Raw genomic sequence first — 55,213 nt, 5'->3', positions numbered from 1 at the left:
GGCTTTTTCAGACCGGCCAGAACCTGAGCATTGGCTTCCGGCACCACCTGCGGCGCCTGATCGGCGGGCAAAGCGCCGGACAGATCGATCAGCGAGCAACCGGCCGCCGTGGCCCGCGAGGCGAAACTCAAGGTCACCGCCGGACCTGCGGCGAAGAACACCAGCTGTACTTTGCTGAAGTCGAACTCATCGACCTCCCGCACCCGCACGTTCTTGCCGCGAAACGGCACCGAATGACCGGCGGACTCGCTGCTGGCCAGCAGGTGCAGGTTACCGACTGGAAAGTCGCGTTCTTCGAGAATCTGCACGAGCGTTTCGCCGACAGTACCGGTGGCGCCGATCACGGCAATATCAAAGGACTGGCTCATGGTTGTACCTCTGGCGAAACGGGGGGAGCGGCACTTTACCGGGTGGAGGGTGTGCAGGCAATTTCTGCCGGGGATTTGCGGCGCCGGTACCGGCTCCTTCGCGGGCAAGCCTCGCTCCTACATGGGATCGCGCCGCACCTGTAGGAGCGAGGCTTGCCCGCGAAGAGGCCCTTTCTGGCGACACAACTTCCATAAAAAAACCCGCGCCCCTTTCAAGGCACGGGTTCTTTCATTGCTTCAATCGATCAACGCTCAAGCAGAATCCGCAGCATGCGACGCAGCGGCTCGGCCGCGCCCCACAGCAGCTGGTCGCCGACGGTGAACGCGCCGACGAACTGCGAACCCATGTTCAGCTTGCGCAGACGGCCAACCGGCACATTCAGGGTGCCGGTGACCTTGGTCGGGCTCAGCTCCTGCATGCTGATGTCGCGGTTGTTCGGCACCAGTTTGACCCAAGGGTTGTGCTGGCTGATCAGCCCTTCGATGTCGGCGATCGGCACGTCTTTGTTCAGCTTGATGGTCAGTGCCTGGCTGTGGCAGCGCATGGCGCCGACACGCACGCAGATGCCATCGACCGGGATCGGGCTCTTGAAGCGACCGAGAATCTTGTTGGTCTCGGCCTGGGCCTTCCACTCTTCGCGGCTCTGACCGTTCGGCAGTTCCTTGTCGATCCACGGGATCAGGCTGCCGGCCAGCGGTACGCCGAAGTTTTCGGTCGGGTACGCGTCGCTGCGCATGGCTTCGGCCACACGACGGTCGATGTCGAGGATGGCGCTGGCCGGGTCGGCCAGTTGATCGGCGACAGCGCCGTGGGTCACGCCCATTTGCTTGATCAGTTCACGCATATGCTGCGCGCCGCCACCGGAGGCTGCCTGATAAGTCATGGCGCTCATCCACTCGACCAGACCGGCTTCGAACAGACCGCCCAGACCCATCAGCATCAGGCTGACGGTGCAGTTGCCGCCGATGTAGTTCTTGGTGCCCGCGTCGAGCTGCTGGTCGATGACCTTGCGGTTGACCGGGTCCAGCACGATGACCGCGTCATCCTGCATGCGCAGGCTGGAAGCGGCGTCGATCCAGTAACCCTGCCAGCCGGCTTCGCGCAGCTTCGGGAAGACTTCGCTGGTGTAGTCGCCACCCTGGCAGGTCAGAATCACGTCGAGGGTTTTCAGCTCTTCAATGCTGTAAGCGTCCTTGAGCGGAGCAATGTCCTTACCCACGGACGGGCCTTGGCCACCGACATTGGAAGTGGTGAAAAACACCGGCTCGATAAGATCGAAATCCTGCTCTTCCAGCATCCGCTGCATGAGCACGGAACCGACCATACCGCGCCAACCGATCAGACCTACACGTTTCATCGCAACTACACCTTCTTGAAAAGTGGGCCGCTGCTTTCGAAGTGGAAAGTGGCAGCGGGCCCGAGAGATTACAGATTCCGCAGCGCGGCGACTACTGCGTCACCCATTTCCTGCGTACCGACTTTAGTGCAACCGGTCGACCAGATGTCGCCCGTCCGCAGGCCCTGATCCAGCACCAGGCTCACGGCTTTCTCGATGGCATCCGCTGCACCCGACTGGTTGAAGCTGTAACGCAACATCATCGACACCGACAAAATGGTCGCCAGCGGGTTGGCGATGCCCTTGCCCGCGATGTCCGGCGCCGAACCGTGGCAAGGCTCGTACATGCCCTTGTTGTGGGTATCCAGCGATGCCGACGGCAGCATGCCGATGGAACCGGTGAGCATCGACGCCTGGTCAGACAGGATATCGCCGAACATGTTGTCGGTGACGATCACGTCGAACTGCTTCGGTGCGCGCACCAGTTGCATGGCGGCGTTGTCGACGTACATGTGGCTCAGTTCGACTTCCGGGTAATCCTTGGCCACTTCTTCGACGATTTCACGCCACAGTTGGCTGGAAGCCAACACGTTGGCCTTGTCCACCGAGCACAGCTTCTTGCCGCGCACCATGGCCATGTCGAAACCGACACGGGCGATGCGGCGGATTTCGCTTTCGCTGTACGGCAGCGTGTCATAGGACTGACGCTCGCCATTTTCCAGGGTGCGGGTGCCACGCGGCGCGCCGAAGTAGATGCCGCCGGTCAGCTCGCGAACGATCAGGATGTCCAGGCCGGAAACGATTTCGGCTTTCAGGCTGGAAGCTTCGGCCAGTTGCGGGTACAGGATCGCCGGACGCAGGTTGCCGAACAGGCCCAGTTGCGCACGAATCTTCAGCAGACCACGCTCAGGACGGATGTCACGCTCGATGGTGTCCCATTTCGGGCCGCCCACGGCGCCCAGCAAAACAGCATCAGCGGCGCGAGCACGCTCCAGGGTTTCGTCGGCCAGTGGCACGCCGTGCTTGTCGATGGCGGCGCCACCGATCACGTCGTGGCTCAGTTCGAAGCCCAGGCTGTACTTGTCGTTGGCCAGTTCCAGCACCTTGACCGCTTCGGCCATGATTTCCGGGCCAATACCGTCACCTGGGAGAATCAGAATCTGCTTGCTCATGCTTTCCTCATGTCATCAGTCGGTGTGCCCTTGGGCACGCCCGGAAAAACTCTATCGCTCGGGGCTTATGTTTCCGAGCTTATCGTTCTGCCATCAGTACCAGTACATCGGTACTGAACGAACCATCGGCCTCAATCTCAAAATATTCGCGTACTTCGTTGCCCATCGACTGCTGCAATTCGAGGATCGCAGCGCGCATCACTTGTGGTGTGCGCATGCGCTCGACCCAGCTGGTGTACTCCAGACGCAGGCGCTGACGCGTGGTGCTGCGAGTGTGCAACCCCGCCTCGCTGACCTGACGCAGCCACTCGCCGGCGGAATAATCGCGCACATGGCTGGTGTCGCGCAGCACTTCGACACTTTGCAGGTAAGTGTCGAACAACGGGCTACCCGGTGACAACACGTCGATGAACGCCGCCACGCCGCCCGGCTTCAACACGCGCCGGACTTCACGCAGGGCCAGGCCGAGATCGCTCCAATGGTGCGCCGAATAACGGCTGAAGACGAAGTCGAATTCGCCATCGGCGAATGGCAACCGCTCAGCGGCACCCAGGACCGTGGACACGTTGCCCAACCCACGATCAACGGCAGCACCGGCGACCACGTCGAGCATTTGCTGCGACAAATCGTAAGCCACCACTTCCTTGACCAACGACGCCACGTGAAAACTCACATGACCGGCGCCGCAACCGAGGTCCAGCACGCGGGCATCGCCCTGCCCGGCCAGCTCAGCCTGTAGCAGCGCAAACTCAGTGCCTTGAGCGTGGACGGCGCTGCTCAGGTAGGCCGAGGCCTGTTCGCCGAATTGCTTTTGGACTACCTGGCTGTGCTGGGCGGTGCTGGTCATGTGGACTTCCTTTTTCGGGTGAGTCTTGGAGTGTTTTTTCGGGCCTCTTCGCGGGCAAGCCTCGCTCCTACAAGGACAGCGCAATACCTGTAGGAGCGAGGCTTGCCCGCGAAGGCGTCATCACGCCTTACGCAAAATCAAGCGTCGCGAAACAACCAAGGCTGGCTCGCACGATGCTTGGCTTCAAACGATGCAATTGCCTCGTGATCCTGCAAAGTCAGGCCGATGTCATCGAGGCCGTTGACCAGGCAATGCTTGCGGAACTCGTCGAGCTCGAAGCTGTAGACCTTGCCGTCAGGCCGGGTCACGGTCTGGGCTTGCAGGTCGATCTTCAACTCGTAGCCAGGATTCGCCTCGACTTGCTGGAACAGTTCATCCACTTCAGCGTCGCTCAAGATGATCGGCAGCAAGCCGTTCTTGAAGCTGTTGTTGTAGAAGATGTCGGCATAGCTCGGCGCAATGATGCTGCGGAAACCGTACTCTTCCAGCGCCCACGGCGCGTGCTCGCGGCTGGAGCCGCAACCGAAGTTTTCGCGGGCCAACAATACGCTGGCGCCCTGGTAACGCTCGGCGTTGAGGACGAAATCCTTGTTCAGCGGACGCTTGGAGTTGTCCTGGTAGGCATAACCCACGTCCAGGTAGCGCCATTCGTCAAACAGGTTCGGGCCAAAACCGGTGCGCTTGATCGACTTCAAGAACTGCTTCGGAATGATCTGGTCGGTGTCGACGTTGGCACGATCCAATGGCGCAACCAAACCGGTGTGTTGGGTAAAAGCTCTCATGTGCGGTTCCTCAGATCAGTTCGCGAACGTCGATGAAACGACCGTTGACGGCAGCCGCCGCGGCCATGGCCGGGCTGACCAGGTGCGTACGGCCACCGGCGCCCTGACGCCCTTCGAAGTTGCGGTTGGAGGTCGATGCGCAATGCTCGCCCGACTCCAAACGGTCCGGGTTCATCGCCAGGCACATCGAGCAACCTGGTTCACGCCACTCGAAACCGGCTTCGAGGAAAATCTTGTCCAGGCCTTCGGCCTCGGCTTGCGCCTTCACCAGGCCCGAGCCCGGCACCACGATGGCTTGCTTGATGGTCGAAGCCACTTTGCGGCCCTTGGCGATCACCGCCGCAGCGCGCAGGTCTTCGATCCGCGAGTTGGTGCAGGAGCCAATGAACACGCGGTCCAGCTGAATGTCGGTGATCGCCTGATTGGCGGTCAAACCCATGTACTTCAGGGCGCGCTCGATGGAACCGCGTTTGACCAGGTCCATTTCCTTCGCCGGGTCCGGCACGTTCTGATCGACCGCCAACACCATCTCGGGCGAAGTGCCCCAGCTGACTTGAGGCTTGATCTGAGTGGCGTCGAGCTCGACGACGGTGTCGAACACCGCATCAGCGTCGGAAACCAGGTCTTTCCAGGCTTCGACAGCGAGGTCCCATTCCGCGCCTTTCGGGGCAAACGGACGGCCTTTCACATACGCCACGGTTTTTTCATCCGCCGCCACCAGACCTACGCGAGCGCCAGCCTCGATGGACATGTTGCAGATGGTCATGCGGCCTTCGATAGACAAGTCGCGAATGGCGCTGCCGGCAAACTCGATGGCATGGCCATTACCGCCGGCGGTGCCGATCTTGCCGATGACCGCGAGCACGATGTCCTTGGCGGTCACGCCGAACGGCAGTTTGCCTTCGACCGACACCAGCATATTCTTCATTTTCTTGGCGACCAGGCACTGCGTGGCGAACACGTGCTCGACCTCGGAAGTGCCGATGCCATGGGCCAGGGCGCCAAATGCACCGTGGGTCGAGGTGTGCGAGTCGCCGCAGACCACGGTCATGCCCGGCAAGGTTGCGCCCTGCTCCGGACCGATCACGTGAACGATGCCCTGGCGCACGTCATTCATTTTGAATTCGGTGATGCCATATTCATCGCAGTAGTCATCGAGGGTCTGAACCTGCAAACGCGAGACCTGGTCGGTAATCGCTTCGATGCCGCCCTTGCGATCCGGAGTGGTCGGTACGTTGTGATCCGGCGTGGCGATGATCGAGTCGACGCGCCAAGGCTTGCGCCCGGCCAGGCGCAGGCCTTCGAAAGCTTGGGGCGAAGTCACTTCATGGATGATGTGGCGGTCGATATAGATCAGCGACGACCCATCGTCGCGCCGTTTCACTTCATGGGAATCCCAAAGCTTGTCGTAAAGCGTTTTGCCGGCCATCAGACGGTCCTCATCAGCGTGTTTCTATGCCCTGGGTCTTGAGAATTTCAATAACCCTTTGGCTTGTGAGGTCGATCCTAGGGGGTTACATTAAATAACTCAAATTCATATTTTTTATGCTTTGGATAACCAACTGGAATACGACGATGGATCTGGCCAACCTTAATGCCTTTATTGCCATTGCCGAGACAGGAAGCTTCTCCGGTGCCGGCGAACGGCTGCACCTGACGCAACCGGCGATCAGCAAACGGATCGCAGGGCTGGAGCAGCAATTAAAGGTGCGACTGTTTGATCGGCTGGGTCGCGAAGTCGGCCTGACCGAAGCCGGACGCGCCCTGCTGCCACGGGCTTATCAGATTCTGAACGTGCTGGACGACACCCGCCGCGCCCTGACTAACCTGACTGGCGAAGTGACCGGCCGCCTGACGCTGGCCACCAGTCACCACATCGGCCTGCACCGTTTACCGCCCTTGTTAAGGGAATTCACCCGACGCTACCCACAAGTGGCGCTGGATATTCAGTTCCTCGATTCGGAAGTGGCCTACGAAGAAATCCTCCACGGTCGCGCCGAGCTGGCCGTCATCACCCTCGCGCCCGAGCCTCATGCCCTGGTCAAGGCCACGCCGGTGTGGGACGACCCGCTGGATTTCGTGGCCGCGCCGGAGCATTCACTGATCAGCAATGGCGCGGTCAGCCTGGCGGACATCGCCCTGCATCCGGCGGTATTTCCCGGCGGCAACACCTTTACTCACCATATCGTCCGGCGCCTGTTCGAAGCCCAAGGCTTGACGCCGAACATCGCCATGAGCACGAATTATCTGGAAACCATCAAGATGATGGTGTCGATCGGCCTGGCCTGGAGCGTGTTGCCGCGCACAATGCTTGACGATCAGGTTGCGCGAATACCTTTGCCCGGCATACAACTGACTCGCCAGCTAGGCTATATCTTGCACACCGAACGGACGCTGTCGAACGCAGCACGGGCTTTTATGGCCTTGCTGGATGCACAACTCGATCTGCCAGGGACTCAAGGCTAATTTGTGCTACTCCTATAGAGCCTCAAATACCTGCGCCTAACGCCCCATTCAGCCCAAGGCCTGCCAATGCCGAAATCTGTTGACCGTATTCCGCCGATGCCACGTATTCAGGCGCTTGACCCGAAACGATCCGAGCAGAGCTGGGAGAGTGCGCCGCAGCTGCTGGCCGCCCTCAACGGCGCACGTTTGGGCGCCTGGTATTGGGACATCGAACGCGGGCAGATCAGTTGGTCGCGGGGTACGCAGGCGCTGTTCGGTTTCGACCCCCGGCAACCGTTGCCGGCGGATCTGGAATACCTCGACCTGTTGCCCCCGGAGGATCGAGCGAAAACCCTCCGTGCCTTCCACGCGGTAATCGCCGGCGCGCCACTGGAACAGGCGATGCATCACCGCATTCGCTGGCCCGACGGCAGCCTGCACTGGCTGGAGATCAACGGCAGCCTGCTGCCGGACAAACACGGGCGACCACGCATGATCGGGGTAATCCGCGAGATCACCCACCAGCGTCAGCGTGAACAGGCGCTGAGCAGCTCGGAAAAACGCTTCGCGACGCTGTTTCACCTGTGCCCGAACATGGTGCTGCTGACTCGCCAGGAAGACGGCCTGATCACCGAAGCCAACCAGTATTTCGAAAGCCTGTTCGGCTGGCCGGTGCAAAACGCGATTGGCCGCACCACGCTGGAACTGGGCCTGTGGGTACACCCGGAGCAACGGGAGAAACTGGTCAAGGCGACCAAGGCCAAAGGTGAGCTGGTCAGCATGGAGGTGCAGTTCCGCGCCAGTAATGGACAGGTCCACGATGGCATTCTCAGCGCGCAAAAGGTCGAACTCGAAGGCCAGCCCTACCTGCTCAGCACCTTTCTCGACACCACCGAACGCAAGGCTGCCGAACTTGCCCTTAAGGACAGCCAGGAGCGTCTTGACCTGGCGCTGGACTCGGCGCAGCTCGGCACCTGGGACTGGCACATTCCCAGCGGCATGTTGTATGGCTCGGCCCGCGCCGCGCAGTTGCACGGACTGGACCCCATACCGTTCCATGAATCCTTCGACGAGTTTTTCGAAGGCGTGCCCGGCGAGGAGCGCGACAGCATGCGCGATGCCTATCGCAGCCTGCGCGAAGGCCCGGCCGGCAACTATCAGTTGACCTACCGCGTGCAGCTGGAGGACGGCACTTCGCGTTACCTGGAAAGCCGCGCCCGCCTCTACCGCGATGAAAACGGCGCACCGCTACGCATGGCGGGGACCTTGCTGGACATTACCGATCAGGTCGAACGCGAACAGAAGCTGGTCGCCTCCGAAGAGAAATTTGCCACCCTGTTCCAGGTCAGCCCGGACCCGATCTGCGTTACCCGCCAGGACACCGGCCAGTTCATCGAGATCAACTCCAGTTTCACCCAGACCTTCGGCTGGAGTACCGCCGAGGTGATTGGTCGCAGCGCCGACGAAATCGGCCTGTGGGACGCCTCGGCGAAAAGCCTGCGCCGGATCGAACAAGTCATCCGCGAACAAGGCCTGAACAACGTCGCCATCATCGTCCAGCACAAGGACGGCCAGTCGCTGACCTGCGTGATTTCCAGCCGCCAGATCAGTGTCGGCGACCAGCCGTGCATCGTTACCACTCTGCGTGATATCACCCAGCAACAACGCTCGGAAGCGGCGCTCAAGGCCAGCGAGGAGAAGTTCGCCAAGGCCTTCCACTCCAGCCCCGACGCCATCACCATCACCGAACGCGACACCGGGCGCTATCTGGAGGTCAACGACGGTTTCTGCCGCCTGACCGGCTACCGCGCCGATGAAGTCGTCGGCCGCACGGTGTACCAGGTCGGCATCTGGGCCGAAGAAAAACAACGCTCGGCGCTGCTGGCCGAGCTGCAGATCAAGGGCCGCGTGCATCACCAGGAAATGCTTGGGCGCAACAAGCATGGCGACTTGCTGACCGTCGAAGTCTCGGTAGAACCGATCACCCTCAATGAAACCGCGTGCCTGCTGCTGACCGCGCGGGACGTCAGCCTGTTGAAAAACGCCGAAGCACAGATCCGCCACCTGGCCTACCACGACCCGCTGACCAACCTGCCCAACCGCGCGCTGTTGATGGATCGCCTGAGCCAGCAGATCGCCCTGCTCAAACGCCACAACCTGCGCGGCGCCCTGATGTTTCTGGACCTCGACCACTTCAAGCACATCAACGATTCGCTCGGCCACCCGGTGGGCGACACGGTGCTGAAGATCATCACTGCGCGCCTCGAAGCCAGCGTGCGCATGGAAGACACCGTGGCACGGTTGGGCGGTGACGAATTCGTGGTGCTGCTCAGCGGCCTGGAAGGTTCGCGCAATGAAGTCAGCGAGCAGGTCCGCGAACTGGCGGACACCTTGCGCGAACTGCTGTCGGAACCGATGTTCCTCGACGGCCAGCGCCTGCAAGTGACACCGAGTATCGGTATCGCGCTGATTCCCGATCATGGCTCGACCCCGACCGACCTGCTCAAACGCGCCGACATCGCGCTGTATCGGGCCAAGGATTCGGGGCGCAACACCACCCAGATGTATCACAACACCATGCAGAAGGCCGCCAGTGAGCGCCTGCGCATGGAGACCGACCTGCGCCTGGCCCTTTCCCGGGGCGAATTCGACGTGCATTACCAGCCGCAGGTGGACGCCCGCGACAATCGCATCGTCGGCGCCGAAGCGCTGGTGCGCTGGAACCATCCGGAATTGGGCGCGCAATCGCCGACTGAATTCATCAAGGTCCTGGAAGACAGCGGACTGATTCTGGAAGTCGGCACCTGGATCGTCGACGAAGCCTGCGACGCCTTTAAACAGCTGATCGCCAAGGGCCTGATCGACCCGCTCGACTTCAGCCTGTGCGTGAACATCAGCCCACGACAATTCCGCCAGAACGACTTCGTCGAGCGCATCGAGCTCAGCCTCGCCACCCACGGCCTGCCCTGCTCGCTGCTGAAACTGGAGATCACCGAAGGCATCGTCATCCAGAATCTGGAAGACACCATCAGCAAAATGCGCCGCCTGAAAAAACTCGGCATCAGCTTCGCCATGGACGACTTCGGCACCGGTTATTCCTCGCTGACTTACCTCAAGCGATTGCCGGTCGACACCCTGAAAATCGACCAGTCGTTCATTCGCGATGCGACTACCGACCCGAACGACGCCGAGATCATCCGCGCCATCGTCGCCATGGCCCGCAGCCTGGAGTTGAAAGTGATTGCCGAAGGGGTGGAGACGCCGGAACAGTTAGAGTTTTTGCAGGGGCTGGGCTGCCATTTTTATCAGGGCTATCTGCACAGCCAGCCGTTGCCGGTGGAGGCATTCCAGAAACTCCTGAAATAACCCGCACCCTGTAGGAGCGAGCCTGCTCGCGATGGACGTCAACGATGACGCGGGAATCCTGAAACCCCGCAGCGCTCTCAGGTCCATCGTCGGAACGCCGCCCGGAGCCGGCTCGCTCCTACAGGAAGTGCGGGCACAAAAAAGGGCGCCATTGGCGCCCTTTTTCATTGCCCCGCCTTAGTGCTGCAGAGCGGGTTTTTGCGTCCCGTTGATTGGGATGCGTTTGGCTTTCGCCTCTTCCGGAATGACACGCAGCAGGTCGATGCTCAACAGACCGTTGCTCAGGTCGGCGGCCTTGATCTCGATGTGATCGGCCAGGCGGAACGACAGTTTGAACGCGCGCTGGGCGATGCCTTGGTGCAGGAAGGTCACGCCTTCAGTTGCGTCGCGTTTGCCGCCACTGATGGTCAGCACACCTTTCTCGACTTGCAGGTCCAGGTCTTCTTCCTGGAAACCGGCGGCCGCTACAACGATGCGGTATTGATCGTCACCGTGTTTTTCCACGTTGTAAGGTGGATAGGTGCTGCCTGGCTCGTTGCGCAGGGCGGTTTCGAACAGGTCGTTGAAACGGTCGAAGCCTACCGAGGAACGGAACAGTGGGGCCAGGGAAAATGCAGTAGTCATGGTTCAAATCTCCTGAAAACAATCAGCAAGTTTTTTGTCTCCGCGACCCGAATTCGGCATCGCGTAATCCTTAGATAGGGACCGCTGATTGCTTTTCAAGAGATTATTTCGAGATTTTTTTCAGGCCGCTTCGGCTACCTGCAACCCCAGCAAACGCGAAACCTGATCCAGTTCGGTTTCACGGCGAAGCAGGGTGAACAGCTCAACCGCCTCGGGATAATTGCGCGTAAGCATCGCCAGCCACTGCTTCAGGCGACCGGGCGATTGGCGTGGCGTCATCTGGGCTTTGGCTTGCAGCCAGAAGTCCTGAATCAGCGGCAGCAGCTCGGCCCAGGTCATCTCGACCACCTCTTCACCGGCACGGGCGGCGGCGATCTGCCGGGCCAGGTCCGGACGCGACACCAGCCCGCGACCGAGCATGATGTCTTCCACGCCGCTGATTTCGCGGCAGCGGCGCCAGTCTTCGACGCTCCAGATATCACCGTTGGCGAATACCGGCACCTTGACCACTTCCTGCACGCGAGGGATCCACTCCCAATGCGCCGGCGGCTTGTAGCCGTCCATCTTGGTCCGCGCATGCACCACGATGTGCTCCGCGCCGCCTTCGGCCAGGGCCGTGGCGCAGACCAGCGAACCGTCAGGGCTGTCGAAGCCGAGACGCATTTTCGCGGTGACCGGAATGTGCGCCGGGACGGCGCGACGGACATGCTCGACGATCTGGTTCAACAGCTCGGGCTCTTTGAGCAGTACCGCGCCGCCACGGGATTTATTGACGGTCTTGGCCGGGCAGCCGAAGTTCAGGTCGATGACTTCGGAACCCAGCTCGCAGGCCAGCGCGGCGTTTTCCGCCAGGCACACCGGGTCGGAACCCAACAGCTGCACGCGCAATGGCACGCCGGAAGCGGTGCGCGCATCCGTCAGCAGTTCAGGACCGAACTTGTGGAAATAGGCAGGGGTGAGCAGTTGGTCGTTGATCCGGATGAACTCGGTCACGCACCAATCGATACCGCCCACACGGGTCAGCACGTCCCGCAGGATGTTGTCGACCAACCCCTCCATGGGCGCCAAAGCAATTTGCATGAAAAACACACTCGACGAAAAACGTGCGGCAGTTTACTGGTTTCGGCGGTTAGAAGGTATTTCGTCAGACCGGGCGGTGTTGATTGTGCGGACGCCTTCGCGGGCAAGCCACGCTCCTACAGGTTTTGTGTCGCTCCGCCATTATGCGAACGACACAAAACCTGTAGGAGCGTGCGGTGCGGCGATCCGACTTGCCCGCGAAGGGTTCAATTAAATCGCGACTTGCAACGCCGGGCCGTAACCTTCGATGAACTCCGCCGGCATGCGCTTGGGTTTGCCCGTGGACAGCTCAATGCAGACAAACGTGGTTTGCGCGCGCAGTAACGTGGTGTTGTCGCTCGGGCGCTTGAGCTGGAAGTGCCGAGTCATTTTCAGGCGCTGGTCCCAATCGACGATCCAGGTCGCCAATTGCAACTCATCGCCTTCATAGGCCGCCGCCAGGTAATCGATCTCGTGCCGCACCACCGCCATCGCCCGATCCAGCCGCCGGTACTCGACCAGATCGAGGCCGAGCCGCTGCGAGTGGCGCCAGGCGCAGCGTTCGAGCCAGGTCACGTACACCGCGTTATTCGCGTGACCCAACCCATCGATGTCCTCGGCGTCCACCGCAAGATCAATGATAAATGGCGTTGCCCGATCCCAGCCCATGCCCCACTCCCGGTCAAATGATGTCGACCGGGGCAGTGTAACGGATGCTCAGGCCGATTGGCGCGATTGCAGGCTGCGACCGGCCAGCAGTGATAACACGCCATCAATCACCCGCGGGTCGGCAAGCACCCGTTGATGACCGCCCTCCTCCAGCCGCAGTAAGCGACTGTCGAACCAGGCCTCGTGGATCAGTTGGGATTCCTTGACCGGGACGAAGTTGTCGTCTTCGGCATGAACGATCAGGCCAGGCATGTCGAGCTGATAACGCGAGACATCCAATGCAGCCGCGCGCATGCCGACATCTTTTTCGACTTGGCGAATGAACGCCGAACGGGCTTTTGGCGGTAGCCGCACGTAGCGGGCGAAACCGCGCAGAACCCCGAGAATCCGCGCCGGAGCGCCAATGGTCACCAGGGTTTCGGTGCGCAGGCCCAACTGAACGGCGAGCATGGCGCTGGCACCGCCCATCGAGTGACCGATGACCGCTTGCAGCGGCGGCAACTCGGCAGCGGCCTCAAGCATGGCCCGGGCGAACAGCACGACGTTGGCTTCGTTGCCCGGCGAGCGACCGTGAGCCGGACCGTCCAGGGCGACTACGGTATAGCCGGCGTCAACCAGCGCGGTGATCAGGCTGGCAAACTGCGTTGGCCGACCTTCCCAACCGTGCATCAGCAAGACCGCCGGGCCTTGCCCCCAGCGCAACGCCGAGAGGCCGAAACGGAGTGTGATGCGCTCGGATTTCGCCAGTAACGGCAATTCCCAATCACGCGGCGGCAGATCCCGCGGCGTCATGAACGCCAGTCGCATTTTGCTCGCGACCAGTTTCGGTGCAAACCAGCCCAAGGTGCCATTAACGCCACGAACCCACTTTAACGTGCTCATCGCTCTCACTCCTCAGGCCATTGCCTTCAGGTCATAGCACCGCCGACTTGGCGGCACGCAGCAATCGATCAGACAACTCTCCCGGCCCCAGCGCCCGTGCCAGAGCCAATCCACCGACCATCAAGGCCATGTCGGCCAAGGCTTTGTCGGCGTCTTCCGGGCTGGCCGCCAACTGCGCGACCATCATTTCCACGTGTTCATTCAGCGCCACCCGAAATGCGTCCGGCAGGCGTCCCAGCTCGCCGACGGAGGCCGGGATCGGGCACGCGGATTCAGAGGAATCCCGGTGTTTGCGTGACAGGTAAAACGCCGCCACCAACGCGCGACGCTCTTCGCCGGTCAACTCGGCGTCCATGTCGGCGATCAAGCTACGGCGGTGACCGAGCAGTTGCTTGAACGCTTCCAGCATCATCGCGTCCTTGCTTTCGAAGTGCGCATAGAAGCCGCCAACCGTCAGGCCGGCTGCGCCCATTACTTCGCCCACGCTCGGTTCGGCCGGGCCACGCTGAATCAGTGCTGCGCTGGCGGCCTTGAGAATGCGTTCGCGGGTTTGAGCTTTTTTATCGTTCATCGTTGCCTCCGAATATTACGACTAGAATATTATTCTCATAATAATTTTCCGCAAGTCGTAGATGTGACCGCTGGTCTGAAGAACAGTTTGAGAGAAATGGGGGATTTGGCCAAACGCCAGACAAACAAAAGGGCCATTCAATAATTGAATGACCCTTATAAAATCCCGCAGAGCGGGTAATCGTGGCGTCCCCTAGGGGACTCGAACCCCTGTTACCGCCGTGAAAGGGCGGTGTCCTAGGCCACTAGACGAAGGGGACGCAAAACCTTCTATACAACTGATCAGTGCTGAGAGCTGATCGATTCAAGGCCGGTGTGGCCAGACCTTGAACTGTAAAATTGGTGGAGCTAGACGGGATCGAACCGTCGACCTCTTGCATGCCATGCAAGCGCTCTCCCAGCTGAGCTATAGCCCCGGATTTTTCGCCTCGCGGCGGAGCGGCATCTTGCGACATCGCTTCTGTAAAACTGGCGTCCCCTAGGGGACTCGAACCCCTGTTACCGCCGTGAAAGGGCGGTGTCCTAGGCCACTAGACGAAGGGGACGCAAACCCTTCTATACAACAGATCAACGCTGAGTGTTGATCGCTTCAAGGCCGGTGTGGCCAGACCTTGAAGTGTAAATTGGTGGAGCTAGACGGGATCGAACCGTCGACCTCTTGCATGCCATGCAAGCGCTCTCCCAGCTGAGCTATAGCCCCTCATCGCTGAGGACGGGGCGAATCTTAATGGCGCTTCGGAAACGTGTCAAATTTATTTTTAACAATTTCCAAAGTTTTTTGCCGACATAACAATCACTTACCGCCCTCCCCCCGTAAATCCGGGGTATACATCGATCTGTAGGAGCCAGGCTTGCCGGCGAACGGGACGCCTCGGTGTGTCTGGCACACCGCGTCATCGTTCTTCGCGAGCAAGCAACGCTCCTACAGGACGGTGTTCATCAGGCGATGTTGCCCAGGAGTTTTTCCCACTCCTTGTTTTCCTTCTTCGACACGCCACCGAGCAGGTCGATGGCCTGGCGCAGACGGAAACGCGTCAGGTCCGGGCCGAGGATTTCCATCGCATCCAGCACCGACACCGAACTCGCCTGACCAGTGATCGCTGCGAACATCAGCGGCATGGCGTCACGCAGCTTCAATTCCAGGGACTCGACCACCGCTTGAATGGTCGCGGTGATGCTGTCCTTCTCCCACTGACGCAGGCTTTCCAGCTTCCACAGAATCAACTGCATCAACTGACGAACCTGATCACCCGACAATTTCTTCGATTCAAACAGCTTGGCATCCGGGTTCACGCCACCGGCGAAGAAGAACCCGGCCAGCGGTGCGACCTGGCTGAAGGTTTCAACGCGGCCCTGCACGTGCGGCGCGATCTTCATCATGTACTCGGGGTTCAGCGCCCAGGTCTGCAAGCGGCTGGCGAACTCTTCCACCGGCAGGTCACGCAGCCACTGGCCGTTGAGCCACGACAGTTTCTCGATGTCGAAAATCGGCCCACCGAGGGAGACGCGGCTCAGGTCGAAGTTGTCGACCATTTCCTGCAGCGAGAACTTCTCGCGCTCGTCCGGCATCGACCAGCCCATGCGCCCCAGGTAGTTGAGCATCGCTTCCGGCATGAAGCCCATGCGCTCGTAGAACGTCACCGAGGTCGGGTTCTTGCGCTTGGACAGCTTGCTCTTGTCCGGGTTACGCAGCAGCGGCATGTAGCACAGCTCCGGTTGTTCCCAGCCGAAGTATTCGTACAGAAGAATCAGTTTTGGCGCCGAAGGCAGCCATTCTTCGCCACGCAGCACGTGGGTGATGCCCATCAGGTGGTCATCGACCACGTTGGCCAGGAAGTACGTCGGCAGGCCGTCGGTCTTCATCAGGACTTGCATGTCCATGCGATCCCACGGGATCTCGACGTCGCCACGCAGCATGTCCGGCACCACGCACACGCCTTCGCTCGGCACTTTCATGCGGATCACGTGCGGTTCGCCAGCGGCCAGGCGACGTGCAACTTCTTCCTTGGACAGCAGCAGCGCACGACCGTCGTACCGCGGGGTTTCGCCGCGAGCCATTTGCTCGGCGCGCATCTGGTCCAGCTCTTCAGCGGTGCAGAAGCACGGGAAGGCATGGCCCATCTCGACCAATTGCTGGCAATACTTCTGATAGATATCGCCGCGCTCGCTTTGACGGTAAGGACCGTGTGGGCCGCCGACGTCCGGGCCTTCGCTCCAGTCGATGCCCAACCAGCGCAGGGCGTCGAAAATCTGCTGTTCGGACTCGCGGGTCGAACGCAACTGATCGGTGTCTTCGATCCGCAGGATGAACTCACCGCCGTGCTGCTTGGCAAAGCAGTAGTTGAACAAAGCGATGTAAGCGGTACCTACGTGGGGGTCCCCGGTAGGCGATGGCGCGATGCGCGTGCGGACGGTGGTCATGGCAAGTCTCGAAATGAAGATAAAACAAAGGGCGAATGGTAACAGGCGTTGCCCGCCCGGCTCCAGTGAGCAGGGCATTTAAGCCAAGTTTGCGTCTACAACGGGCCTGGGCCGGGATGAATGGTGGATTATCAGCCGATGGCATTTACCCACTATCGACTGTATGCCAAATTCGCCTGCTGATAACTTTCCTTACAATTTCTCGACTACAGTTTGCCCCATGCCTGCCCAACTCAAGCGTCGCCTGTCTATTTTCCTGCTGATCGTCCTGTTGATTGCCGGGGCCTTGTTTGCCCAGTGGTTCTTCAAGGGACGGTTTTATGAAAGCACCGATAACGCCTATGTCCAGGGCGAGATCACCCGTGTGTCGAGCCAGTTGGGCGCTCGCATCGATCAGGTGCTGGTACAGGACAACCAGCACGTCGAAAAGGGCCAGTTGCTGATCAAGCTCGAAGGCGATGATTTCCACCTCGCTGTCGACCGCGCCAACGCCGCCCTCGCCACCCGCCAGGCCGAACGCCTGCAAGCCCAGAGCAAACTGACGCAGCAAGCCAGCCTGATCGCCTCCAGCGAAGCGCAAGTCGCATCCAGCCAGGCCAGCCTCGGTCGCTCGCAGATTGACCTGTCCCGCGCGCAAACCCTGCGCAAACCCGGCTACGTGTCGGAAGAGCGCGTGACCACCCTTTCCGCCGATACCCACATCGCCCGCTCGCAGGTGACCAAGGCCCAGGCAGACGCACAAAGTCAGCGCCAGCAAGTCAACTCCCTCAGCGCCGAGATCAAGCGCCTCGACGCGATGATCGCCAACGCCAAGACCGATCTGGCCCAGGCGGAATTGAACCTGACCCGCAGCGAAATCCACGCGCCCATCAGCGGCATGATCGGCCAGCGCGCCGCCCGCGAAGGCCAATATGTGCAGGCCGGCGCTTATTTGCTGTCGATCGTCCCGGATCAGGACATCTGGATTCAGGCCAACTTCAAGGAAACCCAAATCGGTCACATGCAGCCCGGCCAGAAAGCCGAACTGACCTTCGACGCCTACGGCGACACGCCAATCGAAGCGCGGGTCGACAGCCTGTTCGCCGCCTCGGGCGCACAGTTCAGCCTGCTGCCGCCGGACAATGCCACGGGCAACTTCACCAAAGTCGTACAACGGATTCCGGTAAAACTGACCTTCGCCGCGGACAACCCGCTGCACGGCAAGATTCGTCCGGGCATGTCGGTCACCGCCAAAGTGAACATCAAAGACACCCCTGACGATGGCCGGTGATCAACTGATCCGCCCGGCCGGCGAACCGACCCGGCGGGACTGGATCGCCGTGATGAGCGTGATGCTCGGCGCCTTCATGGCGGTGCTCGATATCCAGATCACCAACTCGTCGCTCAAGGACATTCAAGGCGCGCTGTCGGCGACGCTGGAAGAAGGCTCATGGATTTCCACGTCGTACCTGGTCGCGGAAATCATAATGATTCCGCTGACGGCGTGGCTGGTGCAGCTGCTGTCCGCACGCCGTCTGGCGGTGTGGGTTTCGCTTGGATTTCTTGCCTCGTCCCTGCTCTGCTCGATGGCGTGGAGCCTGGAAAGCATGATCATTTTCCGCGCGCTGCAAGGCTTCACCGGCGGCGCGCTGATCCCGCTGGCGTTCACCCTGACGCTGATCAAGCTTCCCGAACACCATCGCGCCAAAGGCATGGCCATGTTCGCCATGACCGCAACCTTCGCGCCCTCCATCGGCCCGACACTTGGCGGCTGGCTGACGGAAAACTGGGGCTGGGAATACATCTTCTACATCAACATCCCGCCGGGCCTGATCATGATCGCCGGCCTGATGTATGGCCTGGAGAAAAAAGAAGCGCACTGGGAACTGCTGAAAAGCACCGACTACATGGGGATTCTTACGCTCGGTATCGGCCTCGGTTGTTTGCAGGTTTTTCTGGAGGAAGGCCATCGCAAAGACTGGCTGGAATCAAACCTGATCGTGACCCTGGGCAGCATCGCGCTGATCAGCCTGATCACCTTTGTGATCGTGCAGTTTTCCAAACCCAATCCGCTGATCAACCTTGGGATCCTGGGCAATCGCAATTTCGGCTTGTCGAGTATTTCCAGCCTGGGAATGGGGGTCGGGTTGTACGGTTCGATCTTTCTGTTGCCGCTGTACCTGGCGCAGATCCAGAACTACAACGCCCTGCAGATCGGCGAAGTGATCATGTGGATGGGCGTGCCGCAGCTGTTCCTGATTCCGCTGGTGCCGAAGCTGATGAAGGTCATCTCGCCGAAATGGCTGTGCACCTTGGGCTTCGGCTTGTTCGGCCTGGCGAGTTTTTCCTCGGGGGTGCTGAACCCGGATTTCGCCGGACCGCAGTTCAACCAGATCCAGATCATCCGCGCACTCGGCCAGCCCCTGATCATGGTGACCATCTCGCTGATCGCCACCGCGTATATCCTGCCGCAGGACGCTGGCTCGGCATCGAGCCTGTTCAACATCCTGCGCAACCTCGGCGGCGCCATTGGCATCGCCCTCCTCGCCACGTTGCTGGATGCGCGAACCAAGACCTACTTTGATTATTTGCGTGAATCGATTGTGCCGAGCAACCCGCAGGTCGCCGAGCGCATGGCGTCGCTGACGGACCGGTTAGGCAGTGAAGCGGCGGCGCTGGGCAAGCTCAGTGAAATTGCCCATCAACAGGCGTCGATCATGGCTTACAACGATGCGTTTCACTTTGTCGGGATTGCGCTGGGGATCAGCATGATTGCGGTGTTGTTGACCAAGCAGTTGCCGGCGGGGATCAAGGCCAGTGAGGCCCATTAGATCGGTGGTGCGGCCTTCGCGGGCAAGCCTCGCTCCTACAGGTTTTGTGTCGTTCGCATAATTGAAAAACGACACAAGACCTGTAGGAGCGAGGCTTGCCCGCGAAGAGGCCCGCATACTCGCCACAAATCTCAAACCGCGATCAACCGCTCCCGCAGCTTGGCAATCTCGTCGCGCATCTGCGCCGCCGCTTCGAATTCCAGGTCGCGAGCCAGCTGGTACATCTTCTCCTCCAGCGCCTTGATCCGCTTGGCGACTTCCCCCGGCGAACGCAATTCCGCTTCGTACCTGGCGTTTTCCTCGGCAGCCTTGGCCATGCCTTTGCGCTTCTTGCTGCGCGAACCCGGCACGGTGGCGCCTTCCATGATGTCGGCGACGTCCTTGAACACACCCTTCGGCGTAATGCCGTTGGCCAGGTTGAAGGCGATCTGCTTGTCGCGACGACGCTCGGTTTCACCGATCGCCCGCTCCATGGAACCGGTGATGCGATCCGCATACAGAATCGCCCGACCGTTGAGGTTACGCGCCGCACGACCGATGGTCTGGATCAGCGAGCGCTCGGAACGCAGGAAGCCTTCCTTGTCCGCATCGAGAATCGCCACCAAGGACACTTCCGGCATGTCCAGGCCTTCACGCAACAGGTTGATCCCCACCAGCACATCAAACGTGCCGAGGCGCAAATCGCGGATGATTTCCACGCGCTCCACGGTGTCGATGTCCGAGTGCAGATAACGTACGCGCACGCCATGGTCGGCCAGGTAATCGGTCAAGTCTTCGGCCATGCGCTTGGTCAGCGTCGTGACCAATACCCGCTCATCCACTGCAGCGCGCTTGGTGATTTCCGAAAGCAGATCGTCGACCTGGGTCAACGCCGGGCGGATTTCAATTTGCGGGTCCACCAGGCCGGTCGGACGCACCACCATATCAATGACACGCCCGGCGTGTTCCGCCTCGTAGTTGCCCGGCGTGGCCGAGACAAAAATCGTTTGCGGGCTGATGCCTTCGAACTCGTCGAAGCGCATTGGCCGGTTGTCCAGCGCTGACGGCAGGCGGAAACCGTATTCCACCAGCGTTTCCTTGCGTGAGCGGTCGCCCTTATACATGGCGCCGACTTGCGGCACGCTGACGTGGGATTCGTCGATCACCAGCAAGGCGTCGGCCGGCAGGTAATCGAACAAGGTCGGCGGCGCTTGACCTGGATCGCGACCCGACAGGTAGCGGGAATAGTTTTCGATGCCGTTGCAGTAGCCCAGTTCGAGAATCATCTCCAGGTCGAAACGGGTACGTTGTTCGAGGCGCTGCGCCTCCACCAGTTTGTTGTTGGAACGCAGGTATTCCAGGCGCTCCTGCAATTCGACCTTGATCCCCTCGATGGCGTCGAGCAGGGTTTCTCGCGGCGTCACGTAGTGGCTTTTCGGGTAGAAGGTGAAACGCGGCAGCTTGCGAATCACCTCGCCCGTCAGCGGATCGAAGGCCGACAGGCTCTCGACCTCGTCGTCGAACAGCTCGATTCGGATCGCTTCGAAATCGGATTCTGCCGGGTGGATATCGATCACATCACCGCGCACGCGGAAGGTCGCACGGGCGAAATCCATGTCGTTGCGGGTGTACTGCAGATCGGCGAGACGGCGCAGCAAGGCGCGCTGATCGAGTTTGTCGCCACGATCCACGTGCAACACCATTTTCAAATAGGTTTCCGGACTGCCCAGACCGTAGATGCACGACACCGTGGTGACGATGATCGCGTCCTTGCGCTCCAGCAGCGCTTTGGTCGCCGAGAGTCGCATCTGCTCGATGTGATCGTTGATCGAGGCGTCTTTCTCGATGAAGGTGTCCGAGGACGGCACATACGCTTCAGGCTGGTAGTAGTCGTAGTAGGAAACGAAATACTCGACAGCGTTGTTCGGGAAAAACGCCTTGAATTCGCCGTACAACTGCGCGGCCAGGGTCTTGTTCGGCGCCAGCACCAGCGTCGGGCGCTGAACCTGGGCGATAACGTTGGCGATGCTGAACGTCTTGCCCGAACCGGTCACACCGAGCAACGTCTGGTGCGCCAGCCCGGCCTCGATGCCCTCGACCATCAGGCGGATAGCTTCCGGCTGGTCGCCGGCGGGCTCGAAGCGGGTGACTAGCTGGAATTCAGACATGAAATACCTCTGGGTTCACCCGTACGCGGTCAAACCGGACAGGAACGAGAAAGACCGCAAACGACCGACGTCGCCCGAGGAAAAAACTGGATTGTGCTCAATGTGGAGTCGATTGCCCTCGCTTTCAAGGCAAACGTCCTACATCCCTTGAAGCCTCTGACGCGATCAATCGACTAACGGTCGAAAAATAATCGGAAAAACTTACGGTAAAAGCCGAATCGACTGTCGCCATCAATCGCGGATGACCTCTATACTAGCTCCCCGTTTGTGCACCGCTCTAGTGCATTCGGCTGGAGCGCGACACGTCCCTCCACACTCCATTCAGAGCCGCCGCAAAAATGAGCCTGTTCTCCGCTGTCGAAATGGCACCACGCGATCCAATCCTGGGCCTCAACGAAGCATTCAACGCCGATACCCGTACCAACAAGGTCAACCTGGGGGTCGGTGTTTACTGCAACGAGGAGGGGCGAATTCCACTCCTGCGCGCCGTTGTCGAAGCCGAGACGATTCGCGTCGCTCAACACGCTTCCCGTGGCTACTTGCCGATCGACGGCATCGCTGCCTACGACCAGGCCGTGCAAAAACTGCTGTTTGGCAATGACTCGCCGCTGATCGCTGCTGGCCGCGTCATCACCACTCAGGCCGTTGGCGGTACTGGCGCGCTGAAAATCGGTGCCGACTTCCTCAAGCAACTGCTGCCGAACGCCGTCGTGGCGATCAGCGACCCGAGCTGGGAAAACCACCGCGCGCTGTTCGAAACCGCTGGTTTCCCGGTGCAGAACTATCGTTACTACGACGCCGCGACCCACGACGTTAACCGTACCGGCCTGCTGGAAGACCTGAACGCCCTGCCGTCCGGCTCGATCGTTGTGCTGCACGCCTGCTGCCACAACCCGACCGGTGTTGACCTGAGCCCGGCGGACTGGAAAAACGTTCTGGAGGTGGTGAAAGCCAAAGGTCACGTGCCGTTCCTCGACATGGCCTACCAGGGCTTTGGCGATGGCATCGACGAAGACGCCGCAGCCGTGCGTCTGTTCGCTGAGTCGGGCCTGACCTTCTTCGTTTCCAGCTCGTTCTCCAAATCGTTCTCGCTGTACGGCGAGCGCGTTGGTGCCCTGTCGATCGTCAGCGAATCGAAAGAAGAAAGCGCGCGCGTGCTGTCGCAGGTCAAGCGCGTGATCCGCACCAACTACTCCAACCCGCCGACCCACGGTGCAAGCATCGTTGCCGCTGTATTGAACAGCCCGGAACTGCGCGCCCAGTGGGAAGAAGAACTGGCCGAAATGCGCCTGCGGATTCGCGGCATGCGCACCCAGATGGTTGACCTGCTGGCGAAACAGGCTCCTCAGCGCGATTTCAGCTTTGTCGGTCGTCAGCGCGGCATGTTCTCCTACTCCGGCCTGACGGTTGAGCAAGTGACCCGTCTGCGCAGTGAGTTCGGCATCTACGCCCTGGACACCGGCCGCATCTGCGTGGCGGCGTTGAACCAGAGCAACATCGACGTGGTGACCAAGGCCATCGTTGCGGTGATCTGAGTCCTCAAGCGCTAAACAAAACGGGAAGCCCTTGGGCTTCCCGTTTTTTATTGGCCGCAGATAATTCTCAACCCGCCAACCAAGCCCTCTAGACTGCACACATCTACCCTGTAGGAGCCGGCTTGCTGGCGATAGCGGTGGGTCAGTCAACTTATTTATTGGCTGGACGGACGCAATCGCCAGCAAGCCGGCTCCTACAAGGTTTGTGTACACCACTGAATTCGATGTGAGCCGATATGAAAAACGATGACCTGCGCGCTGAGCGCGATGACCTGGATGAGCTGAATGACTTCATCCCCCGCACCCCGGCCAAACGCGGCAACAACCTGGTGCTGCAAGTGGCTGCGGGGGTCTTTCTTGGCGGCCTGGCGCTGTGGCTGGTTCAACTGGGCGCGACACTGCTGTACGCCAAACTGATGCTCGCCACCATTACGTTCGGCGGTTAAGCCAGTTCGGTCGCGCGTTGGCTGGCTGCATCGTCATAAGCGACGTACAGCGACTCGGCGACCTGGCTTTTGATGGCCTTGGTGCTTTCCAGGCCCAGGACAAAACCTTCGGCCTTGCCGCCAGCGCGATTCAATTCGTCAGCGGTGCTGGCCTGAGTGATTGCGTCGAACAGTTTTTCGGCGTGCGGACCGACGCCTTTGGGCAGGCTGATCTGAGCGATGCTCATGCGAACACCTCGTTGTGGCGAAGTGTGAGGGTTGGGTGATTCATGGCGCGTACCTTTTCGGCGAATGGCCGGCAGCGCGTGTCACCACTTCCGGGCGGCCATGGTAGACCTCTGGTGCGATTCTGGTAACCGCCAATCACCGATAAACCGCCGTCCGTCCCGACGAATCGCTCAAATTGCCAACAGGTGCTTGACTTCTCTTTTTGAATCAGTAACATACACGCCATTCCGCGATAGCTCAGTTGGTAGAGCAAGTGACTGTTAATCACTGGGTCCCTGGTTCGAGTCCAGGTCGTGGAGCCATACAAGGTTCCAGAGAAAGCTTCCAAGGTCTCTGAAACACCCGAAAAAACCCGCCTTTTGGCGGGTTTTTTCGTTTTGGCATTCCGTCGGATTCCGGTGGGTACCAACCGTTTTCGCCCTTCAAGTCCGCCCCGCCCGACACCTCCTCCATCAGCACCACCTCAAAGGCTTCCACGAATTGCGGGCGGCCTATACGTGCGAACACTACGAGCAAATCACCCATCATCTCGCGCCCACCCATCTAGAGAGCGGAACCGTCGCCGCTTGTCATTGACCCGTACATTTATCATTACCAGGCAATCGAACATCGCTCGGAACTACATGCCGTTATATTGATATCTCACCTTGAGGAAAACGGAAGCAGTGCTAGCCTACTGACAGCACACGCCAGCAGTAAACGGCATTTACGCTATAGCCAGTGGGAGGTTCTATGCTCGCCAGGTTTTGCTGCGGGGTTGTATTGCTAGCCACCATACTTCCATCCACTGTCACTCAAGCTCAAATCACCGGTCCGCTTGACTTGCCAATAGGCAATGACGTCGGCCAGGTCGGTGTTGAGCGCATTCCCAACGAAGAATGCAGGGGGCCGGCCACCATCGCCCCTGGCCCCGATGGCCAGTTGGCCATTCTGGACAGCGTCAACCAGAAGATCCTGATCGTCGGTACAAAGGCAGCCACGGAAATCAAGCTGCCCTCCGACTTGCTCGACCCTGTCGATTTGATCGCGACGACGTCCGGCTATGTGGTGGCCGGCGCGCTGGGCGACGTGGCCCTGGTTTCAGCGCCGGCCAAGGTCAGCTCGCGCACGTCCACCGGCTACGACCCCGAGTCGGGCGCCCCCCGCTTCGTGGTGCTGTCAGACAGCCAGCTCACGCTCGAGAACCTCGCCGGCAAACAGGTGCCCATCAATATCGACAGCAAGCTGTTGGGCGCGCTCACCGACCCAGGCCAGGTGGCCGCAGCGTCCTTTGATTTCAAACTGGAAAAGCCCACGCTTGCAGTGGGCAGCAACGCACTGTCCACCACAGGGTTCAAGCAGACGAGCGTTTCCTCTCAGCGACGCCTGGTCGATGTGCGCATGCTCTGGGCTAGCGCCAATGACGGCGCGCTGATTGCGACGCAGGAAACCGTGAAAGCGCCCGAAGAACTGAGCTTCGTGCGCCTGATCACAACCGATGCGCAAGGCACGCCCACCGCCGAGGCGTACATGCCGCCCGATGCCTACGCGTGTAATATCCGCCGCCCCTTCGCGCGATTGACCAACGGTGTGGTCGTCGGCCTTTCATTCGCCAAGGATGGGACAGTCACCGTCAAGCCCGTGGTGTTTTCCAAAGTCGGTACCGCCAAGCCGGTGGCCATTGCCCGGCCCACCGATGTGGCGCTGATCGCCTCGGAACAGGACACACTCAAGCAGTTGGAGCAGTTGAACGGAACCAGCGCTGTCGGCCTGGTCGCCCTGCAACAGGTCAGCCGCCAGAGCATCTTGAAAAAGGCGCGCGAGGCGCTGGAGCTGAAGTGGGTCATGCATGCCAATAATTACAGCCGAGCCGGGGTTCCCAACCTCTGTAACCCCACGGCCAATACCTGGCACCGCCCCAGCCGGCTGGATGCGCTGCTGGAGAAGGAAGTCACGGCCATCCCCTACCGCTGGGGCGGTTACGCCAGTTCACTCGACACCTTCAAGCAGCACCTCAATGACGGCAGGCTGGCGGGCTCGGACTGCACATGCCGCAATTCCAATTGCGTCTATCCCGGCGCGACGGGCCTGGACTGTTCAGGTTTTGTCTCCTACGCCTGGCAAACAGGGGCCTACTACACAACTCGTAGCCTGCCAGATGCCAAAGTAAGCGCCGCAGTCCTTTGGGAGGACCTGCGGCCCGGCGATATCGTCAACAAATCTGGATCACATGTTCGGCTTCTCGAAAGCACCGCAAACGGCCCGAAAGGACGCTTCCATACCGTAATCGAATCAGCGGCCAATGCGTCTTGCGGCGGCGTTTGCCGTCGGGCGTACAGCGAAACTGAGCTGATGCGGGCAGGCTATAAGCCTCTCTCTCGACTGGACCTCACTCCCTGAAGGAAGCGACGCATGGACGGCATGAATCAACTCGCGACTACGCTGCTGTTGGCGGCCTTTTCCCTGGGTACCGCGCACGCCATGGAAGAAAGCTGCCTGTTCGAGAACAACAGGGACGCCACGATACGCATCCACTACACCTGCGTCCTGGCCAATGGCGATGGCAATTGTGAAAGCAGCGGCTCGGGCTTCATCGTCTCCGAATCGGGGCTGGTCATCACCAACGACCACGTCATCCGCCCGGTGGGAAATGTCACGGTCGAATCCGAAACGATCGATGTCAAGGTCGGCAGCAGGGGGGCTAGCAGCGTGGAGGCCACAGTGGTCGCGCGTGACAGGGCCAACGATATCGCCTTGCTGCAATTACCTCCCCGCGACAATGGCGAGAGCTGGCAGAGCGTTGCGATCGGCACGGCCGTGCCGACGCCGATGGCTGCCCCCTTGATGGCTCTGGGGTATGCCGGGTGGGAGCTGGCGATGATACCCAACGGCATGAAAACAGCGGAATTGGCCGAGATCGATGGCGTCTACAAGCCTTGGTGGCAAACCAATCTGGCACTGAACGAGGGCAACAGTGGCGGCCCCGTGTTTGGCAGCAATGGCACGGTCATCGGCATCTCAGTCGCCTACAAAAGGTCTAGCCAGTTGGTCTCGTACGTCATCCCGATCTACTACGCCAAGCCGTTCCTTGACCAGGCTGGCGCCCAATCCGTGACATACGGCAGTTGCGCTACCTTCCCTGCATGCCGGAGGAAGATCCACGGCATCGAGGGTTATGACCTGAATGTGACAGTCGAAAAACTGGGCGAGTGGCAGACAAAGAAATCCAGCAGCCCGGAGTTCTGCAATGCATTTCTTACCGAACTACAATCGCAATTCCCGAAATCCGAATTTACCTATTTGCAATCCAGACAGTACACGAGCATGAACGGACGCAAACGCGAGCACCTTTACTATTGCAAGTTCCAGCGGCTCGAAGACCCGATCTACAAACTTGTCCAGTCCGAGTTCTGCATGTAATAACCGTCGGCAAGGCTAGTACCTGGCTAATCGATGGTCGGGTTGGCCCGACTGGCTTGATCGCTACCACTAACTGGTGCCCAAATAGCATTTGCGATCACCAGTCGAGGAAGGATTGCTTGGGTTCGTCAGCGGAAAAACCTCTTTGTCGAGAAACTGCTCTACGCCCTTGTCCCACGCCACTTTATTGAATGAGTACTGGATAAGTTGCGCCGAGGCCCAAACCGGATTGTTTTTTTCCAAGTCCCCGGAGTTTAACCAATCAGGGCGAACGTCGGCGAGCCCGTGGTCAGCACTCGATTGAGCCACATAATCCCTGAAAGAGACTATTCCATAGCGCTGTTTACTTAGCGGATTACAGCCCGCTACTCGTTCTACATGGGCATCGGAATAGGAGTCCTGAACCATATGTAACAATGAACCTAAAGCGATATGTTTAACGCTTGCCCCTTGTACCAGGGCTGGATATTTAACCTGTGCCCTCGGAACGTTGGACGGTTTAAACCTACCCAGCTTCAGCGGATTATACGAACTCTCCCACTCCCCTCCTGGAACCGGATCAAACAATGCCCCCACAGTCCAGCCTTGTCTCAGTAGCGTGGCCGAAATTGTGGAAAACGATGAGATTACGGGGCCGTCGATGGTCTCATTGCTGAAGTCATTGGAGGAGATCGAAAGGGTGTAGGTGAATTTCGCCCACGCCATGATCTTGTCTTTGGTTTCCTGGGCAGACTCAGATGGCTGGGAGGCCATGGCGTGGAGGAATTGGAAGTCGCCGAAGTGGCTACGGTACAACATCATGGGTGTGTCGGTAATAGCAACATTCTTGCAAGAAGCCTGGCTACTATCCTTCTTACACCGTGCCTGTTCCTGGGCGTTTTTGAAGAGTGCATTCCACTGCACAGCCTTCACGATGTTTTGTCGGAGTAGCGAGTCGGGATCGTCATTCCACTCACTGCCCAAAACCAGATCTCTGAAAATTCCGCTTTTGCGCAGATTGTCCGCCGACGTTTTTGCCCGCCCCCCCGCCGCCAATTCCGGATGCGTGTAATAGTCGTAGGCCAGCAGCGTTAAGGTCTCATGAACGGGCTGCTTCATGTTGGACGTCAATTTGGTTGCGGGGCAGAGCGCTTCTAAACCCCAGCAATCAACATCGACAGGGTTCATGTCATAAGCATTTGCCAGCCCGGACGACGCTGCTAGCGACAGCGCAACGACAAAGAATGAAACACGTGAGGACTCTGGGCGAAATCCGCAGATGCCTGGTAGCAGACGTATTGGCGCAGCGTTATCCATCTATAGGTCCCTCCGGGTGGGATGTCCATGAAGGATGTGTATAGCTCAGATAATGGCAATTTGCCCGTGGATGGCTCTCTAAATCCAACTTCCGGAAGTTGATGAGCAAGCCATGCGGTGCCAATGCAAGATTCTAGAAAAAAGAACAATTAATTTTTAATCACAAATGCTTATACATCTATTCGAGTCCAGGTCGAGAGCCAGACAGCAAGATCGAAAAGCCGCTGAATCGAAAGGTTCAGCGGCTTTTTTGTGGGCGTTGGAAAAGATGAGCTCTGACCTGTAGGAGCCGGCTTGCCGGCGATGAGGGCCTTGAAGAATGCATCGTTCTCAAGGCCGCCATCGCCGGCAAGCCGGCTCCTACAGTACGGGGTCATGTCATGTAAAAAGGCGCCCCTGGGGGCGCCTTTTTCATTCAGACATGTTCACTGCTTTTGACATGCACCGCCTTCGGCTCGCCATGCCCATGATCCGTCTCTATCACCGGGATCTCCTTTCCGTCGCAGTCATGCAGCTTGCCTTCGCTGAAGTAATCCCCTTCGCGCAACGCGGCCAGATCCTGATAGCGCAGGACTCGCTCAGTACCGGCAGCAAACACCGACTGCTGATCCGAGTTGCCGGCAGTGAGGTGGTTGAAGGCCAGGTTCAGCACGATGGCCATGATTGCCGAGGAGCTGATGCCCGAGTGGAAGATCGTGGCGAACCAGCTTGGGAAGTGGTCGTAAAAGTTCGGCGCGGCAATGGGGATCATGCCGAAACCGATGGACGTGGCGACGATGATCAGATTGACGTTGTTGCGGTAGTCGACCTTGGACAGCGTGCGAATTCCGCTGGCCGCCACGGTACCGAACAGCACGATCCCGGCGCCGCCGAGCACGGAGGTCGGCACCGCTGCGATGACCCGCCCCATGAAGGGCAGCAGGCCGAGGATCACCAGAAACAAGCCGCCGGTGGCCACCACGAAACGGCTCTTGATCCCGGTCACCGCCACCAGTCCGACGTTCTGGGCGAACGCACTTTGGGTGAAAGAACCGAAGATCGGCGCGATCATGCTCGACAGCATGTCGGCGCGCAGACCGTTGCCCAGACGCTTGGAGTCAACTTTGGTGTCGATGATTTCACCGACCGCGAGGATGTCCGCCGAGGTTTCGACCAGCGTCACCATGACCACGATGCACATCGACAGGATCGCAGCGAAGTGGAAGGTCGGCATGCCGAAGTGGAATGGCGTGGGGAAGCCGAACATTGGGCCCTGGGTGACGGACGAGAAGTCCGCCATGCCGAGGAATACCGCGATGAGCGTGCCGATGACCATGGCCAGCAGAATCGACAACCGGGAGATGGTCGCGCTGCCGATCTTGCTCAGCAACAACACCAGCACCAGCGTTACCGCCGCCAGGCCGATGTTCGCCATGCTGCCGAAATCCGGCGCATGGCTGTTGCCACCCATGGCCCAGCGCGCGGCCACCGGCATCAGCGTCAGGCCGATGGTGGTGATCACGATGCCCGTCACCAGCGGCGGGAAGAACTTGGTGATTCGCGAGAACACCGGCGTGATCAGCAAACCGATCAACGACGCGGCAATCACCGCACCCAGAATCGATTGAAACCCGCCCTCCCCGCCACTGCTGACAATCGCCACCATCGTCGCGACGCCCGAGAAGGACACGCCCTGCACCAGCGGCAACTGACAACCGAAAAACGGTAAACCGAGGGTCTGCAGCAATGTTGCCAAGCCCCCCGCAAACAATGAAGCAGCAATCAACAAACCGATGTCCGCCGGCGAGAGCCCGGCCGCCTGGCCGATGATCAAAGGCACCGCGACAATGCCGCCGTACATGGTCAGAACGTGTTGCAGGCCGTAAGCCATATTCGCGCCGACACCGAGGTTTTCGTCCTCAGGCCGTTGGTGTGAAACATGGGGCGTTTTCATGGTTGGGGGGTTCCCTGGTTTTTGTTATGCGCACACTGTATGCAAGACTCAGGACAAATGTCTATAGAGTTGTATACAACTCGCCAGTCAGATTATGGACATGTGTCCATGCAGTCCTTTCCCTGCGCTGTTTCCCCCTCCAAAAAAACATTTGAAATACATCCTTCCAGCGCCTTCTCCCCCGCCCGCTAGTCTTTGGCATTCCAAGCGACCGCCGGCACGGACGCCTCTCGCTTATACATATAAAGTATGCATAATGAAGTCATTCGAGATTCAGTTTCACAAGGCAAAGAACGCAGCTAACAAATTAAAGCACCAAGGGATCAGCCTCGCGGAGACCGAGGCGGTGTTTTATGACGAGAGAGCCCTCTCGCTGGAGGACAACCATCACGATGAGCAGCGGTGGATCATCATGGGGCTGGATGCCAAAGGTCGATTGTTGGTCGTTGCGTACACCTGGCGCGAGCCGAATTTCGTTCGAATCATTTCCGCGCGCGCCGCTACCAAAAATGAGCAGCGCCAATATCTGGAGGCTTGAGCCATGAAAGACGAATACGATTTCAGTAACGCCAAACGCGGAGCGGTTGCCTCGAGCAAAGGCAAAACCCGCATCACCATCATGCTCGACGATGTCGTGTTAGACGCGGCGCGCCTCGCCGCCGAGAGCGAAGGTTTCGGTTATCAGACGGTGATCAACAACACCTTGCGCAAGGCCTTGCTCGACGATGGAAGCAAGAGCGCAGCGACCATCCCGAACACCGCTGTTGTAAATGCCGGACATTTCAAAGAAGGGATAACGGCCGCCGAGCTAAAAAGCCTGGAGAAAAAACTATCGGAGGTGCTCAGTGAAATTCATCGTGTAATGAAGCCTTGAGCTACGCCGCCACGATCAACCGCGCAAGCACTTGTTTGAGCGTTGCATGCTCCGGCACCCGAATCCCGAACTCGCGCCCCAGCAATCCGACCAGCTCATCCACATCCGTCACCTGCCGACGTTCGCTCTCGCCACCCATCCGGTGAATCGCAAAACTGCCGTTGTTGAGCGTGCGCCGCCAGCCTTCTCCCGTTCGCGCCACCATCAGTTGCCTGGCAAAAGACGATTCAGGATGGGTCGAGACGTACCAGTTGCCGACGGCGAAATCGATGTCTTCCTGCCGTTGCAGGTCGAAGATGTACATCGCCCGCCACTCACCGGCAACGTTGGCGCGCAAGGTGTAGCCATCGGCATGTTGCTCGATGCGATAGGGTTCGTGGGGCGTGCGCTGTTCGGCCGGGGTATCGAGCAGCAGCGGTGCCGTAGGCACCATGCCACCGAAGCCGACATCGGTGATGTAGCGCACGTCATCCAGGATGACCAGGCTCAAGCGGTGTGTCCTCGCCGTCCACGCACCCTCGGGTTGGCCCATGACCACTCGGCCGGAGATACTACGAGCGTTGAAGCCCAGCACCTGAAGCAGCGCCAGAAACAGATTGTTCAGTTCGTAGCAGTAACCTCCACGACCATCCTGCAGGACTTTTTGCTCGATGGACGGCAGATCGATGAGCACTGGCTCGCCTGACAGCGTGGTGAGGTTTTCAAACGGGAATGCGCCGGTGTGACGCAGTTGCAGTTGACGCAGGGTGTCCAGGGTCGGTGCCGGTGGCGCGTCGAAACCCAGGCGTTGCAGGTATAACGCAAGATTGCTCAGGCGTGGCTCGCTCATTGCTCGGTCCTTATGCAGTGGCCGCAGGTCTCTGTGCCGATGGCCGCCATGTATAAGGGATAAAACGGTACGACCGACAATTGATTTCGCCAATCGCCACACGACCGAAAAATCAACCGAGAAATCCGACATCATGGAAACACCGCTGGAAGGCAACAGAATCTGCCTGCGCCCACTGCAATACGCCGATGCCGATGCGCTGGTACACGCCGCCGAAGATGGCGAACTGTGGAACCTGACTGTCACCGTCGTGCCCTCCCCGACCACGGTGCACAGCTACCTGAAAAAAGCCCTCGACGGCCGGGATGCAGGCACTGTTCTGCCCTACGTCATCGTGCTCAAGGACACCGGCGAGGTCATCGGTTCGACGCGCTTCTGGAAAATCGACCGACTCAATCGCAAGCTCGAAATCGGCAGCAGCTGGATCTCGGCCCGCTGGCAAAAAACCTTCGTCAACACCGAAGCCAAATACCTGATGCTGCGCCACGCCTTCGACGTACTGGACTGCGTGCGGGTGCAGTTCACCACCGACGAGAACAATCAGAAGTCGCGCAACGCAATCCTCAGGCTCGGCGCGCAACAGGAAGGCATCGTGCGTCACGAACGGATCATGCCGGACGGACGCAAGCGCAACTCGGTGCGGTTCAGCATCATCGATGATGAATGGCCGACGGTGCGTCAGCGGCTCGAACAAAAACTTGCCGACTACAGCCTTCGCTAATCCGCACAGACCGCTCGCGCCTGAGTCGTCTCAACGATCCGAGCGCATCAACTCCTCGATCCCGCCGTCGATGGACAGCACCGCCGAACGGTTTCGCCCTGAATGCTTGGCCTGATACAAGGCGGCGTCCGCACGCCCGATGAACACTTCGGTGCTGTCCAGCCGCGTGGGCACAAACGAATAGCAGCCAAGGCTGACCGTGACGAAACCGTTGGGCGAACCGCTGTGGCTGATGTTTTTGGCCATGACGGCGCGACGGATATGCTCGGCAATGACCATCGCACCGTGAATATCGGTATCCGGCAGTAACACTGCGAACTCCTCACCACCGTACCGCACCGCCAGATCGGCTTTTCGATGGCAGCAACTCTTCACCGCCCGTGCCACTTGTGCCAGGCAATGGTCCCCCGCCACGTGGCCATAAGCGTCGTTGTAGCGCTTGAAGTAATCGATATCGAGCATGATCAGGCTCAATGAGCTCGACTGACGGATGCCACGGCCGAACTCGATGTCCAGCGCCTGCTCGAACAGTCGGCGATTGGCCAGGCCGGTCAGGCTGTCGTGGGTCGCGATGAGCTTCAGCGCCTCCTTGGCCTTGCGCAGATCCGCCTCGACCTGCTCGCCGAGGCGAACCTGGCGCACGAACACCCAGCCGAACAACCCAATGCCCAGCACGACAAGGGCAACGATGACGCTGGATCGAAACGCAGTGTCGTACCACCCCTTGAGAATCGAATCCCTGGACGATGCCGCCGACACCACCAGCGGATAGGCGTCGAGCTGTCGGTAGCCATACAACCGCACGGTGCCGTCGACCACCGAACGGAACGTTGCATTGCCGGAGGGCGCGTTGGGCAGCAACGTCTGAAAGATCTCGCCATTGGCCAACGACGAGCCAATCTGCGCTTCGACAAACGGCCGGCGCGCCAGCAACGTCCCGTCGGTCAGCCCCAAAAACATCGAGCCATTGTCATCCAGGCTGAAGCTTTTGAAGAACTGGTCGAAGTAGGACATCTTGATGCCGGCCAGCAACACACCCTGGAAATGGCCGTTTTTATCGTTGATGCGCTTGGAGACCGGAATGATCCACTCGCCATTCTCACGACTGCGAATGGCCGGTCCGATGTGCGCCACGGACGATACGTTCTGCTGGTGATACATAAAGTATTCGCGGTCCGCCACGCCTCGACCACGCGGCAGATCCGCAAAAGAGGTCACGATCCACTGGCCCTTCTGGTCAAACAGCAAGATCCCGTGCAATTGACTCAGCGTCTGCACCCGCTGGGCGAACGTTTTCTGAAGACGTGGGCGCTGCGGCGGACCGAAGCCGTCGGCCTGAATCCAGTCAACCAGACTGGTCAACACCAGGTCGGCTTTCATGAAGGTGTCTTCGGCCTGCTGCGCCATGGCTCGCGTGAGGTTCGATGACGCCACTTCGGCCACGGCCAGATCGTGCCGGCGCGATTGCTCCAGTTGCAGGTAAAGCAAACCGCACAGGCACAGGCACACCACAGCAATGAACAGCATCGCTGCCTTGCGCAGCGGTAACCGTTTCAAAGCAACGCCAGTGACGATGTGCGGGTCGTTTTGGAGATTAGGCAAAGCTCATCCTGCAAGGGTAAGGCATGGGCGAAGGCCCAAAACCCTTATATTTTGCGAGCTTAGTCTACGTCGTAGTGAGGGGCAATCGTCCTTTGGACAGTCTGCGCATCGCACTGTGCAAATGCGCCCGTGCGCTTTCGGCATCCCCCAGGCGCATTTGTTCGTAGGCGCGCCGGGCAATCGGCTCGGGCACAGGCTTGAGATCGCGCTGGGTCGCCATCGCCATCAGTTGCACCTGGGCGGCACGTTCGAGGTAATACAGATCGTCCCACGCCTCGGCAATGGTCGGTCCGGCGACAATCACACCGTGGTTTTTCAGAAACAGAATGTCGGCATTGCCCATGACACTGGCGATCCGGTCGCCTTCGGATTCATCGAGGGCCAGGCCGTTGTAGTCCTCGTCCACCGCCGTGCGGCCGTAAAATTTCAATGCCGTCTGCCCCAGCCACAACAGCGGCGGGCCTTGCAGCAAACATAATGCCGTGGCGTGAGGCATGTGCGTATGGAACGCCACTTTCACCCTTGGCAGCTGTTGGTGCAGGCGGGCGTGAATGTAAAACGCGGTCGCTTCAGGCTGCCCTTCGCCGGCCACGACATTGCCGTGAAAGTCGCAAACCAGAAGATTTTCAGCGCTGACTTCTTCGAAGGCATAACCGTAGGGGTTCACAAAAAACAGATCATCCCGGCCCGGCACCATCGCGGAAAAGTGGTTGCAGATCCCCTCCTCCAGACCGTGCAGTGCCGCGAGCTGGAAGCACGCTGCCAGTTCCGTGCGCGCGGTGATGGCCGCCTGCGAATCCAGATTCAGCTCGGTGTAACGGGTGGGACGGGAACGACCTGCAAGGGTGTGTGCCATGGCAATGACTCCGGGTTTACCAGCCAAGGGATTTGAACAAGGGCACGACTTGATCCAGCGTGTTTACTGTCGCATCGGGCTGGTAGTCCGGCAGCAATTGCCGACCGGTGCCGCGATCGACCCACACGCAGCGAAAGTGCATGTCCCGCGCGGCGGTGTGGTCCAGCGTCGGGCTGGCGCAGATGTGCACCACTTGATCACGTGTCACGCCCAGTTGCTCGTGAGCGTAGTCGAACAGTCGCGGATTCGGCTTGTAAGCGCCGGCCTGCTGCGCCGTGATCACCCGATCGATGTGCCCGCCCAGTTGCGCAACGTTGCCGGCGATGATGTCGTCATCAGTGTTGGACACAATGCACAGCTTGAAACCCATCGCCTTGAGCCGGGCGAGCGTCTCGATCACTTCCGGAAACGGCGGCATCCGCGGGATCGCCGCGGCCAGTCGCAGACTGTCTTCGGGGGCACTCGCCAACGCCAGTTCTTCCAGGGCGAGATGCAACCCGCCAGTGCTCAACTCGCGGAACGAGCGATGCGGCGGCATCTGTTCCAGCCGGTGCTCATGCCGGTCGTACACCTCGATCAGACGATCGACATCAACGCTGTGATCCCCCTTGTCGCGCAAGATGTCCGCCACCACGGCTTTCAAGCCCTCATCCCACTGAATCAACGTGCCGTAGCAATCGAAGGTCAGCCACTCGGGGCGCGGGGTGATTGTGAGTGTCATGTTCGTTTCCTCTGAAGGGTGATCTTCAGGTTAAGAGCGATCAGTGATAGTGTGAAATTAAATTAATAACGACATGTCAGTGATAAATCGAATATCAAGAGGCCGCCATGCTCGATCTCGAATTGCTCAAGACCTTCGTTTGCGTGGCGGACGAAGGTAGCTTCACCCGCGCCGCCGAACGCGTGCACCGGACCCAATCCACCGTAAGCCAACAGGTGCGCAAACTCGAAGAACTGGTCGGGCATGCGCTGCTGTTGCGTGACCGAACCGGGCAGAACATCAGCGTGACCGAGCATGGCGAGATGCTGATTCACTACGCACGGCGCTTGCTGGCCCTGTCCTCGGAGGCGGTGGAAGCCTTGGCCAGCGACCTCGACCTGGAAATCCTGCGCATCGGCGTACCGGAAGATTTCGATGCCCGGCGCATGGCCGTGATCCTTGCCGGCTTCAACCGGGCCAGGCCTGAAGCGCGCCTGGAAACCGTCAGCGGCATGAGCACCGATCTCAAGCAAAAACTCGCGGCGGGCACCCTCGATATTGCCCTGGTCAAACGCGAACCGGACAGCGGCCCCTGCTGGGCGGCGTGGCCGGAAACGCTGGTGTGGGTCAAGGGTGCGGGGGTCGACTCGTCCAACGGGGTATTGCCCTTGGCCCTGTTCCCACAGGGCTGCATTTATCGGCAACGGGCGATCCGTCTGCTGGATGTGGCGCAGCGGCCCTGGCGCGTTGCGTTTGGCAGCCACAGCTTGACGGGCATTCAGGCGGCGGTGGCCTCCGGGTTGGGCGTGTCGGTGCTGCCCGCTTCGGCGGTGTTGCCTGAGCATCGCGTGTGCAGCGATCTGCCCGAACTGCCGCCGACCGAGTTGGCGCTGATCAGCCGGGACGGCGCGTTGACCGGGTTGCAACGTGCCTTGGTGGCGTTTTTGCGGGATGAGCTGGGCAAGGCATGAGCCTGAAAAATGGGCGCACAATAAACGCCCATTCGTGCGCGAAACCCGGCCTCAAGGCGTAAGTTTCAAGTGGGCATTAACTCTGCCGCTCTTTGGATCGACAAACCAGTACTCGTTATTGGCCGTCTTCAACTGGCCGCATTCGGTTGGGTAATCTTTCGGTTCAATACACACAACCCCATCTTTCAACGTCCATTTTTCCTTCTCCGGTTTGTTCGGCGCCATTTCGAAAATCTCTACTCCGTTCGAGGCGAAACTCATCGAGTAAGGGTGACTACCTTCCCTGGTGGTGCCATAGAACTTTTTGCCCACCAATGTGCTGGTGATTTGCCCATCATCCAGCGTCACCGCGGACGCAGGCACCGGTGGTGGTTCGTAATGGCTGCTGGTTACGCAGCCTGCCAGGCAGACCAACAGGATGGACGCGCCGAACTTTAATGAAGTCATGCCACACCTTCCTTGCAAGCACCGGAGGAATTTCCGATACCTCAAAGCTTAGGCGACGCCGGTTGAAGCCCGCGCAAAAAAAGGGTGCTCAAGAGCACCCACATTCATGAAGCACAGACAGTCCCTAGAGCATTCTGTCGACTTCATCCAACGTCACTCGGGGAATAAGTTCGCCAGGAATCCTTGAAGAACCGGACAAGTTGTAAACCTGAAAATCATCATTCACGACGTACTTCGACAGGATCTTGAACGAGGGCAGAATTCTCGTAAAAAAATGCTGATCAAGCATGCACGGTGACGCGTAGGCATCGTCTTCTTCATAGAAACGCCGCACTGACTGATTCAAGTCGACACCCACCAGAAACACCTTATTAAAACCTGCGTGGTAGGCAATTTGCAGCGCCAGATAGGCCACCGTGCGCGCATCAAAAAAGCCGCGCTTGAGGTTCTTGCTGAACCCCAGGGTTCTGTTGCGACCGTTTCCAAGCCTGCGACTTCTGATGAGTTCCTTATCACCCCTGAAGACCAGGTCAGTCCAGGAAAGCTTGGGCGCCTTGGTCAGCAGGTACAGGTCCCCTTCGGGCATGACGGTCGAACGCCGGATGTGCTCTTCCCACACGGCAACCCGCTCACTGAGGTGCATCCCCGCCGCCAGCAATTCGGGCTGTTCCCGGTAAAAGGCAATGTCGGTGCAGGCATAAAAGAACGGCTTGATATCGGTACCGATGAACTTCGAGATGGCCCCGTTCATGGTGATCATCGGAATGTCTGCGTAGTTCTCCAGCGGAAAATCCTTGGCGGTTGCCCCCGAGGCAATGATGAACACCGGTCCTTTTTGAATGTTGCGGCACTCATCGAGGTCATGCACATGAGGCAAACCTGCAATGGGTACCGTGTTTTCTGGCACAACATCCATCTTCACTGTCCCTGTTCCTTTGGGTCTTTTTCATTGTGGTAGTTTTCAACCATGGCGCAAACCGCGCCGCTGCAGCCGCTGCGGACTGGCCTCGCCGAATGAACAGGAACCGTCTTCTGCAACTGCGGCTCCCTGCTACTCGCCAGTGCTTTTTTGCCCGGCCGCCAGCGCAGGCGGTCCTGCCTGCTGCCATTGCGGAGCAGGCAGTTCCGAACGCAGATTCAATCCCCGCAGAACCGCAGAGTCGTACCCGTAGACATCGGGCTTGAACATCACGCGACCATCATTACTCAGGTCCACCGTCCAGTAAGCCAACAGCACCGGCACCTTGACGGGAAGCCGGATGTTTTCGGTCTTGCCGTTGGCCAACTGCGCCTGGATCCCGGCGCTGTTCCAATGCACCGGATCGTTGAACAACAGCTCCACCAACTGCAGCGGGTTCTCGACCCTGATGCAGCCTGAACTGGTAGCGCGGCGAGATTGAGCAAACAACTCACGATGCGGCGTGTCGTGCAGATAAATCGCGTATTCATTGGGAAACCGGATCACGACCTGGCCCAGCGAGTTGTCCGGCCCGGCATCCTGTCGCAGCGTAACGCCGCGCGGGTTGGACCAATCGACCGTCGATGGGTCGAGCAAGTTCCCTTCACGGTCAATGGGCTTGATTCGGTTGGCGGCAAGGTAGCCGGGATTTTTCTGAATCTTGGGCAGCATGTCCTTGACCAGAATGGTCGGGGGCACGGTCCAGGTAGGGTTGAACGTGACGTAAGTAATCTCTGACTGGAACACCGGCGTACTGCGAAACGGTTTGCCGACTTGCACACGAGAACGCCAGATCGGCTTGCCGTCGCGGTAGAGCGCAACTTTGTAACCAGCTATGTCAACGATGACAAAAGTGCCCTGAAGTTTGTACAGCAACCAACGCGCACGCTCCATGTTCACCCGAACCTGGTCGATCCGCGCCTCAACCGACACATTCAACGCCGCGAGCGTCGCCGCCCCGGCGACACCGTCCGCGCCCAGGTATTGTTCGGCTTGATACTTTTTGACCGCCGCGGTGACGACAGCGTCGTAGTCGCTACGTGGTTTCAACTGCGGGGCCAGATAACCACCGGCCGCCAAACGGGCTCGCAGCTGCGCGACCGCAGGTTCGTCCATACCGGGCTTGAGCGACTTGTCTTCGGCAACCTTCGGCCAGCCACCCGCATCCCGGACCTTGCGCAGTTGTGCCAAACCCATGCGCAAGCTGCCATAAACCGCTTCTTGCGGTGGCGCTTGAGCAAATGCCCGGGCGACGTCATGGCTGTCGAGGGCGGCGAAGAAGGTGTTCACGTCTTCACGCGGATCGACGCCGACCGGGTCGAAATTCCAATGAATGTCCAGGCGCGAAGGGTCGACCTTGCCGCGCCGCAATTGCAGGAGCGCGGCGATGAACGTCCGGGTAGCGACGACATCGAAACTCGCCCGCTGCGCCGGGGTTTGCATCGACGCTCGTGCCTTGGCCAATTCATCAATATGAAAATCTGCCGGCTCCAGACCATCCGCTTGCGTGTTGCCCAGGCTTTTCAGCAACTGGGCGACATCACTGTCTTGTGTCCACGCTGCGCGATAGCTGCGATGCATATAGAAATCCATGACCACACGGTTGACGTCTACCCGTTGATGCCTGGGGGATGTGAGCAGCGGCGGAAACGCCGAAGCCAACGGCGCCAGCATGCTTTGAATCGCCTGACCGACGATGTCATCCGCTGCAGCCTCACTGGCGTTGATAGATGTAGATGACTGCTCGATCGGCGAAGTTTGCGCAATCGCTGCACCGCTGATCAGAAAGCCCATAAAAAATACACGGCTTATGACGAATAACCTTGTTAACTGCCCCATGGATAATCCTTAATCTCCCGCATTCACCGGCTAGCCGCGCTCTCGCTGCTAGACTCGAAACAATCATGATGAGACACGCATATGGCGCTAGACCGCTTCGGCTTCCTAATTACGGCCCTGCTGCTGAGTTCAACGTCAGTCACGGCAGCCTACGCCGACTCACTTGAAGCCGCTTTGGTCAAAGCCGCTCCAAACGCTAACGCCAAGGTGATTGCGTTGGCCGTACGTGCCTCTCAATGCAGCTTGGCCCAAGGTGCCGCGCCTGTCCAAAGACTTGCCGTCATCGATTACTCCCTGCCCTCCACCGAACAACGCCTTTGGGTGTTTGACCTTAAACAGCGCAAATTACTGTTTCACGAACTGGTTGCCCACGGTCGCAACAGCGGCGAGAACATGGCGGTCAAGTTTTCCAATCAAAACGAAAGCTTCGCCACCAGCCTGGGCTTGTATCGTACGCAGTCAAGTTACGTCGGGCAGAACGGTTATTCGTTGCGCATGGAAGGACTCGAACCGGGCTTCAACGACAACGCCTTCGACCGGGCGATCGTCATTCATGGCGCGCCTTATGTCAGCCCGGTGCTTGCACGGGCAAACGGGCGGATTGGCCGCAGCCTCGGCTGCCCGGCGGTACGGCCGGCGATTGCGCACAAGCTGATTGACTCGATGAAAGACGGCCAACTGTTGTTTTCGTACTACCCGGATCAGCGCTGGCTGAAAAAGTCTTCGTATATCAATTGCGGTAGCAGGACGGTGGCGTCGACCGCCAAGCCTTCCACCAACCGTTGAACACCGCGTTGAAACTGTCAAAACTGTAATCCCCGCCTCAGTCTGCTGAAAGGCATCGCCCGTTAGCCTCGTCGTCAAGTTGTCTCCCAACTGACGGACCGGGAATAAAAACGGCATGCACTCCAACACTTCAAGACGCACCTTCGTAAAGGGGCTGGCCGCGGGCGGATTGCTCGGCGGCCTCGGGTTATGGCGCACGCCTGTGTGGGCGCTCACCCGCCCTGGCGAACCGCAAATGCTCACGGGCAGCGATTTCGAGCTGTTCATCGGCGAAACCCCGGTCAACATCACCGGCAATCCGCGCACCGCGATGACCATCAACGGCGGCATTCCCGGCCCGCTGCTGCGCTGGCGTGAAGGCGACACGGTCACGCTGCGGGTGAAGAACCGGCTCAAGGAAACCACCTCCATTCACTGGCACGGCATTTTGCTGCCGGCCAACATGGACGGCGTGCCGGGGCTGAGTTTTCACGGCATCGAACCGGGCGGCGTGTACGTCTATCAATTTCAGGTCCGGCAGAACGGCACTTACTGGTATCACAGCCATTCGGGCCTTCAGGAGCAGTCCGGCGTTTACGGCCCGCTGGTGATCGACGCCAAGGAGCCGGAACCCTTTGAGTACGATCGCGATTACGTGGTGATGCTGACCGACTGGACCGACGAAGATGCGGCCAGCCTGATGAACACCCTGAAAAAGCAATCCGATTACTACAACTACAACAAGCGCACCGTGGGCGATTTCATCGACGACGTCAGCAAAAACGGTTGGGCCGCCACGGTCGCCGATCGAAAGATGTGGGCCGAAATGAAGATGAATCCCACAGACCTCGCCGACGTCAGCGGCGCCACTTACACCTATTTAATGAACGGCCTGGCGCCGGACTCGAACTGGACGGGTGTGTTCCGGCCAGGTGAAAAACTGCGACTGCGGTTTATCAACGGTTCGGCCATGACCTACTTCGACGTGCGCATTCCAGGGCTGAAAATGACGGTGGTCGCGGCGGACGGGCTGCATGTCAAACCGGTGAGCGTCGATGAATTCCGCATTGCGGTGGCGGAGACGTTTGATGTGATTGTCGAACCGACGCAGGACGCTTACACCGTGTTCGCCCAGTCGATGGATCGCACCGGTTATGCGCGCGGCACGCTGGCGATGAAGGCAGGTTTGTCCGCACCTGTGCCTGCACTCGATCCGCGACCGTTGGTGACCATGGATGACATGGGCATGGGCGGGATGGATCACGGCAGCATGGCCGGCATGGACCACAGCGCGATGGGTGGCATGCAAGCGCATCCCGCGACGGAAAACGACAACCCGCTGGTGGACATGCAAGCCATGAGCACCTCGCCGAAACTCGACGATCCCGGCCTTGGCTTGCGCAACAACGGCCGCCGCGTCCTGACCTATTCCGACCTGCGCAGCACCTTCGAAGACCCGGACGGCCGCGACCCGGGTCGCACCCTCGAACTGCACCTCACCGGCCACATGGAGAAGTTCGCGTGGTCGTTCAACGGCGTGAAATTCTCCGATGCCGAACCGCTACGCCTCAAGTACGGCGAGCGCGTGCGCATCGTGCTGGTCAACGACACGATGATGACCCACCCCATCCACCTGCACGGCATGTGGAGCGACCTCGAAGACGAAAACGGCGAGTTCATGGTGCGCAAACACACCATCGACATGCCCCCCGGCTCCCGACGCAGTTACCGGGTGACCGCCGACGCACTCGGCCGCTGGGCCTATCACTGCCACCTCCTGTACCACATGGAAATGGGCATGTTCCGTGAAGTTCGCGTGGAAGAATGAGGCGCTACCCATGACCAGACTTACATCGATTTTTCTCGCCGTTTGCACAACGGGCCTGACGCTTTCTTCGGCGAGCGCCGCCACTAGCGACATGCCGAACATGGATCACAGCCAGATGCCGGGCATGGATCATGGCCAGATGCAGGGCATGGACCATAGCCAGATGCAAAGCATGGACGACGGCCAGATGCAGCCCGCCGCGCCCACTGAAAGCCGCACGCCGATCCCGCCGCTGACCGATGCCGACCGCGCCGCCGTGTTCGTCAGCCCCGGCGGCCATAATGTGCATGACTCTGCACTCAATCACTACTTCCTCGCCGACAAACTCGAATGGCAGGACGCCGACGATGGCAGCGCGCTGGCCTGGGATTTATCGGGCTGGATCGGCGGTGACATCGATCGCCTGTGGCTGCGATCCGAAGGCGAGCGCAGCAACGGCAAAACCGAAGACGCGGAAGTCCAGGCGCTATGGGGTCACGCGATCTCGCCGTGGTGGGATGTGGTGAGCGGCGTGCGCCAGGACTTCAAACCCGGCGCCCCACAAACCTGGGCCGCGTTCGGCGTGCAAGGCATGGCGCTGTACAACTTCGAAGCCGAAGCCACGGCGTTCATCGGCGAAGGCGGCCAGAGCGCGGTGCGACTGGAAGGTGACTACGACATCCTGCTGACCAACCGGCTGATTGTGCAGCCGACCGCCGAGCTGAATATCTACGGCAAAAACGATCCGCAGCGGGGCATTGGTTCCGGGCTCTCCAACACCGAAGCCGGACTGCGGTTGCGCTATGAAATTCGCCGGGAAGTCGCCCCGTACATCGGCGTGACCTGGAACCGCACCTACGGCAAAACCGCCGACTACACCAAAGACGATGGCGAGGATCGCAGTGAAGCTCGCGTCGTTCTCGGCGTTCGGCTGTGGTTCTGATCGCACTCACATCACCATCAAAAAAAACCGCTTCGAGCGGTAAAGAGGCCTTGCATGCGCACAATGAAAACCACCGCTGTTGTCATCGGCTTGCTCATGAGCACACTGGCTCAGGCGCACCCGAAACTGCTCTCCTCCACCCCGGCCGAAGGTGCGGATGGCGCGGCACCGAGCACGATCGAACTGCACTTTTCCGAAAGCCTCATGACCCAGTTTTCCGGCGCGAAACTGGTCATGACCGAAATGCCAGGCATGGCGCATTCCCCGATGCCGATGAAAGCCAAAGTCACCGGCGGCAGCGACCCGAAAACCATGCTCATCACCCCGCTCTCGCCGTTGCCCGCCGGCAGCTACAAAGTCGAATGGCGCGCGGTGTCTTCGGACACTCACCCGATCACCGGCAACGTTACGTTCAAAGTGAAGTGATTGATGAGCGACTGGGTCAGCATTGCACTGCGGTTTGGGTTGTATGTGGATTTGATGGTGCTGTTTGGGCTGGGTTTGTTCGGGCTCTACAGCCTTGCGGGCCGGGAGCGGGTGTCCGGGGCGGTGCTGCCGTTTCGGCCGATCCTGCTGGTGACGGCCGCGTTCGGAGTGCTGTTGTCCGTAGCGAGCATGCTGACGATGGTGAGTGCGATGAGCGGAGAGTCGGACTTCACCGAGCTGCGACCGCATGTCCAGATGATGGTGTTTGAGACGGATTTCGGGTTGGCCTGGGCAGCGCGCATCACCGTGCTGGTTATCGCCGGTTTGGCGGTTACGCTCAATGACCGTGCGCCGGGATTCAGCCTGCTGATTGCGTCTTTTGCCGGCGCTATCGCCTTGGCCAGCCTGGCCTGGAACGGTCATGGGGCGATGGACGAAGGCAGCCGTCGTTATTGGCATTTTGCGATGGATATTCTGCATCTGCTGGCGGCAGGCGCGTGGCTGGGTGCGCTGGTAGCGTTTGTGCTGATGGCGAAAATCAACGCGCTGAAAACCGCAGAACGCATCAGGTTACTGGCTCGGGCCGTCGCTAGATTTGAATGGGTGGGCGCGGTGATCGTGGTCGTCATCACGGTCACGGGCGTCGTGAATTACCTGTTCATCGTCGGGCCGAAGCTCGATGACTTGTTGCTAAGTACCTACGGGATTTTGCTGTTTATCAAAGTGGGGTTGTTTGCCGGGATGCTGGTGCTCGCCGCGTTGAACCGCTTTCACCTTGGGCCGTTTCTGGAGCGGTCGTTGCGGGAAGGGAAATACGAAGTTGCCGCCAACGCGTTGCGACGCAGCATGGTTGTTGAGTTGACGCTCGCGGTGTTGATTGTGGGGCTGGTGGCCTGGTTGGGGACGCTGAGTCCGGAAATGGAGGCCGCTGCGCAATAGCCAATCGAGCAGCAGAATCCGAAGTACTTATAACCATCGGCAGGAAAAATTAAGTACTCTCAGCCCCAATCCATCACGGAAGTCGGGTACACATGAAAACCAACAAATGCACAGTAATGCTCGGTAGCCTGCTCGCACTATCGTTCGGCGCCCAGGCCGAACAATCGCACCTGGACAGCGTCATCCAGCAAGGCCAACTGCGCGTGTGCACCACGGGCGATTACAAGCCCTACACGTTTAAAGCCGAGAACGGCGAATACTCGGGCATCGACATCGCCATGGCCCGCTCGCTGGCCGACAGCCTTGGCGTCAAGGTCGAGTGGGTACCGACCACCTGGAAAACCCTGATGCCCGACATGCTGGCGGGTAAATGCGACATCGGCATGGGCGGGATCTCCGTCACCCTGGAGCGGCAGAAAAAAGCCTTCTTCAGCACCACGCTGGACGTCGACGGCAAAATCCCATTGGTGCGCTGCGAAGATCAGGCGAAATATCAGACCGTCGAGCAAATCAACCAGCCTTCGGTTCGCTTGGTCGAACCGGCCGGCGGCACCAACGAAGCGTTCGTTCACGCCTTCCTGCCCAAGGCGCAATTGAGCCTTCACGACAACGTAACCATCTTCCAGGAGCTGCTGGACAAGAAGGCGGACGTGATGATCACCGATGCGTCGGAGGCGTTGTATCAGCAAAAACTCAAACCCGGTTTGTGCGCGGTGAATCCAGGCCAGTACATGCAGTACGGTGAGAAAGCTTATTTATTGCCGCGAGACGACATGACGTGGAAGTTGTACGTCGATCAATGGCTGCACCTGGCCAAAGTGACGGGCAACTACCAGAAAGTTTTAGGCCAGTGGATCGCCACGCCCGAGACTAAATAGGCTTATTTCAGGTAACAGCTGGGCGAACAGGCAACGGCAGGATTACCGCGCCGTTGCCGGTCAGTCGTCGTGCAACAGTCCCGAACCGTATTCACCGAAGCTGCTGCCCAATGCACTGCCATGGAAGTTCAGCTGACTGTGGCTATTGGTCGGGCCAGGACCGAAGCCGGCGGACGGCTCGAGGTCTTCTGAATAGTCGTTATGAGTGCTGACGCCCGAACAGGCGCTCAACAGCAGCGCACCACCGATCAGCAAGACTTTGAAGAAGTTCGAGATCATTTTTCAGGTTCCCTGTGGCCGGAGGTGGGGTGATGCAATCTTCAGTGTCCATCCTAGGCTGCGAACCCGGCAGCATCGTGAAACTTCACGCAGCGACAGCATTTGTTCAGGTATTCCGATTTCCCGAGCCCTCCAAAAAGGCTGTGGACGGTGGTGTTCGCAAGTTCGACAGGCTGCTGCAGCTGCTAAGCTCTGCGTTCAGTGCCCGCACAAAAAACAACATCCGCCGCGAGAGAAAGGAAGCATTGAATGAGTGGAATCACCGTTGATGACAAACATCGTCTTGCCCTGGTTGACGCATTGCGCTGTTTTGCATGCTTCTGGGTGGTTCTGTTTCATTTATCCGAAGGAAATCACATCCCAACCCTGCTGGCAGCCATTCCAGGCTGGTTGAAATACATGGTCTTTGACGCAGGCCATTTGGGAGTGCCTATATTTTTCGTACTAAGCGGCATTGTCATGGCGACCACGACATCCCGGGTGCCAATGAATAACGTGAACGCCACAAACTTTGTGGCACGTCGCCTGGTACGCCTCGCCCCTCCCTACTACGCCGCCATTGCACTGGGCGTGGCCGTGATCGCCGTAAAACACATGCTTGGGCAACCCGGAATCGAAATCCCCGGCGTGACGGCCATACTCGCCCACGTGCTGTTTCTCCAAGATTTCCTTGGCATCAGAAACATCATCACGGTGTTCTGGACCCTGTGTATCGAGGTGCAGTTCTACATCTTTTTTGCGGTGCTGCTGTGGTTAGCCGATCGTGCTGGAGAGGGTGTAACACCCAAGCGTCGCAACCTCTGGATTTGGGGCAGCGCATTGCTGGCGCTGCTGTGGCCCGCCGGGATAATTCATGCGATAGGCTGGAAAGGCGGATTTATTGCGTTCTGGTTCAGCTTCATGGCCGGGGTGCTGTGCGCTCAAACCCTGAGCGGCACTAAACAAAGCCATTACATCGCCATTGGTTACTGTGCATTGGCGCTTGTTATCGGTCTTGCAACTAAAAACTCATTCACAATTGCTGCCGGGTTGACGGGCTTACTGTTCTGCTTCCTGGTTAATCGCTCCACCACGCTGGGTTTTATATCCAGCTACCCCGTGCAGAAAATTGCCCTGATTTCCTACAGCCTGTACTTGTTCCATTCTCCTGTGACCGGTTTCTTCATGCGCGTTTACCGGGCTTTCATGCCAACCGGCCTTTTCTCGGATGCACTGGCCGCCGTCCTGATCATTGCAACGTGCATCGCATTCTCGGCCATGGCCTATCTATTGTTCGAACGTCCCGCCATCGCGTGGAGCAGACGCATCAAGTTCAAGCGGCCTGATGCCGTCGTTCTGAATCGTACGTAAAGTCAGGCCAACCTGAGTCGCCCGCTCGCGGTCACAGACAGGGCTTGTCGGTGGTAGTGAACTCCAGAAATGAAAAAACCTCGCTTTGGCGAGGTTTTTTACATAACAAGGATCGACGTCAGAAAGCCTCGACAGGCTTCTTGGCCTGCTGAGCCATTTTGTGCTCATCGAGTTTCGGGAAAGAAAATTTGATGATGATCATGGACTCATCGCCCTCACCAGAAACAATCAAATCAGCCCCTCGAATGTTGTCAGGCGCTGATGCCACCACGCTATGAGCGCTAGAAGCACCACTGGCCGAGGTAATTCCTTCAAAAAAGGTGTAGGTCAAATCGTTGGCGGCCAAAGCAACACTCTCGTAATTCGAGAGCTTGGCGGCGTATTCATCTTTGTTTTTTACTTTGCCTGCGAGATCAACAAGGTCCAACACCGATTTCCCATCAGTCAGTGCAAGCAGACCAAACGTCTTGGAAAGAGCGCCAATTGACCGTGCGAACACATCGCGATCGTAGGGCGTAAACAGCGAAACAATAACAAGTTTGTCACCACTGAAAACTAGACTCGCTGTGAATTTATGATCGATAAAACCCACATCGTCGAGACACCTTGCAGTAGCTCCCACATCTGCTGAGCAGTCATAGAAGCCCGCGGCCTCGGTGTAATTCGCGAGAGGACTGTCATAGGCGTAACTTTTAAACAGGTTGTCACTGGCAAGAGCACTCTGCATTCCAGTGATAGCTCCCATAGCGGCTAGCGCTATGGCAAAAATTCTTTTTGGCATGGACTCCCTTCCTAAACGCACATCGAAATTGATAGCCAGATGCTATCAGGTGCGTATCAGATCTGTCTTCCTCAATCCCGGAGCGTCACGCCTCCAGCCTGCTTGCGGTCGAAAGTCTGGCTTTCCTGATAAACTGTGCGCCCGTCCCTATTGATCCGTATCTGCGCCGTGTAGGCCGTCGAGTTGTCCTTGCGCTTGCGTGATGTGATCGTGCCCATTTCCAGTTGCTACCTGCGGAATTCGCTTGCTACTTCATGGCAATCGACGTTCAACAACAAGGAAAATGGGTAAAAACCGCCGTATAAAAGATCAGTACCAATGACCGTCGAAAAACCTGAAGCACCCGTAACGACTAGCCTTTCGCGCTCTGAGCCTTCCCGCCGCTTCAGTGTGGCGCCGATGATGGACTGGACTGACAGGCATTGCCGGTTTTTCCTGCGCCTGCTCTCCAAGAACGCCCTGCTCTACACCGAAATGGTCACCACCGGCGCGCTGCTCAATGGCGATCACGAGCGTTTTCTGCGTCACAACGAAGCCGAGCACCCTCTCGCCCTGCAACTCGGTGGCAGCGTTCCGCTGGACCTGGCCGCCTGCGCGCGCATGGCGCAGGAGCACGGTTACGACGAGGTGAACCTGAACGTTGGCTGCCCGAGTGATCGGGTGCAGAACAATATGATCGGTGCGGTGTTGATGGGGCATCCGCAGTTGGTGGCCGATTGTGTGAAGGCGATGCGCGATGCGGTGTCGATTCCGGTGACGGTGAAGCACCGGATAGGGATTAACGGCCGGGACAGTTACGAGGAGTTGTGTGATTTCGTCGGCACGGTTCGCGATGCCGGGTGCACGAGTTTTACGGTGCATGCGCGGATCGCGATTCTGGAGGGGTTGTCGCCGAAGGAGAACCGCGATATTCCGCCCCTGCGTTATGACGTGGCGGCGCAGTTGAAGAAGGATTTTCCGGAGCTGGAGATTATTCTCAACGGCGGGATCAAGACGCTGGAGGCCTGTCACGAGCATTTGCAGACCTTTGACGGTGTGATGCTCGGTCGTGAGGCGTATCACAATCCTTATGTGATGGCTGAGGTCGATCAGCAACTGTTCGGCAGCACGGCACCGGTGATCACTCGGGCGCAAGCGCTGGCGCAGTTGCGGCCTTATATCGCGGCGCATATTGATGCAGGCGGTTCGATGCACCACATCACCCGGCATGTGCTGGGGCTGGGCACCGGGTTTCCGGGGGCGCGCAAGTTTCGGCAGTTGTTGTCGGTGGATATCCATAAGGCCAAGGAGCCTCTGGCGTTGCTGGATCAGGCGGCGGAGCTGCTTGAAGGGCGTTAACGGTCACCCGCGTTGAACCTGCGCCCGGATTTGGCATCGTATTTACGGACACCGCGCCCCGCCTTTCAAACATCCGTTTTCCAGATGTTGCCGCCGGGGCCTTCGATACGTACATGTGCCCTTGAGTGGCTGTCAGCGCTCGGGTAATGTCATTAGACCCATAGGACAGAGCACGCCCATGACTTCCAAGCTGGAACAACTCAAACAGATGACCACCGTGGTTGCCGACACCGGCGACTTCGAAGCGATCGCTCGCGTTAAACCGGTGGACGCTACCACCAACCCTTCCCTGCTGCTCAAAGCAGCGGCCATTCCCGGCTATGCCGAGTTGTTGAACGCTTGCGTCAGCGACTGCAAGGGCGATGTGGGCCTGGCCAGCGACCGTTTTGGCGTCGCGGTAGGGCAAGAGATCCTGAAAGTGATTCCGGGCCGTATTTCCACAGAAGTGGACGCGCGCCTCTCGTTCGACACTGACGCCGTATTGAAGCGTGCGCACCGTCTGATCGAGCTGTATGAAAAGGCCGGCATCGGCCGCGACCGCGTGCTGATCAAGATCGCTTCCACCTGGGAAGGCATCCGCGCTGCCGAAATCCTGGAAAAAGAAGGCATCCAGACCAACCTGACATTGCTGTTCTCGTTCGCCCAGGCGGCGGCGTGTGCCGATGCGGGTGTGTTCCTGATTTCGCCGTTCGTGGGCCGCATCTACGACTGGTACAAGAAGGCCAACGGCAACGACTACACCGGCGCGGATGATCCGGGCGTGCAGTCGGTGACGCGTATCTACAACTACTACAAGGCCAATGACTACAAGACCGTGGTCATGGGCGCAAGCTTCCGTAACCTGAATCAGATCGAGCAACTGGCCGGTTGCGACCGTCTGACCATCAGCCCGGACTTGATCGATAAACTGGCGGCGGACACTGGCAAGCTGGAGCGTAAATTGGCACCGGGTCATACCGGTGAAGCGCGCTTGAGCCTGAATGAAGCGCAGTTCCGTTGGTTGTCCAACGAAGATGCGATGGCGACCGAGAAACTGGCAGAAGGGATTCGTCAGTTTGCCCGGGACCAGGAGAAGCTTGAGGCGCTGTTGCAGGCCAAGCTGTGATCTAGTTCAGCGCAATGCAAAAAGGGCGAACCTTGATGGGTTCGCCCTTTTTTGTGTGCGTTTGTTTGGTGCTCGCTTTGGGGATGTGGGGGCTGTCAGGCCGCCATCGCCGGCAAGCCGGCTCCTACACAGATGATGATTTTGTAGGAGCCGGCTTGCCGGCGATGAGGCCAGTACAGGCTTCCTACCCTTTCAAAGGATCAATGCCGCTCCAGCGCATTCACCAGATCATGAAACGCTTCACGATTCGAATCATTCAACCCCATGAGGATCTTGTGCGCTTCCAGCACTTTGATCCGTACCACTTCTTCCGACTGGTCCTGGTCAGGCAAGTCGGTCAGGCACTCAGGGCACGGGATCGGGCGGTCAACGATGTTGAACACCTGCTCGAAGCCCATGGACTGCAACAGACGGGTGATGTCTTCGTGGGTGGTGACGACGGTCGGCAGCAGGCCGACTTTCTGCCGCGACAGTATCGACAGTTTGGCCAACAGGCCAAGGGTGGTGCTGTCGATGCTGCGGGTTTCGGTCAGGTCGATCACGATCGCGTTGAAGTTCAACGCCGTGAAGATCCGCTCAATAGTCGCATCCAACGCCGAACACAGGGTCAGGCGAACTTCACCGACGAACTTCAGGACGAAGGTGCCGTCCTGCTCGGCGAACTGGATTCTACCGGTACTCATTAAAGATTCCTGCTCAACACCAACAGGGCGATATCATCCGGCATCTCCCCTAGCGTGGCCAATCCAAAAACCTGCCGCAGCCCATCCAGGGTGCCGCCCGCTGCCTTGACCCGCTGGGGCAAAGCCGCTTCTTTTTCTTTGAGTGTAGGTTCTGGCAAAAGGTCCAGAATGCCATCGGACATCAGCGTCAGGCTGAACGTCGGCGGCAGCTCCAGCACGTGATCTTCGTAGGTAGCTTCATTGAAGAGGCCCACCGGCAGACCACGCCCTTCCAGATATCGAACACTGTCTGGCGTGTACAACACAGGCAACGGTAAATGACCACCGATGCTATAGGTCAACAAACCTGTCTCCTCGTCGATGACTCCACCGACCATTGTGACGTGTTTACCCAGCTTACAACTGATCAGGCCCCGGTTGATATGACCAAGGACCTCTGAAGGCTTGAATTCCGGCAATGTGCCGTTGCGCTTGGATTCGAACAGCAAGCGCGTGGTCATGAATTTCAGCAGCACCGTGACGAAGGCTGAAGAAGCGCCATGACCGGAAACGTCCGCCAGGTAGAACGCTACCCGACGCTCGTCGACCCGAAAGTAGTCGACGAAATCACCCGACAGGTACAGCGACGGGATGATCTGGTGTGCAAACTTGAATTCGTCAATGGTCCAGGGGCTGACCGGCAGCATGTTCATCTGCACCTGGCGACCGGCATTCTGGTCTTCCTGGAGCAGGTTCAGGCTGGCTTCGAGCTCGCGGTTGGCCTTTTCCAGCTTCTCACGGTAGCGCTGGTTTTCCAGCAGCAGACGCGCGCGATCCAGGGCCCGGCGCACAGAGTGCTCGAGCACGGCCAGATCTTCGAGAGGCTTGATCAGGTAATCCGCCGCACCCAGGCGCAAGGCCTCAACTGCGTCGTTCATCACGCCGGCACCCGAAACCACAATCACTGGGGTTTGCGGTGACCGCTCGGTGACCTGGCGAATGAGTTCGAGTCCGCCCATCTGCGGCATGCGCAGATCGCAGATGACCAAGCCGGGCTTGTCTTGCTCGAATACCTGAAGACCCTGCTGGCCATTGCTGGCCTGCAAGACGCTGAAACCACTGTCTTCCAAATAGGCGGCGAGGCTCGCGCGCACTACTTCGTCATCATCGATTATCAGCAGCGTGGCACTGGTTTTTGGCATGTGGGCAAACGGCGCCAGAATTAGGTTGGCGTAGCAGGCTGGGCAATTGACCCCGCACACACTACTGGATTCGCTTTCTAGCCTCTCTGTTGCACCGCTTTCGGGCATCGACCCTACTGACAGGCACACCAGAGGTGCCCTTCTAAGGCGCAGACGGTACTCCCATCCGCGGGGCGTTTCAAGCTCACGCCGATGGTCGCTTGACGTCTTTACTTGTCAAATCACCGAGAGTTATAAGAACTGATAAAACCGTAACCCAATGGAAGGATGAAGCCCATGAGCCAAACCGAACGGGACTACAGCGAAAAGCGTGATTTCATCCGCATGCGAGTCGATGCCGATGTCGCGCTGATTCATGAAGGGGACGAAGTTGCAGCCGTCTGCATCGACCTTTCCAGCAGTGGCATGCAGGTTGAGGCACCGCGTCGGTTCAAGGTCGGCGACCGGCTCAGCGTGCGGATCGACTCCGATCATGCGGCACTCAAAGGGCTCGAAGCCGACACTGAGGTGGTCCGGGTTAAAGAACAGGACGGCGCCAGTCAGAAACTCGGCCTTACAATCTTGAAAATGAAATAACCCGGATCCAAAACCAAAAAAGGCGGCCAACAGGCCGCCTTCTTCGTTTTTACCGGTCGAGATCAAAAATCGTCTTCGACCTGACCGTCTTTGACTTTGAACTCGCGGTTCTGCAAGTACGCATTGCGGATGAAGGTGTACTTGTCGCCGCTGATCAGCTTCTCGGCCGACAGCAGGCTGGCGCGGGTGTCGACGACGTTCAGGGCGAAGATCGAGTTACGCACCGGTACGTCATGGATGTACGGGTATGGGCCGGTGTAGCCGTCGACAAACTTGGCGGGCGCATCACGCAGAGTGCTTGGGCCCAGCAACGGCAACATCACATACGGGCCGCTTCCTACACCCCAGTAGCCCAACGTCTGACCGAAGTCTTCGTCGCTGCGGTTCAGGCCCATCTTGGTGCCCACATCGAAGAAGCCCAGCAGGCCGAAGGTGGTGTTGAAGATCAGGCGTGCGGTGTCGACGCCGGCAGCGCCCGGTTTGGCCTGCAAGATGTTGTTGGCAAGGTTGGTGACATCACCGACGTTGCGGAACATGTTGTGGATGCCGTCTTCGAGAAATTGCGGGGTCACGAACTGATAGCCCTGCGCCAGAGGCTTCAGCGCATAGGTGTCGAGCACATCGTTGAACTTGTAGATCGGACGGTTGATGCTTTCCCAAGGGTCCTCTTCCGTGGCTGCCTGGGCAGCGAACGGGGCCAGCAACACACTGGCGCACACACAAAACTGAGCTAGATGATTGCTCCAGCGCATAGAAAAACTCCTTGGATTGTACTGGCGCGGGCGTCTTGGCCCGAACATTAAGCTGGTGAGTATAAGACGGAAAAGCCGCTTTAGGCAGCATCGTGCGTGATGGCCTACGGATGATTCGCCATGACTGTGAGCGATTCACATCCATGTCACTCAACTGTCACCGGCGGCGCATAGCCTTGACGCTATTTCAGGGATGTTGACATGCCGCACGCCGAAACCTTGCCCCTCGCCGCCCCCAGCCTGACCGCCGTCCTGTTTGGCCTCAGCGGTTGCCTGGTGGACTTCGGCGCCCGCACGCGCCAGCACGGCGACCATTGCGCCGAGCATGCCGAAGTCACACCTGGCGCTCTGGACAGCCTGCACAGTTTGCAGCGCCAGCAGATTCCCTGTGCCTGGCTCGACGAACTTCCCCCCGCATTGAGCCTCTCTCTGGCCGCCGCCCTGCCCGACTGGGTCAAGCCGTCGCAACACCCCGCAACAATCAATCCGTGGCCCGCGCCGAATGCATGCTGGCAAGCCTTGATGGCGCTGAATGTCGGGCAACTGGATGGTTGCGTGCTGGTCAGCGGCGAACCGCGATTGCTGCAATCGGGCCTGAATGCCGGGTTGTGGACCATCGGCCTGGCCTCCTGCGGCTCGCTCTGCGGGCTGGCGCCCAGCGAATGGCAGGCCTTGAGCCAAAAGGAACGCGAACACCTGCGCGGCAAGGCCACCGTGCAATTGTTCGGCCTGGGCGTGCATTCGGTGATCGATCACCTCGGCGAACTCGACACCTGCCTGGCCGACATCAGCCTGCGTCGGCTCAAGGGTGAAAAGCCCTGATCGAGATCATGCAGGTTGCGCGCGAGTGGATTAATCTAAAGGTCAGCCATAGACCTTTGGCGCGCTGCCACGGTCTATGCCAGTGCCTATCGATAAAAGGAAGAACGCCATGCCTGCCCGCGAACTGCAACAACAGCTCAATGCCCTGCGCGAGCAATTGGAACAGAATCCTCCGCTGACCGAAGCAGAGCGCGCCGACCTGCATGCGCTGATGCAACAGATCGAACTTGAGCTTGAACTCGAAACCAAAACCCAGGACTCCAGCCTCGCCGATGGCGTAAACCTGGCCGTCGAACGCTTTGAACTTGAACACCCCGCCATTGCCGGCACCTTGCGCAACATTGTGCAATCTCTGGTCAGCATGGGGATCTGAACCCGCCAGATACAAAAAAGCCCCGCTAGTGATAGCGGGGCTTTTTCATAGCCCGGATTTGCAATGCAACCCCCTGTAGGAG

53 protein-coding genes, 5 tRNA genes and 2 pseudogenes (1 of these 60 cut by a window edge) are annotated in these 55,213 nt (G+C 59.0%); 27 read left to right on the top strand and 33 right to left on the bottom strand.

Annotated elements, in window-relative coordinates:
* The 6 genes from ACM6IO_RS17135 to leuC all read right to left on the bottom strand — a co-directional run.
* Positions 1-368, bottom strand: partial view of an aspartate-semialdehyde dehydrogenase gene (locus ACM6IO_RS17135; RefSeq protein WP_192226356.1) — the 5' end (the start) only. Its footprint begins 643 nt before the window's first position; 368 of the gene's 1,011 nt are visible here — the first part of the coding sequence; its start codon is at positions 366-368; its stop codon lies off the left edge, out of view.
* 245 nt (positions 369-613) lie between these two features.
* Positions 614-1,726 carry an aspartate-semialdehyde dehydrogenase gene (gene asd, locus ACM6IO_RS17130; protein ID WP_008037636.1) on the bottom strand — a complete coding sequence of 371 codons (1,113 nt, stop codon included), beginning with the start codon at positions 1,724-1,726 and terminating at the stop codon, positions 614-616.
* Positions 1,727-1,794: 68 nt separating this feature from the next.
* Positions 1,795-2,877: a 3-isopropylmalate dehydrogenase gene (gene leuB, locus ACM6IO_RS17125; protein ID WP_280163445.1), complete on the bottom strand. Its 1,083-nt coding sequence runs from the start codon at positions 2,875-2,877 to the stop codon at positions 1,795-1,797.
* 79 nt (positions 2,878-2,956) lie between these two features.
* Positions 2,957-3,724: a class I SAM-dependent methyltransferase gene (locus tag ACM6IO_RS17120; RefSeq protein WP_008037641.1), complete on the bottom strand. Its 768-nt coding sequence runs from the start codon at positions 3,722-3,724 to the stop codon at positions 2,957-2,959.
* Positions 3,725-3,861: 137 nt separating this feature from the next.
* Entirely contained in the window at positions 3,862-4,506 is a 645-nt protein-coding gene (leuD, locus tag ACM6IO_RS17115; protein ID WP_008028298.1) for a 3-isopropylmalate dehydratase small subunit, read from the bottom strand.
* A 10-nt stretch (positions 4,507-4,516) separates the two neighbouring features.
* Complete coding sequence (gene leuC / locus ACM6IO_RS17110) at positions 4,517-5,935, bottom strand: 3-isopropylmalate dehydratase large subunit (RefSeq protein ID WP_008028300.1); 1,419 nt, start codon at positions 5,933-5,935, stop codon at positions 4,517-4,519.
* Positions 5,936-6,081: 146 nt separating this feature from the next.
* Between leuC and ACM6IO_RS17105 the strand changes: the two genes are divergently transcribed.
* Both ACM6IO_RS17105 and ACM6IO_RS17100 read left to right on the top strand, forming a co-directional pair.
* Positions 6,082-6,972, top strand: coding sequence for a LysR family transcriptional regulator (locus ACM6IO_RS17105; protein ID WP_008028303.1), 891 nt, complete (start codon positions 6,082-6,084; stop codon positions 6,970-6,972).
* A 66-nt stretch (positions 6,973-7,038) separates the two neighbouring features.
* Positions 7,039-10,317, top strand: a complete 3,279-nt coding sequence (locus ACM6IO_RS17100) for a PAS domain S-box protein (RefSeq protein ID WP_008028304.1) — start codon at positions 7,039-7,041, stop codon at positions 10,315-10,317.
* Between the two features lie 177 nt (positions 10,318-10,494).
* Here the strand turns inward: ACM6IO_RS17100 and ACM6IO_RS17095 are convergent, their stop codons facing one another.
* From ACM6IO_RS17095 to gltX, 10 genes are all read right to left on the bottom strand, one after another.
* Positions 10,495-10,941, bottom strand: a complete 447-nt coding sequence (locus tag ACM6IO_RS17095; protein WP_008028306.1) for an Hsp20 family protein — start codon at positions 10,939-10,941, stop codon at positions 10,495-10,497.
* Between the two features lie 120 nt (positions 10,942-11,061).
* Positions 11,062-12,021: a tRNA dihydrouridine synthase gene (locus ACM6IO_RS17090; RefSeq protein ID WP_192226348.1), complete on the bottom strand. Its 960-nt coding sequence runs from the start codon at positions 12,019-12,021 to the stop codon at positions 11,062-11,064.
* 210 nt (positions 12,022-12,231) lie between these two features.
* Positions 12,232-12,669, bottom strand: coding sequence for an acyl-CoA thioesterase (locus ACM6IO_RS17085; protein WP_008037643.1), 438 nt, complete (start codon positions 12,667-12,669; stop codon positions 12,232-12,234).
* Positions 12,670-12,717: 48 nt separating this feature from the next.
* Entirely contained in the window at positions 12,718-13,551 is an 834-nt protein-coding gene (locus ACM6IO_RS17080; RefSeq protein WP_008037646.1) for an alpha/beta fold hydrolase, read from the bottom strand.
* A 31-nt stretch (positions 13,552-13,582) separates the two neighbouring features.
* Positions 13,583-14,122, bottom strand: a complete 540-nt coding sequence (locus ACM6IO_RS17075; RefSeq protein WP_192226344.1) for a TetR/AcrR family transcriptional regulator — start codon at positions 14,120-14,122, stop codon at positions 13,583-13,585.
* Between the two features lie 183 nt (positions 14,123-14,305).
* Positions 14,306-14,381 (bottom strand) — tRNA-Glu (locus ACM6IO_RS17070).
* A gap of 80 nt (positions 14,382-14,461) precedes the next feature.
* Positions 14,462-14,537, bottom strand: a tRNA-Ala gene (locus tag ACM6IO_RS17065).
* 53 nt (positions 14,538-14,590) lie between these two features.
* A tRNA-Glu gene (locus ACM6IO_RS17060) sits at positions 14,591-14,666 on the bottom strand.
* A 79-nt stretch (positions 14,667-14,745) separates the two neighbouring features.
* Positions 14,746-14,821 (bottom strand) — tRNA-Ala (locus ACM6IO_RS17055).
* A 239-nt stretch (positions 14,822-15,060) separates the two neighbouring features.
* Positions 15,061-16,542: a glutamate--tRNA ligase gene (gene gltX, locus ACM6IO_RS17050; protein WP_008037650.1), complete on the bottom strand. Its 1,482-nt coding sequence runs from the start codon at positions 16,540-16,542 to the stop codon at positions 15,061-15,063.
* Between the two features lie 220 nt (positions 16,543-16,762).
* Here gltX and ACM6IO_RS17045 point away from each other — a divergent pair, with 220 nt between their 5' ends.
* A complete protein-coding gene (locus tag ACM6IO_RS17045; protein WP_008028317.1) occupies positions 16,763-17,812 on the top strand; it encodes an HlyD family secretion protein in 1,050 nt (349 codons plus the stop codon).
* A gap of 49 nt (positions 17,813-17,861) precedes the next feature.
* Positions 17,862-19,352 carry an MDR family MFS transporter gene (locus tag ACM6IO_RS17040; protein ID WP_414911913.1) on the top strand — a complete coding sequence of 497 codons (1,491 nt, stop codon included), beginning with the start codon at positions 17,862-17,864 and terminating at the stop codon, positions 19,350-19,352.
* A 131-nt stretch (positions 19,353-19,483) separates the two neighbouring features.
* On the opposite strand, the gene uvrB is transcribed toward ACM6IO_RS17040, so the two are convergent.
* A complete protein-coding gene (gene uvrB / locus ACM6IO_RS17035; RefSeq protein ID WP_008028321.1) occupies positions 19,484-21,499 on the bottom strand; it encodes an excinuclease ABC subunit UvrB in 2,016 nt (671 codons plus the stop codon).
* 338 nt (positions 21,500-21,837) lie between these two features.
* On the opposite strand from uvrB, the gene ACM6IO_RS17030 reads away from it, so the two are divergent.
* On the top strand, positions 21,838-23,034 hold the full coding sequence (locus ACM6IO_RS17030) for an amino acid aminotransferase (RefSeq protein WP_008028323.1): 1,197 nt from the start codon (positions 21,838-21,840) through the stop codon (positions 23,032-23,034).
* A 236-nt stretch (positions 23,035-23,270) separates the two neighbouring features.
* Positions 23,271-23,480: a hypothetical protein gene (locus ACM6IO_RS17025; RefSeq protein ID WP_192226340.1), complete on the top strand. Its 210-nt coding sequence runs from the start codon at positions 23,271-23,273 to the stop codon at positions 23,478-23,480.
* On the opposite strand, the gene ACM6IO_RS17020 is transcribed toward ACM6IO_RS17025, so the two are convergent.
* Positions 23,477-23,707, bottom strand: coding sequence for a hypothetical protein (locus tag ACM6IO_RS17020; protein ID WP_008007186.1), 231 nt, complete (start codon positions 23,705-23,707; stop codon positions 23,477-23,479). The two genes, ACM6IO_RS17025 and ACM6IO_RS17020, sit on opposite strands and share 4 nt — an antisense overlap.
* Positions 23,708-23,934: 227 nt before the next feature.
* Here ACM6IO_RS17020 and ACM6IO_RS17015 point away from each other — a divergent pair.
* The 4 genes and pseudogenes from ACM6IO_RS17015 to ACM6IO_RS17000 all read left to right on the top strand — a co-directional run bounded on the left by ACM6IO_RS17015 (position 23,935) and on the right by ACM6IO_RS17000 (position 27,107).
* Positions 23,935-24,010, top strand: a tRNA-Asn gene (locus ACM6IO_RS17015).
* Positions 24,011-24,134: 124 nt separating this feature from the next.
* Positions 24,135-24,245: pseudogene (locus ACM6IO_RS17010) on the top strand (integrase); the annotation flags it as partial.
* A gap of 195 nt (positions 24,246-24,440) precedes the next feature.
* A complete protein-coding gene (locus ACM6IO_RS17005) occupies positions 24,441-26,087 on the top strand; it encodes a hypothetical protein (protein ID WP_414911910.1) in 1,647 nt (548 codons plus the stop codon).
* 12 nt (positions 26,088-26,099) lie between these two features.
* On the top strand, positions 26,100-27,107 hold the full coding sequence (locus tag ACM6IO_RS17000; protein WP_192226338.1) for a S1C family serine protease: 1,008 nt from the start codon (positions 26,100-26,102) through the stop codon (positions 27,105-27,107).
* A 69-nt stretch (positions 27,108-27,176) separates the two neighbouring features.
* Here the strand turns inward: ACM6IO_RS17000 and ACM6IO_RS16995 are convergent, their stop codons facing one another.
* Together ACM6IO_RS16995 and ACM6IO_RS16990 are read right to left on the bottom strand one after the other, a co-directional pair.
* A complete protein-coding gene (locus tag ACM6IO_RS16995; RefSeq protein ID WP_414911909.1) occupies positions 27,177-28,403 on the bottom strand; it encodes a hypothetical protein in 1,227 nt (408 codons plus the stop codon).
* A 415-nt stretch (positions 28,404-28,818) separates the two neighbouring features.
* The gene (locus tag ACM6IO_RS16990) at positions 28,819-30,336 is read right to left on the bottom strand and encodes a nucleobase:cation symporter-2 family protein (RefSeq protein ID WP_192226334.1); all 1,518 of its coding nucleotides are present in this window, start codon (positions 30,334-30,336) and stop codon (positions 28,819-28,821) included.
* Positions 30,337-30,592: 256 nt separating this feature from the next.
* Here ACM6IO_RS16990 and ACM6IO_RS16985 point away from each other — a divergent pair, with 256 nt between their 5' ends.
* Positions 30,593-30,874, top strand: coding sequence for a BrnT family toxin (locus ACM6IO_RS16985; RefSeq protein WP_414911908.1), 282 nt, complete (start codon positions 30,593-30,595; stop codon positions 30,872-30,874).
* A 3-nt stretch (positions 30,875-30,877) separates the two neighbouring features.
* Positions 30,878-31,210, top strand: coding sequence for a BrnA antitoxin family protein (locus tag ACM6IO_RS16980; protein WP_008037660.1), 333 nt, complete (start codon positions 30,878-30,880; stop codon positions 31,208-31,210).
* Between the two features lies 1 nt (position 31,211).
* Here the strand turns inward: ACM6IO_RS16980 and ACM6IO_RS16975 are convergent, their stop codons facing one another.
* Positions 31,212-32,039: an arylamine N-acetyltransferase family protein gene (locus ACM6IO_RS16975; protein ID WP_414911907.1), complete on the bottom strand. Its 828-nt coding sequence runs from the start codon at positions 32,037-32,039 to the stop codon at positions 31,212-31,214.
* A 133-nt stretch (positions 32,040-32,172) separates the two neighbouring features.
* Between ACM6IO_RS16975 and ACM6IO_RS16970 the strand changes: the two genes are divergently transcribed.
* Positions 32,173-32,760: a GNAT family N-acetyltransferase gene (locus ACM6IO_RS16970; protein WP_226298919.1), complete on the top strand. Its 588-nt coding sequence runs from the start codon at positions 32,173-32,175 to the stop codon at positions 32,758-32,760.
* Between the two features lie 30 nt (positions 32,761-32,790).
* On the opposite strand, the gene ACM6IO_RS16965 is transcribed toward ACM6IO_RS16970, so the two are convergent.
* From ACM6IO_RS16965 to ACM6IO_RS16955, 3 genes are all read right to left on the bottom strand, one after another.
* Positions 32,791-34,362 (bottom strand): diguanylate cyclase, encoded by a 1,572-nt coding sequence (locus ACM6IO_RS16965; protein WP_414911906.1) that lies wholly within the window; start codon positions 34,360-34,362, stop codon positions 32,791-32,793.
* A 64-nt stretch (positions 34,363-34,426) separates the two neighbouring features.
* A complete protein-coding gene (locus ACM6IO_RS16960) occupies positions 34,427-35,218 on the bottom strand; it encodes an aldolase (RefSeq protein ID WP_414911905.1) in 792 nt (263 codons plus the stop codon).
* A 16-nt stretch (positions 35,219-35,234) separates the two neighbouring features.
* Positions 35,235-35,939, bottom strand: coding sequence for a haloacid dehalogenase type II (locus ACM6IO_RS16955; RefSeq protein WP_223434808.1), 705 nt, complete (start codon positions 35,937-35,939; stop codon positions 35,235-35,237).
* 107 nt (positions 35,940-36,046) lie between these two features.
* Here ACM6IO_RS16955 and ACM6IO_RS16950 point away from each other — a divergent pair, with 107 nt between their 5' ends.
* Entirely contained in the window at positions 36,047-36,889 is an 843-nt protein-coding gene (locus tag ACM6IO_RS16950) for a LysR substrate-binding domain-containing protein (RefSeq protein ID WP_414911904.1), read from the top strand.
* A gap of 51 nt (positions 36,890-36,940) precedes the next feature.
* On the opposite strand, the gene ACM6IO_RS16945 is transcribed toward ACM6IO_RS16950, so the two are convergent.
* The 3 genes from ACM6IO_RS16945 to ACM6IO_RS16935 all read right to left on the bottom strand — a co-directional run bounded on the left by ACM6IO_RS16945 (position 36,941) and on the right by ACM6IO_RS16935 (position 40,133).
* On the bottom strand, positions 36,941-37,336 hold the full coding sequence (locus ACM6IO_RS16945; RefSeq protein WP_414911903.1) for a hypothetical protein: 396 nt from the start codon (positions 37,334-37,336) through the stop codon (positions 36,941-36,943).
* Positions 37,337-37,460: 124 nt separating this feature from the next.
* Positions 37,461-38,252 (bottom strand): lipopolysaccharide biosynthesis protein, encoded by a 792-nt coding sequence (locus ACM6IO_RS16940; protein WP_414911912.1) that lies wholly within the window; start codon positions 38,250-38,252, stop codon positions 37,461-37,463.
* A 135-nt stretch (positions 38,253-38,387) separates the two neighbouring features.
* Positions 38,388-40,133 (bottom strand): L,D-transpeptidase family protein, encoded by a 1,746-nt coding sequence (locus tag ACM6IO_RS16935; RefSeq protein WP_414911902.1) that lies wholly within the window; start codon positions 40,131-40,133, stop codon positions 38,388-38,390.
* An 81-nt stretch (positions 40,134-40,214) separates the two neighbouring features.
* On the opposite strand from ACM6IO_RS16935, the gene ACM6IO_RS16930 reads away from it, so the two are divergent.
* The 6 genes from ACM6IO_RS16930 (at position 40,215) to ACM6IO_RS16905 (ending at position 45,891) form a co-directional block, all read left to right on the top strand.
* Positions 40,215-40,919 (top strand): murein L,D-transpeptidase catalytic domain family protein, encoded by a 705-nt coding sequence (locus tag ACM6IO_RS16930; RefSeq protein WP_008037670.1) that lies wholly within the window; start codon positions 40,215-40,217, stop codon positions 40,917-40,919.
* Between the two features lie 115 nt (positions 40,920-41,034).
* Positions 41,035-42,726: a copper resistance system multicopper oxidase gene (locus ACM6IO_RS16925; protein WP_414911901.1), complete on the top strand. Its 1,692-nt coding sequence runs from the start codon at positions 41,035-41,037 to the stop codon at positions 42,724-42,726.
* 10 nt (positions 42,727-42,736) lie between these two features.
* On the top strand, positions 42,737-43,648 hold the full coding sequence (locus ACM6IO_RS16920) for a copper resistance protein B (protein ID WP_414911900.1): 912 nt from the start codon (positions 42,737-42,739) through the stop codon (positions 43,646-43,648).
* A gap of 54 nt (positions 43,649-43,702) precedes the next feature.
* The gene (gene copC, locus ACM6IO_RS16915; RefSeq protein ID WP_008037673.1) at positions 43,703-44,074 is read left to right on the top strand and encodes a copper homeostasis periplasmic binding protein CopC; all 372 of its coding nucleotides are present in this window, start codon (positions 43,703-43,705) and stop codon (positions 44,072-44,074) included.
* 3 nt (positions 44,075-44,077) lie between these two features.
* Positions 44,078-45,013: a copper homeostasis membrane protein CopD gene (gene copD / locus ACM6IO_RS16910; RefSeq protein ID WP_414911899.1), complete on the top strand. Its 936-nt coding sequence runs from the start codon at positions 44,078-44,080 to the stop codon at positions 45,011-45,013.
* A gap of 92 nt (positions 45,014-45,105) precedes the next feature.
* Positions 45,106-45,891, top strand: a complete 786-nt coding sequence (locus tag ACM6IO_RS16905) for a transporter substrate-binding domain-containing protein (protein ID WP_008037675.1) — start codon at positions 45,106-45,108, stop codon at positions 45,889-45,891.
* A 60-nt stretch (positions 45,892-45,951) separates the two neighbouring features.
* On the opposite strand, the gene ACM6IO_RS16900 is transcribed toward ACM6IO_RS16905, so the two are convergent.
* On the bottom strand, positions 45,952-46,170 hold the full coding sequence (locus ACM6IO_RS16900; RefSeq protein WP_008037677.1) for a hypothetical protein: 219 nt from the start codon (positions 46,168-46,170) through the stop codon (positions 45,952-45,954).
* A 32-nt stretch (positions 46,171-46,202) separates the two neighbouring features.
* On the opposite strand from ACM6IO_RS16900, the gene ACM6IO_RS16895 reads away from it, so the two are divergent.
* Positions 46,203-46,439 carry a hypothetical protein gene (locus ACM6IO_RS16895; RefSeq protein ID WP_008037679.1) on the top strand — a complete coding sequence of 79 codons (237 nt, stop codon included), beginning with the start codon at positions 46,203-46,205 and terminating at the stop codon, positions 46,437-46,439.
* A complete protein-coding gene (locus ACM6IO_RS16890; protein WP_008037681.1) occupies positions 46,420-47,520 on the top strand; it encodes an acyltransferase family protein in 1,101 nt (366 codons plus the stop codon). Before ACM6IO_RS16895 ends, ACM6IO_RS16890 begins: the two co-directional genes overlap by 20 nt.
* A 118-nt stretch (positions 47,521-47,638) precedes the next feature.
* Here ACM6IO_RS16890 and ACM6IO_RS16885 read toward each other — a convergent pair whose 3' ends face one another.
* Complete coding sequence (locus ACM6IO_RS16885) at positions 47,639-48,301, bottom strand: hypothetical protein (RefSeq protein WP_223434801.1); 663 nt, start codon at positions 48,299-48,301, stop codon at positions 47,639-47,641.
* 98 nt (positions 48,302-48,399) lie between these two features.
* Positions 48,400-48,519 (bottom strand): annotated as a pseudogene (locus ACM6IO_RS16880) (site-specific integrase); the annotation flags it as partial.
* Positions 48,520-48,619: 100 nt separating this feature from the next.
* Here ACM6IO_RS16880 and dusA point away from each other — a divergent pair.
* Both dusA and tal read left to right on the top strand, forming a co-directional pair.
* Positions 48,620-49,639, top strand: coding sequence for a tRNA dihydrouridine(20/20a) synthase DusA (dusA, locus tag ACM6IO_RS16875; protein ID WP_207285103.1), 1,020 nt, complete (start codon positions 48,620-48,622; stop codon positions 49,637-49,639).
* A gap of 178 nt (positions 49,640-49,817) precedes the next feature.
* Positions 49,818-50,744, top strand: a complete 927-nt coding sequence (gene tal / locus ACM6IO_RS16870; RefSeq protein ID WP_008028427.1) for a transaldolase — start codon at positions 49,818-49,820, stop codon at positions 50,742-50,744.
* 200 nt (positions 50,745-50,944) lie between these two features.
* On the opposite strand, the gene rssC is transcribed toward tal, so the two are convergent.
* Both rssC and rssB read right to left on the bottom strand, forming a co-directional pair.
* Positions 50,945-51,427: an anti-sigma factor antagonist RssC gene (rssC, locus tag ACM6IO_RS16865; protein WP_007935262.1), complete on the bottom strand. Its 483-nt coding sequence runs from the start codon at positions 51,425-51,427 to the stop codon at positions 50,945-50,947.
* Positions 51,427-52,608 carry a two-component system response regulator RssB gene (rssB, locus tag ACM6IO_RS16860; RefSeq protein WP_032832382.1) on the bottom strand — a complete coding sequence of 394 codons (1,182 nt, stop codon included), beginning with the start codon at positions 52,606-52,608 and terminating at the stop codon, positions 51,427-51,429. The genes rssC and rssB overlap by 1 nt, the downstream gene beginning before the upstream one ends.
* Before the next feature lie 276 nt (positions 52,609-52,884).
* On the opposite strand from rssB, the gene ACM6IO_RS16855 reads away from it, so the two are divergent.
* Positions 52,885-53,184 (top strand): PilZ domain-containing protein, encoded by a 300-nt coding sequence (locus ACM6IO_RS16855; protein WP_008037695.1) that lies wholly within the window; start codon positions 52,885-52,887, stop codon positions 53,182-53,184.
* A 62-nt stretch (positions 53,185-53,246) separates the two neighbouring features.
* Here ACM6IO_RS16855 and ACM6IO_RS16850 read toward each other — a convergent pair whose 3' ends face one another.
* Positions 53,247-53,936, bottom strand: coding sequence for a VacJ family lipoprotein (locus ACM6IO_RS16850; protein WP_192226303.1), 690 nt, complete (start codon positions 53,934-53,936; stop codon positions 53,247-53,249).
* Between the two features lie 201 nt (positions 53,937-54,137).
* On the opposite strand from ACM6IO_RS16850, the gene ACM6IO_RS16845 reads away from it, so the two are divergent.
* Together ACM6IO_RS16845 and ACM6IO_RS16840 are read left to right on the top strand one after the other, a co-directional pair.
* The gene (locus tag ACM6IO_RS16845; RefSeq protein ID WP_008037697.1) at positions 54,138-54,758 is read left to right on the top strand and encodes a hypothetical protein; all 621 of its coding nucleotides are present in this window, start codon (positions 54,138-54,140) and stop codon (positions 54,756-54,758) included.
* Positions 54,759-54,867: 109 nt separating this feature from the next.
* Positions 54,868-55,131 carry a DUF4404 family protein gene (locus ACM6IO_RS16840; protein ID WP_008028435.1) on the top strand — a complete coding sequence of 88 codons (264 nt, stop codon included), beginning with the start codon at positions 54,868-54,870 and terminating at the stop codon, positions 55,129-55,131.
* Positions 55,132-55,213 lie beyond the last annotated feature (82 nt).

Origin of the sequence: Pseudomonas sp. IT-P44 (genome assembly GCF_949768225.1) — a bacterium.
Classification (GTDB): domain Bacteria; phylum Pseudomonadota; class Gammaproteobacteria; order Pseudomonadales; family Pseudomonadaceae; genus Aquipseudomonas; species Aquipseudomonas migulae.
Note: the sequence above shows the minus strand (reverse complement) of the source record. Positions and strands in the feature narration are given on the sequence as shown.

What these genes read in the sequence shown, in the direction of transcription:
- rssB (WP_032832382.1), bottom strand. Translation starts at nt 52,608, where the DNA reads ATGCCAAAAACCAGTGCCACGCTGCTGATAATCGATGATGACGAAGTA.
- ACM6IO_RS16990 (WP_192226334.1), bottom strand. Translation starts at nt 30,336, where the DNA reads ATGAAAACGCCCCATGTTTCACACCAACGGCCTGAGGACGAAAACCTC.
- ACM6IO_RS17120 (WP_008037641.1), bottom strand. Translation starts at nt 3,724, where the DNA reads ATGACCAGCACCGCCCAGCACAGCCAGGTAGTCCAAAAGCAATTCGGC.
- ACM6IO_RS16900 (WP_008037677.1), bottom strand. Translation starts at nt 46,170, where the DNA reads ATGATCTCGAACTTCTTCAAAGTCTTGCTGATCGGTGGTGCGCTGCTG.
- ACM6IO_RS17105 (WP_008028303.1), top strand. Translation starts at nt 6,082, where the DNA reads ATGGATCTGGCCAACCTTAATGCCTTTATTGCCATTGCCGAGACAGGA.
- ACM6IO_RS16845 (WP_008037697.1), top strand. Translation starts at nt 54,138, where the DNA reads ATGCCGCACGCCGAAACCTTGCCCCTCGCCGCCCCCAGCCTGACCGCC.
- ACM6IO_RS16945 (WP_414911903.1), bottom strand. Translation starts at nt 37,336, where the DNA reads ATGACTTCATTAAAGTTCGGCGCGTCCATCCTGTTGGTCTGCCTGGCA.
- ACM6IO_RS17030 (WP_008028323.1), top strand. Translation starts at nt 21,838, where the DNA reads ATGAGCCTGTTCTCCGCTGTCGAAATGGCACCACGCGATCCAATCCTG.
- leuC (WP_008028300.1), bottom strand. Translation starts at nt 5,935, where the DNA reads ATGGCCGGCAAAACGCTTTACGACAAGCTTTGGGATTCCCATGAAGTG.
- copC (WP_008037673.1), top strand. Translation starts at nt 43,703, where the DNA reads ATGCGCACAATGAAAACCACCGCTGTTGTCATCGGCTTGCTCATGAGC.
- gltX (WP_008037650.1), bottom strand. Translation starts at nt 16,542, where the DNA reads ATGACCACCGTCCGCACGCGCATCGCGCCATCGCCTACCGGGGACCCC.
- ACM6IO_RS16840 (WP_008028435.1), top strand. Translation starts at nt 54,868, where the DNA reads ATGCCTGCCCGCGAACTGCAACAACAGCTCAATGCCCTGCGCGAGCAA.
- dusA (WP_207285103.1), top strand. Translation starts at nt 48,620, where the DNA reads ATGACCGTCGAAAAACCTGAAGCACCCGTAACGACTAGCCTTTCGCGC.
- ACM6IO_RS17020 (WP_008007186.1), bottom strand. Translation starts at nt 23,707, where the DNA reads ATGAGCATCGCTCAGATCAGCCTGCCCAAAGGCGTCGGTCCGCACGCC.
- ACM6IO_RS16940 (WP_414911912.1), bottom strand. Translation starts at nt 38,252, where the DNA reads ATGGATGTTGTGCCAGAAAACACGGTACCCATTGCAGGTTTGCCTCAT.
- leuB (WP_280163445.1), bottom strand. Translation starts at nt 2,877, where the DNA reads ATGAGCAAGCAGATTCTGATTCTCCCAGGTGACGGTATTGGCCCGGAA.
- ACM6IO_RS17000 (WP_192226338.1), top strand. Translation starts at nt 26,100, where the DNA reads ATGGACGGCATGAATCAACTCGCGACTACGCTGCTGTTGGCGGCCTTT.
- ACM6IO_RS16935 (WP_414911902.1), bottom strand. Translation starts at nt 40,133, where the DNA reads ATGGGGCAGTTAACAAGGTTATTCGTCATAAGCCGTGTATTTTTTATG.
- ACM6IO_RS17005 (WP_414911910.1), top strand. Translation starts at nt 24,441, where the DNA reads ATGCTCGCCAGGTTTTGCTGCGGGGTTGTATTGCTAGCCACCATACTT.
- ACM6IO_RS16895 (WP_008037679.1), top strand. Translation starts at nt 46,203, where the DNA reads ATGCAATCTTCAGTGTCCATCCTAGGCTGCGAACCCGGCAGCATCGTG.
- ACM6IO_RS16885 (WP_223434801.1), bottom strand. Translation starts at nt 48,301, where the DNA reads ATGCCAAAAAGAATTTTTGCCATAGCGCTAGCCGCTATGGGAGCTATC.
- ACM6IO_RS16925 (WP_414911901.1), top strand. Translation starts at nt 41,035, where the DNA reads ATGCACTCCAACACTTCAAGACGCACCTTCGTAAAGGGGCTGGCCGCG.
- ACM6IO_RS16930 (WP_008037670.1), top strand. Translation starts at nt 40,215, where the DNA reads ATGGCGCTAGACCGCTTCGGCTTCCTAATTACGGCCCTGCTGCTGAGT.
- ACM6IO_RS17100 (WP_008028304.1), top strand. Translation starts at nt 7,039, where the DNA reads ATGCCGAAATCTGTTGACCGTATTCCGCCGATGCCACGTATTCAGGCG.
- ACM6IO_RS16970 (WP_226298919.1), top strand. Translation starts at nt 32,173, where the DNA reads ATGGAAACACCGCTGGAAGGCAACAGAATCTGCCTGCGCCCACTGCAA.
- ACM6IO_RS17080 (WP_008037646.1), bottom strand. Translation starts at nt 13,551, where the DNA reads ATGAGCACGTTAAAGTGGGTTCGTGGCGTTAATGGCACCTTGGGCTGG.
- copD (WP_414911899.1), top strand. Translation starts at nt 44,078, where the DNA reads ATGAGCGACTGGGTCAGCATTGCACTGCGGTTTGGGTTGTATGTGGAT.
- ACM6IO_RS16920 (WP_414911900.1), top strand. Translation starts at nt 42,737, where the DNA reads ATGACCAGACTTACATCGATTTTTCTCGCCGTTTGCACAACGGGCCTG.
- ACM6IO_RS16960 (WP_414911905.1), bottom strand. Translation starts at nt 35,218, where the DNA reads ATGGCACACACCCTTGCAGGTCGTTCCCGTCCCACCCGTTACACCGAG.
- ACM6IO_RS17025 (WP_192226340.1), top strand. Translation starts at nt 23,271, where the DNA reads ATGAAAAACGATGACCTGCGCGCTGAGCGCGATGACCTGGATGAGCTG.
- tal (WP_008028427.1), top strand. Translation starts at nt 49,818, where the DNA reads ATGACTTCCAAGCTGGAACAACTCAAACAGATGACCACCGTGGTTGCC.
- ACM6IO_RS17095 (WP_008028306.1), bottom strand. Translation starts at nt 10,941, where the DNA reads ATGACTACTGCATTTTCCCTGGCCCCACTGTTCCGTTCCTCGGTAGGC.
- ACM6IO_RS17075 (WP_192226344.1), bottom strand. Translation starts at nt 14,122, where the DNA reads ATGAACGATAAAAAAGCTCAAACCCGCGAACGCATTCTCAAGGCCGCC.
- ACM6IO_RS17045 (WP_008028317.1), top strand. Translation starts at nt 16,763, where the DNA reads ATGCCTGCCCAACTCAAGCGTCGCCTGTCTATTTTCCTGCTGATCGTC.
- ACM6IO_RS16850 (WP_192226303.1), bottom strand. Translation starts at nt 53,936, where the DNA reads ATGCGCTGGAGCAATCATCTAGCTCAGTTTTGTGTGTGCGCCAGTGTG.
- leuD (WP_008028298.1), bottom strand. Translation starts at nt 4,506, where the DNA reads ATGAGAGCTTTTACCCAACACACCGGTTTGGTTGCGCCATTGGATCGT.
- ACM6IO_RS16905 (WP_008037675.1), top strand. Translation starts at nt 45,106, where the DNA reads ATGAAAACCAACAAATGCACAGTAATGCTCGGTAGCCTGCTCGCACTA.
- rssC (WP_007935262.1), bottom strand. Translation starts at nt 51,427, where the DNA reads ATGAGTACCGGTAGAATCCAGTTCGCCGAGCAGGACGGCACCTTCGTC.
- ACM6IO_RS16955 (WP_223434808.1), bottom strand. Translation starts at nt 35,939, where the DNA reads ATGACACTCACAATCACCCCGCGCCCCGAGTGGCTGACCTTCGATTGC.
- uvrB (WP_008028321.1), bottom strand. Translation starts at nt 21,499, where the DNA reads ATGTCTGAATTCCAGCTAGTCACCCGCTTCGAGCCCGCCGGCGACCAG.
- ACM6IO_RS17085 (WP_008037643.1), bottom strand. Translation starts at nt 12,669, where the DNA reads ATGGGCTGGGATCGGGCAACGCCATTTATCATTGATCTTGCGGTGGAC.
- ACM6IO_RS16985 (WP_414911908.1), top strand. Translation starts at nt 30,593, where the DNA reads ATGAAGTCATTCGAGATTCAGTTTCACAAGGCAAAGAACGCAGCTAAC.
- ACM6IO_RS17090 (WP_192226348.1), bottom strand. Translation starts at nt 12,021, where the DNA reads ATGCAAATTGCTTTGGCGCCCATGGAGGGGTTGGTCGACAACATCCTG.
- ACM6IO_RS16890 (WP_008037681.1), top strand. Translation starts at nt 46,420, where the DNA reads ATGAGTGGAATCACCGTTGATGACAAACATCGTCTTGCCCTGGTTGAC.
- ACM6IO_RS16975 (WP_414911907.1), bottom strand. Translation starts at nt 32,039, where the DNA reads ATGAGCGAGCCACGCCTGAGCAATCTTGCGTTATACCTGCAACGCCTG.
- ACM6IO_RS16995 (WP_414911909.1), bottom strand. Translation starts at nt 28,403, where the DNA reads ATGGATAACGCTGCGCCAATACGTCTGCTACCAGGCATCTGCGGATTT.
- ACM6IO_RS16950 (WP_414911904.1), top strand. Translation starts at nt 36,047, where the DNA reads ATGCTCGATCTCGAATTGCTCAAGACCTTCGTTTGCGTGGCGGACGAA.
- ACM6IO_RS16855 (WP_008037695.1), top strand. Translation starts at nt 52,885, where the DNA reads ATGAGCCAAACCGAACGGGACTACAGCGAAAAGCGTGATTTCATCCGC.
- asd (WP_008037636.1), bottom strand. Translation starts at nt 1,726, where the DNA reads ATGAAACGTGTAGGTCTGATCGGTTGGCGCGGTATGGTCGGTTCCGTG.
- ACM6IO_RS16980 (WP_008037660.1), top strand. Translation starts at nt 30,878, where the DNA reads ATGAAAGACGAATACGATTTCAGTAACGCCAAACGCGGAGCGGTTGCC.